Raw genomic sequence first — 57,671 nt, 5'->3', positions numbered from 1 at the left:
GACTTGGTGGTGCAGGGGGGCCTTGGCCCGCATCACGTCCCAGATCGGGTGCGGATCGCCCGAGGTGTACAGGTCCAGGTCGAACAGGTCGACCCGGTCGAGGTCGACGTCGCGTGCTGCACCCGGCGTCAGCCTCACGTCCCTCCCCTCCCCCGCTCGATCAGCGCGGCGACCCGGGAAGGGGTCTGCGCCAGGTAGAACTCGCGCACGGACAGTGCGACGCCGTAGTCCTCGGACACCCGGTCGATGATCTTGATCCCGATGAGCGAATTGCCGCCGATCGCGAAGAAGTCGTCATCCGCCGCGACTTCGCGACCGTCGAGATATTCGCTCCACAACGCGGAGATCTCCCGCACGAGTGACTCCGGTGCGCTCGAAGGCGCGGCTTGCCCGTCCGATGCCTCGTCCTGCCCACCTCGCCGATGGACCTGCGGCGACGATTCCATTGCCAGCCTTTCCTTTCTCCGCCGAACCGGAGTGCCCACCCATGCCATTACCGGCACCATCCATCGGACCGTCACCGCCTTCGCGGCCGCCGGGGTCCCTTTTCCCTGTCGGCCCGGCGAGACGAATTCTCTTGAACAGCCGGGCGAATGTCTTGCGAATGTCTTCCGCGCACGCCGTGCCGGTGGTGTTCGGCGGTCGGATCACGCCGCGGTTTCATCGGTGCGAGTTTTCGACCGCGCACCGGGGTCATCGTGCGGCCAACGTATTTGGCCGGGAAAGCCAGGGCAAGAGACGTCGGTACGGACCCTGCTCCGGACACCTCTTGTCCCGCCGACGGGACATGCCACGTGGCACCGATCCCCGACCCGCCGTGAAGTCGGCACGAATCACCCGGGTATCGAATCCGACACCGCCGCCTCGATCCGTCCTCCGGCCGGAGCGGTGCCGTAATCCGTCCGGAAATTCACGATGTCGCGCCGATGGCGGGAATCGGGGTGTCACGCATACAGTCGGAGCGGATGGCGCAGGAAGAAGGCGCCTAGCGGGCCGTCTCCCGGGCCGTGGCGGAGAGGCCCCGGACGGTGCCGGAGATGAGGTCGGTGACCTCCCGGCTGTGCTCGTCGAGGTAGAAGTGGCCGCCCTGGAAGACGTGCAGGGCGAACTCGCCGGTGGTGTGCTCCCGCCAGGCTTCGGCCTCGGCGATCGTGGTGTGCGGGTCGTCGGTGCCGACCGACATCGTGATGGGACAGTCGAGCCGGACATCGACGACCCGGGGGTGGGTCTCGATGGCCGCGTAGTCGCCGCGGACGGCGTACAGGATCGAGGCCATCATGTGTTTGTTCTCCAACCAGACGGGGTCGGTGCCCCCGACGGAGCGCAGTTCCTCGAGGATGCCGGCGTCGTCACGACGGTGGACCGTTCCGCCGCGCAGTCGCGAGGGGGCGGGGTAGCCGGAGGCGAACAGCCAGGCGGGCGGGGCACCGGTGTCCTCCTGGAGGCGGCGGGCCACCTCGAAGGCGAGGGTCGAGCCCATGCTGTGGCCGAAGAAGACGGTGGGCCGACCGTCCTCGCAGCGGCGCAGCGCCGCGTAGGTGAGGTCGGCGAGTTCGGCCACGCTGTCCACGCAGCCCTCGGCACGCCGGTCCTGCCGTCCGGGGTATTGGATGGCGAGCACGTCCAGTTCCGGCGAGAGGGCTTTCGAGAGTGTGTAGTAGTAGCTCGCCGAACCCCCGGCGTGCGGAAAGCAGACGACTCGGAACTCGCTGTCGTCGCGGGGATGGAAGCGTTGGATCCACTCCCCTGTGAATTTCGCCGATCCCGTCATGCCCAACCCTTCCGTGAGTCTGCCGATTTCGCTGTGCGGCCCCGCCTGTCGGCGGCGGCTTCAGGAGGCCCGGTCGGCCGAACGGGCGGCCTGCTCGTCCAGCAGGGACGCCACCAGGCGTGGCTCGACGTTGCCGCCCGAGACCAGTACTCCGATGTCTCGGGCGCGCCCGTCGGCGGCGAGGCGCAGGGCCCCGGCCACGGCCGTGGCGGCGGCGGGCTCGATCAGCAGTCGGGCACGCAGAAGCACCAGGCGCATCGCCTCGGCGATGGCGCTCTCCTCGATCGTGAAGACCCCGGCGACCGTGTCGTGGACCAAGTCGTAGGGCAGTCGGCCGATCCGGTCGGGGCGCAGTCCGTCGGCGATCGTGGGCTTCGCGTCCACGGTGACCGGTCCCCCGGCGCGCAACGCCTCGGTCAGGGCCGGTACGGCGCCGGGCTCGGCACCGTAGACGTCGATGCCTCGGCCGGCGGTGGCCAGGCAGGCGCCGGCCACCGCGCTGCCGCCTCCGACGGGCACCACCACCGCGTCCAGGCGGCCGTCGGCCGCGGCCACCTGGTGGATCAGTTCCGCGGTGGCGGTTCCCTGGCCGACCACCACGTCCGGGTTCTGGTAGGGGTCGATCTCGTCGTAGCCGCGGGTGTGCCCGAGTTCCTCGACCACCGCGATCCGCTCGGCCAGGGTGGTGCCGGCCAGGAGCACCTCGGCGCCGGTCTCACGAATGCGCCGCACCTTGGTCGGCGCGGCGTCGGTGGGCAGTACCAGCACGGCCGGCAGTCGGCATCGGGCGGCGGCCAGGGCCACGGCTATGGCGTGGTTGCCGGTGGACTGCGCGACCACGCCGACGCTGCCGGCTCCCGTCAAGCGATCCATGGCCAGGAGCGCGCCGCGTATCTTGAAGGAGCCTCCACGCTGGAGGTTCTCCGCCTTCAGCCAGAGCCGGGCCCCGGTCGGCCGCTCCAGTTCCTCGCTGCGGACGACGGGCGTCCGCGTCACGCGGCCGGCGATTCGCCGCCGAGCGTCCTGCACGCCTTCGAAGCTCAGCAGCGGTGGCTGGTCGGTGACGGCCACGGCGTCCCGGCCGATCGGCATCACGCGTCTCCGTTTCGCCGCGACGTCGAGGTGTCCTTCGCGGATCCGACGGAAACGACCCGGTGATCGCGGGCGGATTCCGCCGCTATCACCTCCAGCACCTCGCGGCCGAGATCGACCAGGTACATGTGGTCGCCCGGGAACTCCACATAGCTGAAAGCGCCCGTGGTGGCGTCCCGCCACTGGCGGGCCTCTTCGGCGGTGACCAGGCCGTCGGAGTCGCCTCGCAGCGAGCAGATCGGCACCGACACGGGCTCGTCGACGCTCGGGACGTAGTTCTCGTGCATCTCGCAGTCGGCCTGCAGCACCGGCAGGATCAGTTCACGCATCTCCGGGTGGTCGAGGGCCTCGTGCCTGAACCCCGCGAACTCCTCCACCCGGGCCAGGAATTCCTCGTCGGGGAGCCCGGTCGCCCGCCGCTCCCGCTGTGTCCACGGCCCCGGCGAACCGCTGACGACCAGCCGCTCGACGTGCACGTCGCGCTTGCTCAGCAGATGCACCAGCTCGTACGCGAGCACCGCGCCCAGGCTGTGCCCGAACAGCACCACCCGCGCCCCTTCGCCGAGGTCCGCGACGATGCCCTCGATCTCGTTCTCGGCCGCCTCGACGACGTTCCGGTACGGCGTCTCCAGGATCCGTCGCTCCCTGCCGGGCAGTTCGACCGAGAGCACGCGCCACCGGTCCGCGGCCGGCGCCCGCCACGGGTGGAAGAACGACGGTCCCGCTCCCGCGAACGGCACGCACAGCAGCGCGGTCCGGTCCCCGTTGTCCGCGGACATGCCGGGTTCTTTCACCCCGACCAACCCCAATCATGCATTCGATGGTTCGGCGAATCGGTTCCGGGAAATCGTTGTCCGGTCATTCCGCCAGCTTGCGGACGATGACCTCCATGGCTTCGGCCACGGGTGCGGGCATATTCATTTCGTGGTGCGAGGCGTGCACGTCGTGCACCTCGATGGAACCGAGGACGTACGGCCGCCACAGGTGCGCGTACGAACCTTCCTGATCCGTCGCGCTGAAGAACAGCACATCGCCGCGGTAGACCGGCGATTGGAAATCCATCATCAGGTTCGTGTTGTTGGCCAGCACCTTCGACATGGTGTCCAGGGCGGATTGCAGATTGTCGGTGCCGATGTATTGGCCGAAGTAATCCTCGAGTTCCGCCCGGTAGTCGGAGAGGGTTTTGCCGGCGTGGATCTCGGTGAACCCGTGCCCTCCCGGTTGGGAGTCCAGGATGGCCGTGAGAGCGACTCGGTGCCCACGCCGGTCGAGCCCCTCCGCGACGGCTTGCACGAGTGTGCCGCCGTAGGACCAGCCGACGAGGTGGAAGGGCCCTTCGGGCTGGATCTTCAGCATCTCGGCGATGTAGTCGTCGACCATCTCCTCCACGGACCCCACCGGCGTGTCCACGCCGTCGGAACCGCGGGACTGCAGGGCGTAGGCCGCCCGGTCCCGCACGTACGGCACGAAACCGAAGAACGCCCAGCCCAGCCCGCCGCCCCCGTGGAAGAACCACAGCGGCGGCTTGCCCGTGCCGGGATCGTTGTTCAACGGCAGCACCACCGCGAACGGGTCGGGGTTGTCCACGGGTATGCCGCCGATCACCACCAGCGAGGCCAACTCGGCCACCGTGGGGTACTTGAGGATCGTCCTGAGCGGCATGTCGACGTCGAATCGACTGCGGATGCGGTCGCTGAGCCGGGTGGCCAGGAGCGAGTGCCCGCCGAGCGCGAAGAAGTCGTCGTCGATCCCGACCCTCTCGATGCCGAGCAACTCGGCGAAGAGGGAGCACAGTTCCTCTTCGTGGGCGTTGCGCGGCTCGCGACCGACCTCGGTGTTCGCATCCTCGGCCGGCAATGCCTCGCGGTCGAGTTTCCCGTTCGGGGTCAGCGGGATCTCCGAGAGCGGAATCACCGTGGCGGGCACCATGTACTCCGGGAGGCGCCCCCGCAAGTACTCGGGCAGCTCGGCGAGCAGCGCCTGCACGCCGTCGTCGGCCTCGGCCGGCTCGGGCATCACATAACCCACGATGCGCTTGTCGCCGTCCTGGTTCTCCCGCACCACGGCCGCCGCCTGGGCCACGCCCGGATGTCCGGTCAGCACATGTTCGATCTCGCCCAGCTCGATCCGGAAGCCCCGGATCTTCACCTGGAAATCGGTGCGCTCGATGTAGTCCAGCAGACCGTTGCCGTCCCAGCGCACCACGTCCCCGGTCCGGTACATCCTCGCGCCGGCCGGGCCGAACGGGCACGCCACGAACCGCTCCGAGGTCAGCTCGGGCCGACCCTGGTACCCGCGGGCCATTCCGGCACCGGCGATGTACAGCTCACCCCGCACCCCGGGCGGCACCGGATGCAGCCGCGAATCGAGCACGTACACCTGGGTGTTCCCGACCGGCAGTCCGATCGGCACACCGTCCCCCACCTTCAGGCGCGCCTCGGTGCACCACGTCACCGTCTCGGTCGGGCCGTACATGTTGAACACCTCGGCGGCCTGGGCCGCCAGGGTCTCGGCCAGGCGCAGCGGCACGGCTTCCGCGCCGATGATGATCCGCAGGCCCTTCGCGGCGGTCGGCTCGTGCATCAACAACATCTGCCAGAACGCGGGCGTGGCCTGCACCGCGGTGACCTCGTGCCGGCGCAGCATCGCCAGCACGGCCGACGGATCGGTGACGGTGTCCTTCCCCGCCATCACCATGGTCGCGCCCGCGATGAACGGGAGGTACAACTCGGTGTTCGCCATGTCGAACGCCACCGTCGTGCTGAACAACATCCGGTCCGCGGCCGACAACGGGAACCGCCGCTGGGTCGTGGCCAGGTAGTTCGCCACCGCGCCGCGCGGGATCGCCACCCCCTTCGGCTTGCCCGTCGACCCCGACGTGTAGATCACGTACTGGGCGTTCTCCGGGCGCACGACCACCTCCGGTGGCGCGTCCGGATACCCCGAACAATCCGCGCCGGCCAACGCGTCGGCGTCGAGCACCAGCAGCGGGTCCGCGTGCTCGAGGATGAAGTCGATCCGGGAACGCGGGTGATCCGGATCGATCGGCACGTAGGCGCCACCGGACTTGAGCACCGCCAGCAGCGCCACCACCAGATTCACCGTCCGGGGCAGGAGGACGGCGACCCGCGACTCCGCCCGCACACCGCGCTCGACCAGCCAGTGCGCCAGCCTGTCGGATCGCGCGTCCATCTCCCGGTAGCTGAGCGACTCCTCTTCGCCGATGATCGCGAGTGCCTCCGGGGTCGCCTCCACCTGCCTGCGCACCGCCGCGATCAGGCCGTGCTCCAGGGTCGGTTCGGCGGTGTCGTTGACCTCCGTCACCAGCCGCTGCCGCTCGCCCGCACTCAGTACGTCGACATCCCCGACGCACATGCCCGGATCAGCGACCGACTGCTCCAGGACACGCACGAACCGGGCGGCGATGGCCTCGACCGTCTCCCGCTCGAACAGGTCGGTCGCGTACAGGATGTTGCCCCGCAGCGCCCCCGATTCGTCCGCGATCACGTTGAAGAACAGGTCGACCTTGGAGGTCGACGGGAGGGCCTGCTCGGCCTCCAGGGTGAGCCCGGCCAGTTCCAGGTCGGGCCGCTCGTAGTTCTGTAGGCCGAGCATCACCTGGAACAGCGGCTGGTAGGCCGCGGAGCGTTCGGGGTTGATCGCCTCGACCACCATGTCGAACGGCACGTCCTGGTGCTCGTAGGCGGTCAGCGCCTTGTCCCGCACCTGCGCGAGCAGGTCGATGAACGACGGGTCGCCGGAGAGGTCCACCCGCAGTACCTGGGTGTTGACGAAGAACCCGATCAGATCGGCCAGCGCTTCGTCGGTCCGCCCGGCGATCGAGCTGCCGATCGTCACGTCGTCCCCGCCGCCGAGCTTGCGCAGCAGCACCGCCAACGCGGCGTGCAGGACCATCGACATGCTCGTCCCGCGCTCGTCGGCCAGCTTCTGCAGCCCCTTCGCCACCTCCGGCTCCACCACGAGGTCGACCATGGCGCCGCGCCCACTCGTCTCCGCGGGTCGCGGGCGGTCCAGCGGCAGGTTCAACGGCTGTGGCACTCCGGCCAGTTCCCTGCGCCAGTACTCGACCTGCGTCGCGGCGAGACTGTTCGGGTCCGTGACGTCGCCGAGTACCTCCCGCTGCCACATCGTGTAGTCCTTGTACTGCACGGGCAACGGCTCCCACCGCGGCGCCTCGCCGTCGCGGCGGGCTGTGTAGGCCGTGGCCAGGTCCCGGGCCAGCGGCGCGCCCGAGCTGCCGTCCGAGGCGATGTGGTGAAGCACCAGGACCAGCACGTGTTCCTCCGGCGCGCAGCGGAACAGGCGCACCTGAAGCGGTGGTTCGGCGGTCAGGTCGAAGCGGTACGCGATCGCCTCCTCGATCGCGCCGGCCATGTCCTCCGGCGCCACCTCGACCACCGACACCTGCGGCGAGGCCGCGGCGGTCGGGAGGATCCGTTGCCCGAGCTCACCGTCGTCGTCCGTCACGTAGATGGTGCGCAGGATCTCGTGCCGCTCGACCACGTCGCGGATCGCCGCGGCGAGGGCGGCGTGGTCCAGGGGTCCGGTCAGCCGGAAGGCCGCCGGCATGTTCCAGTTCTCCGACCCGCCCTCCATCTGGTGCAGAATCCACATGCGGCGCTGGGCGAATGACAGCGGAATCATGGCTTTTACTCCTCTACGAACATCTTGCGCAGCCCGGGGCGACGGGGAGCGGCCGATTCCTCCGACCACGCGGCGAGCGCGGACACGGTCGGCAGGTCGAAGATCTTGCGGATGGGGATCTCGATCCCCAGTTCGGCGCGGGCGCGGCTGATCAGCCGGGTGGCGAGCAGGGAGTGCCCGCCCAGGTCGAAGAAGCCGTCGTCGAGGCCGACCCGGTCCACGCCGAGCACCTCGGCGAACAGCGCGGCCAGGGCTTGTTCCCGGGCGGTGCGGGGGGCCCGGTAGGCGGCACCGGTGTACTCCGGCTCGGGCAGCGCGGCCCGGTCCAGCTTGCCGTTCGGGGCCAGTGGCCACCGGTCGAGGACGACGAAGGCGGACGGCACCATGAAGTCCGGCAGCCGCTCCGAGACGAAAGCGTGCAGGTCCCTGGGATCCGGGCCCAAGGGGGCCTCGGACGTCGTGCCGTCGTCGGTGACCGAGGGCACGACATACGCGACCAGTCGCCTGCCGGTGTTGCCGCCGCGCCCGTCACGGGCGATCACGGCGGCCTGTGCGACGGCGGGGTGTGCGGTGAGCGCGGCCTCGACCTCGGCGGGCTCGACGCGGAAGCCGCGCACCTTGACCTGGGTGTCGCCGCGACCCACGTATTCCAATTCGCCGTCGCCGTTGACCCGGGCCAGGTCACCGGTGCGGTACATGCGTGTGCCGGCCGGACCGAACGGGTCGGCGACGAAGCGTTCGGCGGTCGGCGCGCCGCGGCCGTGGTAGCCGCGGCCCACGTTCCCGCCGACGTACAGCTCGCCGATCGCCCCCGGCGGCACCGGAGCCAGGCCGGGGCCCAGGACGTAGGTGCGCATGTTGCCGAGGGGGGTGCCCACCGGCGCGCTGCCCGACCGGCCCCGGGGATCCGCGTCGACGGCGCAGGTGGTGGCGTAGAACGACTCGCTCTGCCCGTAGGCGTTGACGATCCGTACTCCCGGGAAGGCGGCCCGGGTCCTCTCCACGAGCGACGAGGGCAGGGCCTCGCCGGCGAAGACGACCGTCTCCACGGCGGTGCGATCGGAGATCTCGTCGACGAGTTCGGCGAAGGCGGACGGCACGGTGGAGATGACGCTGCCGCTCCAGCCCTTGCGGTCGCCCAGGACCAGGACGTCCTGGACGACGTCGACGACGCCGCCGGTGGCGAGGGTCGTAAAGATCTCGAAGGCCGAGACGTCGAAGTTGATCGACGTGCCCGCGAGAAGCCGCTTGCCCGGCCCCATGCCCACACGCGCGGCGAGCCGCAGCACGCCGTTGACCACGTTCGCGTGCGTGATGGCGACGCCCTTGGGCTTGCCGGTGGAGCCGGAGGTGTACATCACGTATGCCAACTGCTCGGCGTGGATCCGACGTTCGAGATCCGGGGCGTCCTGGGAAGGCTCGAGTGTGTCGAGGAGCAGATCCGGGGCGTCGTGCTCGGGCAGCACCGCGACCGTCGCGGAGTGCGCCACGACCAGGTGCGGCCGCGCCTCCTCGAGGATCGCGACGAGGCGGTGGCCGGGATACCTGGGATCGACCGGCAGATACGCGCCGCCCGCCTTCAGGACCGCGAGCAGTGCGATCACCAGGTCCGCCGTCCGCGGCAGCGACACCGCGACCAACGCTTCCGGGCCCACGCCACGGTCGACCAGTTCGCGCGCCAGGCGGTCGGCCCGGGCGTTCACCTCGCGGTACGTGAGCGACTCGCCCCCGGCGACCACGGCGACCTCGTCCGGGGTCCGCGTCGCCTGTGCTTCCACGAGCCCGGCGATCGTGACGTCCGGGGTCGGGACGGCCGTGTCGTTGAACTCGACGAGGAGTCGGTGGCGTTCGGCCGGGTCCAGGACGTCGAGCTGCGCGATCCTCAGCTCGGGCGTGGCCGCGAGTTGTTCCAGGACGCGCACGAATCGGTCCGCGTACACCTGCACCGTGTCCCGGTCGAAGACACCGGGCGCGTACTGGAGGAGGAACTCCAGGCCCGGATCGGCCGCCGCCATCAGCGCCAGGGGGTAGTGGGTGCCGTTGGACGGGCGCATGCCGAGGAAGGCGATCCCGTCCGCGGCCTCGGTGGCGGCGCCGATGCCCTCCCGGTCGACCGGATAGGACTCGAAGACGACCAGCGTGTCGAAGAGGGTCTGCAACCCCACCACACCCTGGATCTGGGTGAGGCTGTAGTGGTGGTGCTCCAGGAGGCCGGCCTGCCGGTGTTGAAGGCGGGTGACGACCTCGGCGAGGGTGTCGCCGGGCGCGTACTCCACACGCACGGGCAGGGTGTTGATGAACATCCCGACCATCGACTCGACCCCGGTCACCTCGGCCGGGCGCCCGGAGACGGTCGCGCCGAACACCAGGTCCCGGCGGCCGGTGAGTTGGCCGAGCAACAACGCCCAGGCGGCCTGGACCACGGTGTTGATGGTCACGCCCAACTCGGACGCGCGCCGGTTGAGTCGGCTCGACAAGTCGAGGGAAAGTGCGAACTCGACCTGGTCGAGGCCGTCTTCGCTCGCGCCCTTGGAGCCGGGAGCCAGCAGGGTCGGCTCCTGGACCCCATCGAACTCGGCCGCCCACGCCCTTGCCGCCTCGTCCTGGTCCTGTCGTGCGCGCCAGGCCAGGAACTCGCCGTAGCTCCGCGTTTCGGGCAGCTCGACGCGGTCGCCGTCGGCCGCGTAGAACAGCAGCAGTTCGCGCATCAGCAAGGGCGTGGACCAGCCGTCGTAGAGCGCGTGGTGGGTGGTCAGCACGAGTTCGGCCCGATCGGGCCCGAGCACGACCAGCGCCAGCCGCGTCAGCGGCGGGTTCTCCACGTCGAAGTGGGCGGCCCGATCCCGGACGAGGAACTGCTCCAACGCCTCGGTTCGCTCCGCCTCGCCGCGCCCGGTCAGGTCGAGGTGCTGCCACGGCAGGGTCACCCCGGCCGCCGGCACCACCTGCACGAAGTCGCCGTCGGATCGGTTGACGAACGCCGCACGGAGGTTGGCGTGACGCTCCAGCAGTGCCTGCCCGGCCCGGCGCATCCGCTCCGGGTCCACCGCACCGGCCAGGTGGAACGCCATTTGCACGTGATAGGCGTCGAACGAGGATCCGGCCAGCATCGAGTGGAAGAGGATCCCGGACTGCGCCGGGGTCACCGGCCACACCTCGGCCAGCCGGCCGAATCGGGCCTCCCAGGCGTCGATCTCCCCCTGGCTCACCCCGACCAGGGGCGCGTCCGTCGGGGTCATCCCGCCCGCGTCGGGGCTCGCGGCGTGCCGGGCCAGGGCGGTCAGTGCCTCGACCCACAGCCCGGCCAACTCGGTCGCCTCCTCGCGGGAGAGCACACCGGTGGGGAAGGCGAACCAGGCGGTCAAACGCTCGCCGTCGGGGGCGCCGGCGGCCACCGCGTTGATCTCCAGCGCCGACAGCGCCGGCATGTCCGCGTCCGGCGCGGCGATCAGGTCCGGCTGTGTGGTGTCCGGTGCCCAACCCAGGCCCCGCAGTTCCTCGGGGATGTCCGCGCCGGAAGTCCGACCGAGGTAGTTGAACCCGATCTGCGGTTCCCGTTCCGCGGCCAGCGCGGCGGCGGTCTCCGGGTTGAGCCGGCGCAGCAGGCCGAAGCCGATCCCGTTGTCCGGAACCGCCCGCAGTTGCTCCTTGACCGCCTTGATCGCCCGACCGGCGGCCGGACCGCCGGCGAAGGCTTCCGCCACGTCGACGCCGGCCAGGTCCAGCCGCACCGGATACATCGCGGTGAACCACCCGATCGTGCGCGAGAGATCCGCGCCGGGCACCACCTGCTCCTCCCGGCCGTGCCCTTCCAGGCGGACCAGCGTCGAGGAGGCGGGCACGCCCCGCGTGCGACGCCAGTGGGCCAGCGCGAGCGCCAGAGCGGCCAGCAGCCCGTCGTCGACGCCGCCCCCGAAGATCGCGGGCACCGTGTTCAGCACTGCCTCGGTGACCTGTGCCGGTACCTGGACGCGCACCGTGTCCACGGTGGCGGCGACATCCCGCGCCGGATCCGGCTTCCGTGCGCCGAGCACCGGCTCGTCATCGCGCAGGATCCGCTGCCACAGGGGCAGTTCCGCCACCCGCTCCGGGTTGTTCGCCTCGTCGGCCAGCGCGTGTGCCCAGCGGCGCAACGAGGTCCCCACCTCGGCGAGTTCCGGCGCACGACCGTCGCGGACCCGCTCCCATGCCGCGACCAGATCCGGTAGCAGGATCCGCCACGAGACCCCGTCGACCACCAGATGGTGCAGCACGATCAACAACCGGCCCGCGTCCGTGGGCGAGGTGAACCACACGAACTGCGCCATCACCCCCGCGTCCGGATCCAGCCGACCCGCCGCCGCGTGCAGCTCGGCGAGAGCCGCGTCCGCGGCCGTGCCGGTGTCGCCCACGGCGACCTCCCGCAGCAGCGTGTCGGCGTGCACTCGGCCGGGCGATTCGATCCACAGGCCCGACCGCGCCCGATCGAGCCGCGAACGCAACACGTCGTGCCGGTCCAGCACGGCCTGCACCGTCGCCACCAGCCCCGCCCGGTCGATGTCCTCGGGCAGGGTCAGCATCGCGGTCATGCAGAGCCGGGACAGGCCACCGCCGAGCGCGAGCACGTGCTCCGCCGTCGGGGGCAGCGGAGCCCACCCCGTGCCGCCACCCGGCAGTTCCGCCAAGCTGAGGCGTTCCTCTTCGCGTCCTTCGACCAGTTCCGCGAGCCGAGCGACCGTGCGGTGCTCGAAGATCTCCCGTGTGTTGATGTCGATGCCTCGGGCCCTGGCCCGCGCGACGATCTGGATGGAGCGAATGCTGTCCCCGCCACTGGCGAAGAAGTCGTTGTCGACGCCGACGCGCTCGACGCCGAGCACTTCCGCGAACAGCGCGCCTAGGGCCTCCTCGTGTTGACCACGCGGTGCCCGGCCGGTCGATACCCGCGCGTATTCCGGCGCGGGCAGAGCCCGGTGGTTCAGTTTTCCGCTCGGAGTCAGCGGTAGCGCCGAGAGCGGCACGATCGCGGTCGGCAGCATGTAGTCGGGGAGACGCCCACGCAGGTATTCGGGCAGTTCGACGAGCAACGCACCGATCGATCTGGCCAGTGCGGGGGCGTTCGCCCACGTGCGCCCGCCCGCACCGGTGGGAACGAACGAGCCGGAGACGGTGCGCGGTCGGATCTGCCGCTCGGGCAGCAGCACCGCTTCGAAGCAGCGCGCGTCCTCGCCCGACCAGGTGAGAATCGCGTCCCGACCGTTCTCGCGTGCCCACCGGAGCAGATCCTGCGGATCCACCGGTGCTCCCGGCGGGGACGCCGAGTCCAGGAGACCGGCCGCGACGGTCACGGCGACCTCCTCGACCAGACGCGCGTTGGGTATCCCGCTGACCCGTACCGGGCCCTGTGCCGGGTCCGCGTGGCGGGCCAGGTCGGCCAGGTCGGCCGACTGCCCACCCCACGGCACCGACCGCACGCCGGCCAGGTCGAGGACGTCGGCCGGTTGCTTGTGCAGGACGACCTCGTAGCGGTGCCGGGTCAGCTCGTTCTGCGCCCGCCCGGGCTTCAACCGGATGTCGACCGCGACCGGATCGCCTCCCGCCCACTCGGTGAACCACTCCGGAGCGATCACCAACTCCTGCTCGGCGAGCAACGCCTTCTCCACCAGCCGGCGCAGCTCCTCATGGGAGGCGTGGGGGTTTTCGGCGTATTGCACGGCGGTCAGCAGCAGGCGGCGGGTCGTGGCGTTGCGGACGTCGCCGACGATGACGCGGCCGCCGGGCACGAGGAGTTCCATCACCTGGCGGAGCACCTGGTCCAGGTACTCGATGCTCGGGAAGTACTGCACCACCGAGTTGAGCACGACGGTGTCGAACCGGCCCCGGGGCAGCCCGGAGACGTCGTCGGCCGGTTGGGCGCTCAACCGGACCCGGTCGCCGTATCCGGCCTGTTCGGCCTGCGCCCGGACCCGGTCCACCACCGTGGCCGAGATATCGGTGCCCCAGTACTCCTCGACTTCACCGACGATCTTCCCCAGGAGCAGACCGGAACCCACGCCGATCTCCAGCACCCGCCGCGGCGCGTACCGCAACACCTGTGCGACCGCCGCGTCCTGCCACTCCAGCATCTGCTCGAGCGGGATCGGCTCACCGGTGTAGCTGGAGTTCCAGCCTCCGAAGTCCTCGCCCAACACCTCGTCACCGGAACCGGCGTAATTGTCGTCGTAGAGGTGACGCCACTCGTCCACCTGGGCGCCGGCATCGGCCGGCGCGGCATCCGGCCTGGGCACCACGTATCCCACGAGCTGCTTTTCGCCCTGCTCGTTCTCCCGCAGCACGACCGCCGCCTGCGCCACACCGGGATGGCCCGCCAGCGCGTGCTCGATCTCCCCCGGCTCGATCCGGAAACCACGGATCTTGACCTGGAAGTCGGTGCGGCCGAGGTATTCGACCTGGCCGTCCCGGTTCCATCGCACCAGGTCCCCGGTGCGGTACATCCTGCTTCCCGGTACACCGTAGGGGCACGCGACGAACCGATGCGCGGTCAGATCCGGTTGCCCGAGGTAGCCCCGGGCGAGCCCGACGCCGGCCAGGTACAGCTCACCGGCGACCCCGGGCGCGACCGGGCGCAGCTCCGTGTCCAGCACGTACACCCGGGTGTTCCAGATCGGCGCGCCGATCGGCAGCCGGTCCGAACCCGGTACGTGCTCTCGCGCGGTGACCTCGACCGCCACCTCGGTGGGGCCGTAGAGGTTGTGCACGGCACAACCCGGCAGCAGGTCGGCGACCTTGTCGGCCAACTCGGCGGGGAACGCCTCACCTCCCGCCTCCACCCAGCGCAGCCCGGAGCACCGCGCCGCCGAGGGCTCGGCGACGAACACTTCCAGCAGCGAGGGAACGAAGAAGGCGCCGGTCACCCCCTCCCGCCGGATCAACTCGGCCAGATACGCCGGATCCCGGCGCCCGTCCGGTCGCGCGATGACCACGGCCGCACCGGCCAGCAACGGCGTGAACGACTCCGGCACCGAGGCGTCGAAGCTCGCCGACGAGCTCACCAGCACCCGGTCCCGGACGCCGATCCCGAAATAGGCCAGGCGCCACGCCATCAGGTTCATGATCGACCGATGCGAGACCTGCACACCCTTGGGAGCACCGGTGGACCCGGAGGTGTAGATGACATACGCGGGGTTGTCCGGCGACAACGACCGCTGCGGGTTGGCCTCGGAGTACCCGGACACCTCCGGAAGCTCTTCCTCGAGCACCAGCAGCGGCCTCGCGGTGTCCAGCAGATACCGCACCCGGTCCTCGGGCAGTTCGGTGTCCACCGGCAGATAGGCCGCGCCCGTCTTGATCACCGCGTAGATCGCCACCAGCAGATCCACCGAACGCGGGATCCGCACCACCACCAGCCGCTCCGGACCCGCGCCCTGCTCGACCAGCCAATGCGCGAGTTGATTGGCGCGCCGGTTGAACTCCCGGTAGGACAGCGTCTCGTGCTCGCCGATCAGCGCCACCCGGTCGGGCTCGCGCGCCACCTGGGCCTCGAACGCGCCCGGCAGGGTGTCCGCGACCACCGGATGCGCCGTGTCGTTGACCTCCCCTATCAACCAGTCCCGTTCCTGTGTCGACAGCACCTCGATGGCGCCGACCGGCAGCGTCGGGTCCTCGAGCACCTGCTCGAGGATGCGCACGAACCGGTCGACGATCCGCACGGCCGTGCCGTGCTCGAACAGGTCCGTCGCGTACTCCAGGAGCCCGAGCGCGCCCCCGGACGCCTTCGGGACGATGTTGAAGAACAGGTCGAACTTCGCGGTACCGGTGCCCGCCCCGACCGGGGTGACCCGCAGACCCGGCATCTCGATCTCCGGCCACACGAACTGCCAGCCCAGCACCGTCTGGAACAACGGCTGGTACGCGGTGGAGCGATCCGGGTTGAGCAGCTCCACCAACCGTTCGAACGGAATGTCCTGGTTGTCGTACGCGGCGAGGGCCTTGTCCCGTACCTGCTTTAACAGCTCGCCGAACGTCGGGTTCCGCGACAGATCGGCGCGCAGTACCCAGGTGTTGACGAAAAACCCGATCAGGTCGTCGAGTTGCTCATCGGCGCGCCCCTCGATCGGACTGCCGATCGTCACATCCTCCCCCGCGCCCAGCTTGTGCAGCAGCACCGCCAGCGCGGCCTGGGCCACCATCGGCGCCGTGCCACCGTGGTCCACGGCCAGCTTCTGCAACCCGGACAACACCTCGGGTGCCAGCTCGAAGTGCACTTCGCCGCCGCGATAGCTCGCCACCGTCGGCCGCGGCCGATCCAGCGGAAGTTGCATGGGCTGCGGAACTGCGGCCAACTCGTCCTTCCAGTAAGCGAGTTGCGCTGCGGCCACGCTCTCCGGGTCGGCTTCGTCACCCAGCACCTGCCGCTGCCACAGCGTGTAGTCCTTGTACTGCACCGCCAGCGGTGCCCACTCCGGCGGCCTCCCCCGATGGCGGGCCTCGTACGCCGACATCAGGTCCCGCAGGAACGGCGCCATCGACGCCCCGTCCGCGGCGATGTGGTGGAACACGAACACCAGGACGTGCTCCTGCGGAGCGATCCGGAACACACTGGTCCGCAAAGGAAGTTCGGTGACCAGGTCGAACGGCTCGCGCGCGAACTCGTGCAGCGCGGCATCCACCGCGTCCGCGGCCACGTCGACCACCCGAAAGGGCAGGGTGGCCTCCTCCGGAGACAGGATCCGCTGCTCCGGCGTACCGTCCGCGTCCTCGACGACCAGGGTGCGCAGGCTCTCGTGCCGGGTTGCGACATCCGTCACGGCCGCGGCCAGGATCGTGGTGTCCAGCCGTCCTTCCAGGCGCAGCGCGAACGGCACGTTATAGGTCGCGGAGGGGCCTTCCAGGCGGTGGAGGAACCACATCCGACCCTGGGCAAAGGACAACGGGATCATCGACGCTTCTCCTCTATGGTCATCTGTCGCAGCTGGGGGCGCTTCGATGTGGCCAACTTCTCGATCTGCTCCGCCAGCTGGGCAACGGTCGGATTGCGGAACACCGTCGTGACCTTCACGTCGACGTTGAGCTCGCCGCGGATGCGGCCGGTGAGCCGGGTGGCCAGCAGCGAGTGCCCACCGTGCTCGAAGAAGTTGATGTCGATGCCGACCTCGTCCACCCCGAGCAGCTCGGCGAACAGTCGGCACAGGACTTCCTCGGTGTGGTTGCGCGGCCCTCGCCCGGCGGCGACCTCGGCGTGGTCGGGTGCCGGCAGCGCCTTGCGGTCGAGCTTCCCGCTCGATGTCACGGGGAACTCGGCGAGCGGCACGATCACCGAGGGGACCATGTACTCCGGCAACCGCTCCCGGGCCAGCTCCGCCAGGCCGATGAGGTCCGGCTCGAACGGTTCCGCCTTGCCGTTGCCCGGCACCACGTACGCGACCAACCGCTGGTCGCCGGAGCGCTCCTCGCGCACCACGACCACCGCGTGCTCGACGTCCGGGTGCGCGGTCAGCGCCGCCTCCACTTCGCTCAGCTCGATCCGGAAGCCGCGGACCTTGACCTGGAAGTCGGTACGTCCGAGGTACTCGACCCGGTCGTCCTCGTTCCACCGCACCAGGTCCCCGGTGCGGTACATCCGGGTTCCCGGTGCTCCGTACGGGCAGGCGACGAAGCGGTGTGCGGTCAGGCCCGGTTGCCCGACGTAGCCCCGGGCGAGTCCGGCACCGGCCAGGTACAACTCGCCGGCGACCCCGGGCGGGACCGGGCGCAGCGCCGCGTCCAGCACGTACACCCGGGTGTTCCAGACCGGTGCGCCGATCGGCACCCGGTCCGCGCCGGGCACGTGCTGCCACGCGGTGACCTCCACCGCCGCCTCGGTGGGCCCGTAGAGGTTGTGCACACCACACTCCGGCAGCAGTTCCGCCGCCCTGTTCGCCAGCGCGGCCGGGAACGCCTCGCCCGCGACCTCGATCCAGCGCAGGCTCGTGCACTGCTTGGCCGAGGGCTCGGCGACGAACGCCTCCAGCAGGGAGGGCACGAAGTCCGCGCCGGTCACCCGCTCCCGGTGGATCAACTCGGCCAGATAGGCCGGATCCCGGCGGCCGTCCGGGCGCGCGATCACCACGGCCGCCCCGATCTGCAGGGGGGCGAACAACTCGGGCACCGAGACGTCGAAGCTCGCCGAGGTGCTGAGCAGCACCCGGTCCTCGGCGCCGACGTCGAAGTGCGCCAATCCCCACTTCAATCGGTTCATGATCGAGCGGTGCGACACCAGCACACCCTTGGGGCCGCCGGTGGAGCCGGAGGTGTAGATGACGTACGCGGCGTTGTCCGGCGACAACGTCCGCTCCGGATTCACCACCGGGTAGCCGGACACGTCCGGGAGCGCCCCGTCGAGCACCAGCAGCGGCTCGGCGCTGTCCAGCACGTGCCGCACCCGGTCCTCGGGCAGGTCGACGTCCACCGGCAGGTAGGCCGCACCCGCCTTGACCACCGCGTAGAGCGCCACCAGCAGGTCCACCGAGCGAGGGATCCGCACCGCGACCGCGCGTTCCGGACCGGCGCCCTGCACGACCAGCCAATGCGCGAGTTGATTGGCGCGCCGGTTGAACTCCCGGTACGTCAGCGTCTCGTGCTCGCCGATCAGCGCCACCCGGTCGGGCTCGCGCGCCACCTGGGCCTCGAACGCGCCCGGCAGGGTGTCCGCGGCCACCGGATGCGCCGTGTCGTTGACCCGCCGCACCAGCCGGTCCCGCTCGTCCCGCACCAGCACCTCGAGGGCGCCGACCGGCGCCGTCGGGTCCTCGAGCACCTGCTCCAGCACACGAACGAGCCGAGCCGCGATGAGCTGGGCCGCTTCCCGGTCGTAGAGGTTGTTGCGGTAGTCGAGGGAGAGCCTCAGGTAGGGGTCGGACGCGTTGAGGGTCAGGGCGTAGTGCGAGCCCGCGAACGGCCGGATGGCGTCGATCGTGAACCCCGCCGCGGTGTTCGCGTCGACGATGCCCTCGCGGTCGACCGGGTAGTTCTCGAACACGACGATCGTGTCGAACAGGGCGGGCAGTCCGACGCCGCGTTGGATGTCGGCCAGCCCGTAGTAGTGGTGGTCGAGCAGCGCGGTCTGCCGCTCCTGCAATGCGGTGACGATGTCGCCCACGCTGTGGTCCGGCGGGCAGAACACCCTGGTCGGCAGGGTGTTGATGAACAGGCCGACCATCTCTTCCGAGCCGGGGAGATCCGCCGGGCGGCCGTTGACCGCGGCGCCGAACACCACGTCCCGCCGCCCGGTCAGCTTCGAGAGCAGGATCGCCCACGCGCCCTGCAGGAGCGTGTTCAGCGTGACCCCGAGTTCCGCGGCGCGCCCGGCGAGTTCACGTCCCTGGTCGATCGACAGCGGTACCTCGACCCGCCCCAGGGCCGCCGCCTTCTCCTGGAGGGGAGCATCCGGGGCCATCAGGGTCGGCTGGTCGAATCCGGCGAGCTCGGCCCTCCACCGCTCGGCCGAGGCCGCCCGGTCTCGTGTGGACAGCCAGGCCAGGTAGTCACCGTAGCTCCGGACCGGAGCAAGTTCGTGGGTCCCGGAGTACAGCCGAATCAGATCCTTGAACACCAACGGCGACGACCAGCCGTCGAACACGGTGTGATGCGCGGTGATGACGAGTTTGCCCCGCTGCGCCCCGCAGGTGAGCAGTGCCAGGCGGAACAACGGCGGCCGGGTGGGGTCCAGCCGGTCGGCCCGATCCTCGGCGAGGACGTTGTCGAGCACCGCGTCCTGCTCGGCCACGCTGCGATCGCCCAGCTCGATGTGCCGCCAGGGCAAGGCGACGTGTTCCGCCACGACCTGCACCGGATCGCCGCCGGCCCTGATCAGGAACGCGGAGCGCAGGTTCGGATACCGCTCGAGCAGCGCCTGCCCGGCCGACCGCATGCGCTCCGGGTCCACGTGCCCGGACAGGTGCAGCACGAACTGCATGTGGTAGACGTCGAAGGAGCCGTCGGCGATCGCGGCCTGGAACTGGATCCCGGACTGGCCCGGCGCCTGCGGCCACACCTGGGTCAGTCGGCCGTAGCGCTCTTCCCACGCCTCGATCTCGTCCTGCCGCACCGGAACCAGCGGGGCGTCCGACGGCGTGAGCCCGCCCGTCCGCGGCTGTGCGGCGTGCCCGGCCATGCCGTGCAGCACCTCGACCCACAGGTCGACCAGTTCGCGGACACGCTCGCGGGAGAGCAACCCGGTGGGGAACATGAAGGCCGCCTGCAACCGGGCGCCGTCGGCGGTGTCCGTGGCGACCGAGCCGACCTCCAGCACGGACAGCGCGGGCAGGTCCGGGTCGGGAGCCGGGATCAACTCGGTGGACCACGACGCCGGTCCCCATCCGTGCGCGCGCAGGTGTTCGGGCACATCGGCGTCGGAGATCCGGCCGAGGTAGTTGAATCCGATCTGCGGCGCCGGGTGCTCGGCGAGTTGCGGGGCGGTCTCCGGGTTCAGATAGCGCAGCAGTTGGTAACCCACGCCCTTGTCCGGGATCCCACGCAGTTGCTCCTTGACCAGCTTGATCGCCTTCCCGGCCGCGGGTCCGCCCGCGAGCACGTCGGCCGCGTCCACCCCGCGCACGTCGATCCGGGCCGGGTACATGCTGGTGAACCACCCGACGGTCCGGGAGAGGTCGGCCCCGGGAACGAGGTCCTCCGCGCGACCGTGCCCCTCCATTCGGACCAGGGTCGAGTCCTCCTTGCCGCGCCACCGGTTCACCGCCAGAGCGAGCGCGGCGAGCAGCACGTCGGTCCCGGTGCCCCTGTACGCCGCGGGAAGCCTGGTCAGCACCGCGTCGGTGACATCGGCGGGCAACTGCACGCGCACGCTGTCCACCGTGGACATCACATCCACCGCCGGATCGAACGCCCGCGTGCCCAGCGGGGGGTTCGGCGCGGCGAGCAGGTCGCGCCAGTACGCCACTTCCGCCTCGCGCTCGGGGGCGAGCGCCTCGCTCTGCAGCGCCGACGCCCAGCGCCGGGCGGAGGTCCCCACCGCGGGCAACTCGGGCGTCCGGCCGGACCGGACCTGCTGCCACGCCTCGGCGAAGTCCGACATGAGGATGCGCAGGGAGACGCCGTCCACGACCAGGTGGTGCAGGACCACGAGCAGCCGGCCCGCACCCGACTCGGGGGCGAACCAGACGAAGTCCGCCATGGTCCCGGCTTCCGGGTCGAGTCGCCCGGTCGCCTCGTCCAGTTCCGCCTTCGCCGCCTCCACCGAGGACGGCTCGTCCCACCGGCCGGCACAGGAAACCCGGCGGATCAGATCCGCGGCCCGTACGGCGCCCACCGGGCGTACGACGAGCGAGGGTTCGTCGCCGCGCACGAGTCGCGCGCGCAGCAGGTCGTGCCGCTCGAGCACGGCGTCCAGCGTCGCGGCCAGACCGCTCGCGTCGATGCCCGCCGGCAGTTCCAGAGCCATCGCCATGGCGAACCGGTTCGTCCCGCCGCCGTTTTCGAACACCTGGCGCGCCACCGGCTGCAATGGCATCGGGCCGATGCCGCCACCCTCGTCCTCGGCGAGCGCGGGCGTGCGGTCCCGGCGGGCCGAGGCCACTTCGGCCAGCCGGGCCGCCGTGCGGCACTCGAAGATCTCCCGCGTGGTGAGGTCCAGGCCCCGGGCCCGGGTCCGCGCGACCACTTGCAGCGACCGCAGACTGTCCCCACCGACCGCGAAGAAGTCGTCGTCGACACCGACCCGGTCCACACCGAGCACGTCCGCGTACGCCGCGGTGATGATCGCCTCGGCCTCGGTGCGCGGCTCCACGTAGGTCTCGCCCACGAACTCCGGTTCGGGCAGCGCCGAGCGGTCCAGCTTGCCGGTCGGCCCGTACGGCATGCGGCCAAGCGTCACGAACGCCGACGGCACCATGTAGTCGGGCAGCCGTGCCGCGACGAACCTGCGCAGTTCGGCTGCCGAGGCGCCGGCCAGGAGTTCCACATCGCCGATCCCACCGGCGCCGTCGTCACCGACGGCTCCGTCGCCGGCGTGCACCACGTACGCGACGAGCCGACGCCCGCCCGAGGGCACCTCCCGGCTGATCACCACCGCCTCGCTGATCCCGGGGTACAGCGCGCACGCCGCCTCGACCTCCGCGGTTTCGATCCGGAAGCCGCGCACCTTCACCTGGCCGTCGACCCGGCCGACGCACTCCAGTTGCCCACGGGCGTTCCAGCGGGCCAGGTCGCCCGTGCGGTACATCCGCTCGCCCGAGGGGCCGAACGGGTTCGCCACGAACCGCTCGGCGGTCAGGCCCGGAAGGCCGTGATAGCCGCGGCCCAGGCAGATCCCGACCACGTACAGCTCACCGATTACGCCCTGCGGCACCGGGGCGAGTCCCGGGCCCAGCACGTAGGCGCGCATGTTCCCCAGGGGGGTACCGATCGGCACAACGTCGTTCTCCGCCCATTCCTCGGACCCCGCGAGGGAGAACGTGGTGGCGTAGAAGCTCTCGCTCTGCCCGTAGGAATTCACCACCTGCACCCCGGGCAGCGCCTCGCGCACCTGGCGCACCAGCCGGGCCGGGAGCAGGTCGCCCGCGAATACCACCGTGCGCACGTCGGGCGTCTTGCCCAGGTGACCCACGAGTTCCCCGAGCACCGAGGGAACCGCGCTGATCACGTGACCGTCCCAGCCGTCCCGTTCGCCGAGCGCCAGTGCGTTCGGCACCACCTCGGCCGTGCCGCCGGTGGACAGCGTGGACAGCAGTTCGAAGACCGAGACGTCGAAGTTCACCGAGGTACCGGCGAGCATCCGCCACCCGGGCGGCGCGTCCAGCACGCGCACCAGTTCCCGCACTCCGTTGACGACGTTGCGATGCGTGATCGCGGCGCCCTTCGGCTTGCCCGTGGAGCCGGAGGTGTACATCACGTACGCCAGGTTGTCCGGACCCAACGGCGAGATCCGGCTCGCGTCGTCCGGCGCCCCCTCGGGCGAGTCCCATTCCGCGCGCAGGTCGAGGTCGACGGTCGAGATGTCGTTGCGCGGCAGGTTCCGCCATGTCCCGGTGTCGGTGACCGCGAAACGCGGAGCCGCCTCGGCCAGCACGCTCTCCGCCCGCCCGCCGAGATACTGCGGGTCCATCGGCAGGTAGGCGGCACCGGACTTGAGGATCCCGAGCAGGCCGACCACCAGGTCCTCGGTGCGCGGCAACGCCAGCACCACCAGGTCCTCCGGACCGGCACCACGCCGGATCAGTTCCCACGCGACGCCGTTGGCCCGGTCGTCGAGTTCCCGGTAGGTCAGCGTGCGGTCGGCGCAGACGATCGCCGGGGCATCCGGCGTCCCGGCCGCCCGGCGTTCGAACAGTTCCGGGATGGTTGATTCGGACACCGTCGCGGCGGTGTCGTTGTAGCGGGTGAGCAACCGGTCCCGCTCGGCGTTGTCGAGCACGTCGAGGCCGCCGATCCCGCGTTCCGAGTCGCCGACGAGCCGGCTCAGCACGCGGACGAACCGGTTCGCGATGCCCTCGACCGTCTCCCGGTCGAACAGGTCGGTGGCGTACTCCAGACGGCACGCCGCCCCGCCCGAGCCGTTCGGGATCATGTCGAAGAACAGGTCGAACTTGGCGGTTCCGGTCTCGAGCCGCTCGGCCCGGACCTCGAAGCCCGGCAGTTCCAGATCCGGTACGGGCGGCTGCCAGGAGAGCATCACCTGGAAGAACGGGTCGTACGCGGTGGACCGGTCCGGGTTCAGCAGTTCCACCAACCGCTCGAACGGCATGTCCTGGTTGTCGTAGGCGGCGAGGGACCGGTCCCGCACCCGCCGGAGCAGTTCGCGGAAGGTCGGGTTCCCGGAGAGGTCGACGCGCAGTACCCAGGTGTTGACGAAGAACCCGACGAGGTCCCGCAGTTCCTCGTCCGTCCGCCCCGCGATCGGCGCGCCGATGGGGACGTCGTCCCCACAGCCGAGGTGGTACAGGAGGACACCCAACGCGGAATGCATGACCATCGAGACCGTGGTGTCCGCTTGCGCCGCCACCTTTTCCACGGACCGGAGCAGGTCGGGGTCGATCGAGAACGGGACCCGATCGCCGCGGCGGCTCATCGCCTTCGGACGCGGGCGATCGGTGGGTATCGCCAGCGGCTGTGCCAGGTCGGCCAACGCTTCGCGCCAGTAGGCCAGTTGCCTGGCCGCCAGGCTGTCCGGATCGGACTCGTCACCGAGCACGTCCCGCTGCCACAGCGTGTAGTCCGCGTACTGCACCGCGAGCGGCTCCCACGCCGGGGCCCTGCCCTCCCGGCGGGCCGCGTAGGCCGTGGCGAGATCGCGGAACAGCGGTCCGAAGGACTCCCCGTCCACGGCGATGTGGTGCACCACCAGCACCAGGGTGTGGTCACGCGGTCCGCACCGGATCAGCCGGGCACAAATCGGCGCGTCGGCGGCCAGATCGAAGGTCGCGGTGGCCACCTCGTCGATCGCCGCCGCCCGTTGCTCCTCCGCCGCGACCTCGACGACCGGCAGGTCGAACGGCTTGCGACCGGATGGCAGCACCTGTTGGTGCGGAACGCCGTCGTCGTCCTCGACGATCACCGTGCGAAGGGCCTCGTGCCTGTCGATGACATCGTGGAGCGCCGACTCCAGCGCACCCACGCTCAATTCACCGGTCAGTCGCAGGGCGGACGCGCCGTTGTAGGTCGGCGAAGGGCCTTCGAACCGGTCCACGAACCACAGCCGACGCTGCGCGAACGACAACGGGATCATTGTTTCTCCAAATCGGCAGGACCACGAGGGAGCGAGCCGTCACTCAGCTCTGATCGAGCACCGTCAAGAGGTCGGTGTTGTAGAAGTCGTCGATGGAAATGGCACCCGACAGCGTCGAGAAGTACCGATCGATCAGCTCCTGGTGACCGACCAGGTTGCGCAGCAACTCGGCCCGCCCCTCGGGCTTCAACTCGGCCACGTTGAGCGCGCCCTGGTAGAAGCCGGAGAAGGTCTCGTCCAGGTCTTCCTCGTAACGCTCCAGCGCCTGCCCGAGCGCCGCGTCGTCGTGCAACCGCTGACCGATGTGGTCGGTGAGCGACTGGGCCTGGACGAAGGCGTCGGTGATGCCGCGGGCGGTGATGGAGTCCTTGTGGTGCACCGCGTCCCCGAGCAGCGCCCAACCGGGCCCGAACGCCTTCCGGAAGAAGTTCTCCTGATGGCCGGTGCCGTACAACTGCTCCACCCGCCGGCCCGCCGACATCCGCTCGGACAACCGGGGAGCCGTCGAGCGCACGGCTTCGAGGTAGGCGGACTCCACCGCGGTTCGGACGTCGGAGAACTCGTCCTGCGGGAAGTAGGTCATGATCAGCGTGAGGTCGTCGTTGGTGGGGATGACACCGATCCAGCGCCCCTGCCGTTCGTACAGCTCGAAGTGCGCGGGAACGTCCGCCCAGTAGCTGTAGTAGGTGCAGGTCATCCGGGGGTGCTCGACGACGTTCGGTGCGCCGACCTTGCGGGCCACCAGCGAGCGCATGCCGTCCGCACCGACGACCAGCCGCGCCCGCTCGCTCGCCTCGGCGCCGCCGGGCGTCGTGTACCGCACCCCGACGACCCGATCGTCGGCGAACACCAGATCGGTGACCGAGCAGGACTCCCGGAACTCCACACCGGCCGCCACGGCGGCGCCGGCGAGGATCGGGTCGAGCACATACCGCCTCGGGGCGTACGTGGTCCGTTGGCCGTCGACCGGCAGGGAGAAGCCGTCCAGCCGCACACCGGGCGCCTCGTAGCTCTGGTGGTCGATCGGCCGGCAGCCCGCGTCGCGGAGTGCGTCGAGCAGCCCCCATCGTTCCAGCAGCGCCACGCCCGGCTGGTGGATGTAGTGCGAGGACAGCGTGTCCTGTGGGAAGCGCGCTTTCTCCAGGAGCAGGACGCGATAGCCCTGCCGGGCGAACAACATGGCCGCCGGCGAACCCGCACAACGGGCACCGATGACAATGACGTCGTACATGGCGCCTCTCTTACCGATTGGTAATTGGATCACAATGCGGCAGCGGTCGGATAATTCGCGGTGATCGAGCGCGCCGGCGACGCAGCGGGCGGAAAACCGCTGCCGAGCACGAATGTGATGCTAACCGTCCGGGCCCACGGGAGAAACGACCCGGCAGCGCGGGCCCATTCTCGCGACTCGAAAAGGAAATTGTCGGGATGGCCGTCACGAAGTGACTTCGAATTGGAAATCGTCGGCCCGGGCGACGCCATAACCGTCACGCGGCGACTCGGAATCGGAAATCTCCGGCCGGGTGCGAGGCTCGCCGTTCGACGTCGTCCCGTCGACGGGACACCCGGCATCCACAGCCGGCCCGGAATGCCGACGCCACCGTAGGTCCCGACCGCCGAGGGTCACAAGGGAGACAGGATCGCCGACTTCCCGGCCGAACGCCGTCCCCCCGGGCCCCTGATCCCGGCACGAGCGGGCGACGGCCTGTCGTCGTCCGCGCGACCGCCCGCATGCACCCCACGCGCGACACGGGTGATCTACGCTGCCGCCGACGGACCGCGCGGGTACGGCACACGGCCGAGTACGGACGACTCCCAGGAGCGCGCAATGACGTTACGCAAGAGATCCAGGGCCGCCGCGATCGGCGTGGCGGCGGTCCTGATGGCGGCCACCGCCTTCACCGGTTCCGCCCAGGCGTCGCGGGACGCGTCCTGCCCGCCCGGGGACCACCGGGCGACGCAGCGCGCGATGGACGCGGCCGTGCGGGCCGGTGTTCCCGGCATCACCGCCCAGGCGCGAGACGGCGACCGGGTCTGGAAGGCGACATCGGGCGTGGGCAACCTGAGGACGGGTGCGCCGCGCGGCAGGAACGACCGGTTCCGCATCGGCAACATCACCGACACCTTCGTGGCGACCGTCCTGCTCCAGATGGAGGCGGAGCGAAGACTCGCTCTCGACGACGCCGTGGAGCGCCATCTACCCGGCTTGGTGCGAGGCAACGGCAACGACGGCCGCGCGATCACCGTTCGGCAGCTTCTCAACCACACCACCGGCCTGTTCGACTACCTTGCCGACAAGGAGTACGGCGAGACGTACCTGGAGGGCGACGGCTTCCTCCGGCACCGCTATGACACCCTGACGCCCGAGAAGCGCGTGGCGGTGGCCTTCTCCCACGCACCGCTGTTCGCGCCCGGCGCCAGACACTCGTTCTCCGGCACGAACGACGTCCTGGCCGCGCTGATCGTCGAGAGGGTCGGCGGCAGGTCGTACGAGGACGAGGTGCGCGATCGCATCATCGAACCACTGGGGCTGAGGGCGACGTCCCACCCCGGCGACAGCGTCCACCTGCCCCGGCCGAGCAGCCGCGCCTACTCCAAACTCTTCAGGTCGCAGCCGGATCGGATCGAGGACGTCACCGCGATGAACGGGTCCCAGACCTGGGGCAACGGCGACATCATCGCCGACGCCGAGGATCTGAACGTGTTCTACCGGGCCCTGATGCGCGGGAGACTGCTGCCGTCGCGGCAGCTCGAGGCGATGATGACCACCGTCGACAATCCCGACTTCCCCGGCGCGTCCTACGGACTGGGCATCGAACGGTTCACGCTGGGCTGCGGTACGACCCTGTGGTACCACGACGGAGGCACCGCGGGGTCGACCTCCCTGGTCGCCACCACCGAGGACGGCCGCCGGCAGATCGCGATCAACTACAACAGCGACTGGGGAGGAGAGACCGGCCTGGCGATTCTGAGCGCCGAATACTGCCCGTCCTGACCACCGGGCACCCGAGACCGCGTGCTTGCGCTCGCTGTACGCGAATGCCATGGTGCCATGATGGCGCCATCACCGTCGGCCATGGCCACAGGCCACTCGAACCACCCTCATCCGGCGGCCCGCAGAAATGCGAACGATGACCACCGGCCCATCGAAACGCCGTGTTCACCCGGACGCGAGGGCCGCGGAAAACTACCGGGCCAGGCAGGCGCCGCGCGGCGCAATCAACGTGCCATCATGATTCCATGGAACTACGGGAGTACGTCGAGGCGCTGCGCGACGAGCTGGTCACGGCCTCCGCGGCAGGGGATGCCGAGACCCGCGCGGTCGCCGAGCGACTCGTCGCTCCGCTGGAGTCGGCCGTCCGGCTCACGTTGCTCAAGGTTTTGTCGGCCGCGGCCGACGAGATCACCCGCGACCTGGCGCCCGGCTCGGTGGACCTGCGCCTGCGGGGGATGGAACCCAGTTTCGTGGTGACGGCGCCCTCGGGCAACGGCGCGGGGGAAGGCGCCGCGGAGGAGACCGACGACGCGGCGGGCGACTGGTCGACCGGTACGGCGAGGGGCGGCGCCACGGCCCGGATCAATTTTCGGCCTCCGCAGGAGATGAAGGACGAGATCGAGAAGGCGGCGTCCCGGCAGGGCATCTCGGTCAACACGTGGATGGTCCGAGCCTCCGCCGCGGCCCTGTCCAACAGCAGGCGATCCCACCGCGGCAAGCAGCAGTTCAGCGGCTGGGTGCAGTAGCCGCCGCGAACGAGCACAAACCGAACCCGGCCGGCCGACCGCACACCCACCCGTTACCGACGGGATGCGTGTGCGGTCCGCATCCCGTCGACGGCCGGGGAAGACTTGACGAAGGGCCGCCCCGTCCCGCGCGTCGCGTCGTACCCGCCGTCCCTTCCACGAGAGTCGTTCGTCAGGCGCGGTGGATCGTGATGTCTCCGTAGGAGGAGTGCGCCCGCACCTCGATGCCTTCCTCGGACGACGCGGCGACCTGCTCCAGCATGTTGTTCACCCGCCCGTATCCGGTGGCCACATCCAGCTTCGCCGGGCGGTCCCCGCCGATGCCGACCTCCAGGTCACCGGAACCGGTCTTGAGCACGACCTCGCCGCGACTGACCTCCGCGATACGGATGTTGCCGTTGGAGGTCTTGGCGTCGGTCCTGGACCCCGAGGCGTGGTCGATGGAGATGTCGCCGTTGGAGTTGCGGACCTGGACGTCGCCGGTGACCGTGCCGATCTCGGTGTCGCCGTTGGAGTTCTTGGCCTTGATCGAACCGTCGATCTCGCCGATCCGGATCCGTCCGATGGAGGTGCCGACCTCGGCGTCGCCGTCGACCCGGCCGACGGTGATGTGGCCCGCCGAGTTCAGGCGCAACGGGCCGACGTGGTCGAGGTGGACGATCGCGGTGGAGGTCTTGTACGCGCACTCCCCCAGGCGACCGGAGGAGCGCAACTCTCCCAGTGCCGCCTTGCCGTGTACGTGCGAGCCGACGGGCAGCGCGATCGTGACGTCCACCGAACGGGTCTTCCGGGAGAGGTCCAGTCCCGCGAGCGGCTTCGGGCCCTTGACCACCAGTACGCCGTCCGCGTACTCGACGGTCGTCTCCTTGGCGGCCTTCACATCCGAGGCATCGCTCACGTCGCTCGGCCGTACCTCGACGACGGTGTCGGTCCGGTCTTCGGCGGTGATCTGCACGTCGCCGACGTGGAGTTCGATCGTGACCGAGATCGACTTGGGCGTATCGAAAACAGGCATGGCTGTCCTTCTCATCACGAACGGGCCGACATCGATGGCGCCATCACGGCGCACATGATGTGCCATGGCAAGCTGCAATGACCCCGATGGCGCCATCACAGTACTCGTGCGTACGCCCTGCGGAACACTCCCCGTACGCTACTCGGCCCGACACAGCCGGCGTGTCCGCCGGTCGCACCGCCTCCTCCCCACGACCGGTCCGCCCGGTGTGGTCACCCGACGCTACTGGGATATCGCACCCAGGGATTCGATGTACGCGGAGATCGACGCCACCGTCGGGTTGAGGTACATCCGGTCCGCCGGGACCTCGACGCCCAGTTCCTCGATGAAGGCTCCCTGGATCCTGGCCATGATCACCGACTGGCCGCCCAGGGCGAAGAAATCGTCGTCGACGGATATGTCGTCGCGCCGGAGTTCCCGGCACCAGATGGCGTGCACCCGCTCGGCAATCATCACAGTCCTCTCCGTTGTGTCATCAAGGTCCGTCGACTATGCCGAAGTGCCGCTGTCGGCGTACCGGTTCCGGCACGCGTCGAGCAGCGCCGCCCGGTCCACTTTCCCGTGCGGACTGAGCGGGATCCGCGGGATGTTGACGAACCCGACCGGAACCATGTTCCGCGGCAGCGTCTCCAGCAGGCGGGCGCGCACGTCGTTCTCGGCGAGATCGTCCCCCGTCGGAACGATGAACGCGATCAACTCGGCCTCGCCGGAGTCGGTATACCTGGTCACCACCGCCGCCTGCCGGACCCCGGCCAGCCGACCGAGCGCGCGCTCGATGTCGGTGGGGTCGATACGCATGCCCCGCACCTTCACCTGCGCGTCCATCCGGCCGGCGACGACCAGGTCCCCGGCCTCGTTCACCCGACCGCGGTCGCCGGTGCGGTACAGCCTGCGCGGCTCGCCGTCGACCACGATCGTGGTGAATCGCTCGGATTCGGGACCCGTGCCGTTGAGGTAGCCGGCGCCGACGCTGGTTCCCGAAATGCAGATCTCGCCGTACTCCCCCGCCCCGACACCGCGCATGTCCTCGTCGACGAGGTGGAGATCGGTGTTGTACGCCGGTCTGCCCACCGGTGCGATCTCGTGTTCGCCGGGCCGGTAGTCGGCGAGGTCGTACGACGACGCGACGTCCGTGCACTCGGCGACGCCGTACTGGTGCAGGAGGGTGCACGTGTTCCCGGCGCGCCCCGCCCAGTCGGTGAGCCGTTCCGCGTGCAGCGGCTCGCCGCCGAAGAGCACGTAGTCCAGCCGGGTGAGCGCGTCGCCGCCGCGTGCGGTCTCCCAGTCCACCAGCAGGTACAGCGTGCTGGAGGCGCAGTGCACCGTGCGGATCTCGTGCCGGTTCAGCATGCCGTAGGCCATCGCGGCGTCGAAGTTGCGGCTCGCCATCAGGTACTGGGTGGCACCACAGAACAGCGGCATCATCAGGCTGCGTTGCGAGAGGTCGAACCCGAACGCGCTGACGACCAGGTTGTTCGACCCGGAGTGCAGACCGTACTCGATCATCAGCCAGTTCAGCAGGTTGAACCAGCCCTCGTGCCGCACCGCGGTCAGCTTCGGCGTACCGGTCGACCCGGACGTGAAGACCGCGTAACACACGTCGTCCCCGGTGACCGGGACGTCGGGACCGGTCGTGGGAAGCGTGTCGAGGTGCTCGGACAACTCCTCGAGGACGAGCACCTCGACGGCCGCCGACTCGACCAGTTCGGCCGTGGCCGGGGAGGCCACGATCAAGGCGAGGTCGGGGACCTGCCCCAGCAACAGTCGCAACCGCGCCGCCGGGTACGCCGGGTCGAACGGAACGTAGGCCGCGCCCGCCTTCAGCGTGCCGAGGATGGCGACCACGATGTCGATCGAGTAGTCCAGGCAGACGCCGACCTTCGCACCCGGGCCGTGTCCGCGCGCGGTGAGGAAGTGCGCGAACCGGTTGGCCTTCGCGTCCAGTTCCGCGTACGTCACCTGCCGTCCGGCGCAGAAGACGGCGACCTCGTCCGGCGCGGCCCGCGCGTGCGCCTCGAACCGCCTGTGCACGACGGGCACCGCGGGCAGGGCGACCCGCTTTCCCTGAAGGATCATCAACTGACTCCGATGTGACGGGTGTCCGGTCGACCAGGGCGCGCCGGCACACCACGGGGAACGGGCTGGTCCGGCGCTCGGCGGGCGGCGCGCCGCTCGGCGTCTCCTCGACGGGCTCGGTCGGTCCTCCGCCGTCAGTCCGCCGCCATCGCCTCCTGCAGGCTCTTCGGGCGCATGTCGGTCCAGTTCCGCTCGACGTACTCCAGGCAGTCGGCCCTGGACGCCTCGCCGAAGACCACGCGCCAGCCCGCGGGCACGTCGGCGAACACCGGCCACAGGGAGTGCTGCTCCTCGTCGTTGACCACGACGTGGAAGCGACCGTCCTCGTCATCGAAGGGGTTCGTGCTCACGGGCACCGTCCTTAATCGTCACGACGCGACTGTGGATTGAAAAACGCGGGACCGAGCGGCATTCGATCGGCAGCGGGAAATCAGGATTGCAATTCGCCGCGCTCCGGGCGACCCCCGACCGTCACGGGGCGAATCGGGTATGCGCGATTCCGGAATCGGGCGCGGGTTCGCCTTTTCCGTGTCGTCCTGTCGACAGGACACCCGGCATCCGCAGCCGAACTCGGCCTGCCGACACCACACGGTAGGGCGCGACCACCGACGCCACAATGCCGAATGCTCGCCCATCTCCCGGTGTTCCATCCGAACCCGTACCGCACCGAATTCCGTGCCACCATGACCGGGCATCGGGCCCGGGCCCCGTCATGGCTGCGCCCGAGTCGTGCGATCGCCGTGTACGTGGGCGCGTACCCCCTGCATGTCGAACAGGACGAGGAGTTCCACCGCTCCGCCGTCCGCGCTTCCCAGCCAGTGCGGCAGTGAGGTGTCGAATTCGGCCGCGTTGTCGGCCTTGACCGTCAGATCGCGCTCTCCGACCACCAGTCGCAGCGTGCCACTGAGCACGTACAGCCATTCGAAGCCCTCGTGCGTCTGCAAGGTCGGTTCGAGTGGCTCCGCCCGCGCCGGAATGATCATCTTGAAGGCCTGCGTTCCGCCCGGCCGCCGGGACAGGGGTACGAACGTCATCCCGAATCGCCGAATCGGCTTCAGATGCATCCGCGGGTCACCGGTGCGCGGCGCACCCACGAGATCGTCCAGCGGGACGTCGTAGACCTGGGACAGATGCAACAACAACTCCAGAGTCGCCCGGCGCTGACCGCTCTCCAGACGGGACAGCGTGCTTTCCGACACCCCGGTGCTCGCGGACAGATCGGCGAGGGTGATCCCGCGGGCACGGCGCAGCGCCCGCAGCCGCGGACCGACCGCGTCGAGCACGTCTTCCATTGCAAAGTCCATGGGACCAGCTTGCCGAAACGGCAAGGATCCGCGCCACTTCGTGACCCACCGGCCGAGACTGGCCGCACGGAAACCGAGTGGAAGGAACCCTCATGGAGCGCTCCGACGCGGCCGAATACTGGGACGACGTCTACGCGGAGCGGCCCGCGTCCGCCGACCCGCGGCCGAACGACCGTCTCGTCGAGACGGTGACCCCGCTGCCGCCGGGCGGCGCGCTCGACCTCGGATGCGGTGGTGGCGGCGACGCGCTGTGGCTCGCCCACCGGGGCTGGCGGGTCACCGCCCTCGACGTCTCGGCCGTGGCGACGACGCGACTCGCCCGGCAGGCCGAAGCGCGCGGCCTGAGCGACCGGATCAGCGCCAGGCAACACGACGCACGCGACTCCCTGCCCGAAGGCCCGTTCGATCTGGTCACCGCCCACTACTTCCACACCCCGTACGCACAGGACAGAACCGCCATCCTCCGCTCTGCCGCCCACCTGCTGCGTCCGGGCGGACGACTCCTGGTCGTGGACCACGGATCGACGGCGCCGTGGTCATGGAATCAGGACCCCGACGTGCGGTATCCGACCCCCCGAGAGGTCGCCGCACCCATGCGCCTGTCCCCCGATCGGTGGACGGTCGAACGCGCCGACACGCCGCGCCGAGTCGCGGTCGGCCCCAACGGGCACACGGCCGAAGTCGTCGACCACGTCCTGCTCATCCGCCGAACCGGCTGACACCACCCCACACGGAACCAAGTACCAACCCAGGAGAACCGCCGTGCCCACCGCCTCCCGCCGCCGCGACACCCCGCCGCCCCGCACCGCGAACAGCGAAGCCGACGTCCTGCGCGGATTCCTCGACTACCTGCGCGCCTCGATCGCCAAGAAGGTCGACGGAGCCCCGGAGCCTCGAGTCCGGACGCCGGCAGTCCCCTCGGGCACGAATCTGCTCGGCCTCCTCAACCACCTGATCGCCGTCGAAAAGGCAACGTTCCTCGGCGAAACGGTCACCGACTGGCCTGCGACATTCCACCCCGCCCCGCAGGACAGCGTCACCGACCTCGTCGCCCGCTACCGGGCAACCGTCGACCGCGCGAACAAGGTCCTCGACGCATGCGGCGACCTCGCCGCCCCTCTCCCCCGACCCGGACGCTCCGGCTCCGCCCCCAGCATCCGCTGGGCCCTCACCCACATGATCGAGGAAACCGGCCGCCACGCCGGCCACGCCGACATCCTCCGCGAACTCATCGACAACACCACAGGCCGCTGAACCCCGCCTCTTCGCCGACGTGGCGTCACCGGGAGGGATGATTCGCACGGCGAAGCCGGGCGGATCGGCCCCCCGCCGGCGGTACTTCCGGCGCCCGGTCACAGCCCGGACCACGTGGGGCGGCTTCTCCCGGCACGAGATGATCCGCTCGTTCCCGCGCGGCCGCGACCGCGGCCGAGAGAGCGGGCGTGGCGGTGTCGATCACCGGTTCGTCGGCCGGACAACCACGGCGGCCACTGCGGTTCGTACCGTACGCGTCCTCACAGGGCTCTCCCTCTCGCCGGAGATACCCCATGACGTCCCATTACATGACCCTCAGTGAATACTTCACCACTCTTGGTGGTGGTCCGACACCATCGGACTCGCGAAAGCGGTGAGCCGGTCGGCCGCGTCGGCGACCCGACGGACCGCATCGGCCGCGCCCGCCCCAATGCCGCGGAGTTCACCAACGGCCCGGCAGGTGCCCCCGGTTGCGGAGGCGGCCGGTCGGGTGTGCGGGTTCAGGCGTACGGGTGGGGGTGTTGGGCCCGCCAGGTGTCGGTGGCCACTCCGGACATGACGATCATCACGATGTCCTCGGCCAGGGAGTCGGTGATCGGGAGGTGGCCGAAGAGGGCGCGGTAGTAGGTGGTGGACGCCAAGAGGTCGAGCAGGAGATCGAGATCGGTGTCGGGCCGGATGTCGCCGCGGTCGATGCCCCGGCGCAGGGCGGTGGCGGTGGCGGCGCGTCGGGGGTCGAAGAGGCGGGCGAAGAAGGTTTCGGCCGGCGCCGGATCGGCGGCGATGTCGGCCACCAGGGCGGGCCACACGCGGCGGGTGCCGGGGCCGGCGAAGGCGGTGGTGAGGGTGGCGATACCGGCGATGAGGTCGCAGTGGGTGCAGCCGGTGTCGGGCGTGGGGGCGTCGCCCATCGCGGCCGCGAGGGCGTCGACGACGAGGTGGCGGCGGGAGGGCCGGCGGCGACGGCCCTGACGCACCACCACGGCGCGGGTATGGGAACCGCGCTCGGCGTGACGTTCGGGCTGACGGCGCTGCTTGCCTTGACGGCCGTGGTGGTGTCCGGCCGGATCAAGGCACCGGCCGAAGTCTGAGAACTCGGCGAGTGACCAAGGTCGAATCCCGGGCGCCGGACGTACGCGTCGCCGAGCATGGCGGGTGGATACGCACATGCTCGGCGACGAGTGACGATTCCGCGGGCCGGGCCGTTGGCCGTGCGACTCTCCTCGGGTTACCCGCTACCGGATCCGACGCGCGTCACGACGGCCCGCCGGGCCCGTGGACTCAGCGGGACGGCAGGTCGAAGTTCCAGCCCTTGGCCTTGTATTCGATGATGAGTCGATCGACCGCGTCCACGGTTTGTTGGCGGTCGCCGCCCGCGTCGTGCAGGGTGACCACGCCGGTCGGGGTGATGCCGTCGCGAAGCCGCTGAAGGAGGACGTCCACGCCGGGCAGTTCCCAGTCGCCGGGCATCAGCGTCCAACTCAGTGGACGCAGGCCGAGGTTGGCGGCAACGGCGGGCGACTGGCCCCAATTGCCGTACGGCGCACGGAAGTAAGGGATCTCGACACCCGGTACGGCGGCGCGGATCCGGGCGTCGGTCTGCTTGATGTCCGCTTCGATCTCCGCCGGGGAGACGGTGGTCAGGTCGCGGTGGCGGTAGGTGTGGTTGCACAGCGTGTGACCGTCGGCGACGATCGCGCGGACCGTCGCCTCCTGCCACTCGACCTGCTCGCCGACGACGCAGAACACCGCCTTGACCTGGTGCTTCTTGAGGACTTGGAGCAGTTGCGGGGTGTACTGCGGACTGGGCCCGTCGTCGAAGGTGAGCGCGACCTGGTTGCCCGGGTGGGCGGTCGTGGTGATCAGCGCGGGACTCACCGGGCCGCCGGCGGGGGTGGTCGTCGCGGTCGTTGAGGCGGTGGTCGGCGTGGGCGATGCGGTGGCGGTGGGAGAACCGACCCACGCGGTCGCGGCGCAGGCGAGCACGGCGGCCAGGGTTGCCATCCGGCGGCGGCGCGGCTGGGGGTGGGAGCGGGACTGGGTGCTGCGGGTGGGTGACATCGGGGTGGTTCCCTTTCCATGGAGCGTCGGTCGTGGTGCTGTTCTGCGACCGGGGTCGAGGCGCGACGGACTCCGGGCCTCGGTGGCATCGTCCGTACGCCGGAGCGACCCTCGCAGGGGCGCGCGGGCATACCGCAGTGGCGGCGGGAGCCGGGGTCGGCTCGGCCGTCGCTGTTCGGTTGATTCCTGGTTGGAATTGGATATCGGCCGTACATCTTTTGGACTACCGGCCGACACCGTTACGCGAGACAGGCCGAACTTTTATCGCCCGCACGTCGTGCCGCCTCGACCCCGATTGCGCGCGGCGCATCGGGTTCGACCGGCGGATCCGAGCCCGAGAATGAACCGTCCGTAAACGGAACCCTTCCGGAACGCGCACACACCAGAGCCTTTCGGTTCTTTTGCCACCGGTCTAGACCATCGTAGCTGTATGTGTCCTTCCTCTGACTGTGTGGAATTACATTTGGTCATGGGCTTGACCTGGCGAACCAATCTCGATCATAATCGAGCATGTTCGCAACCTTTTGATCAATGAAGTGCATTGAAGAAACGTTTCGGCACCCCATTAATACACGTTTCCGTCACGCCACAAGCGGCGCGCAGTCGATTGGCAGCCTTCACGAAAATCAAGCCAAGCTCCCAATATCCAGCCAAGGCATAAATCAGTGCACCGAATATCGGTGCATCCCGGGAAATTGGTCCGATAAAAGAGCCCCGCCTCCCCGACCACGAAGTGGCGGAGAGGCGGGGCGCCGGATTGCGGCTTTCCCGGCACGCCGCGTGGCGGCCGCGCGGGATCCGCTCAGCCGCGGATCAGATGCCGAAGGCGGGCGCGGCGCCGCCGGGCGCGGCCGCGTGGTGCGAGTCGCGGTCGCGTCCGGCGGCGAGGTGGGATCACCTCGTCATGATCTTGTTGCTGGTGCCGTTGTCGACGATGTCGGGCTTGCTGCCGTCGGACTTGACGCCGTAGAACAGCAGGCTGTTCGAGCCGGTCACCCGCACCGATCGGTCGGGGCGGTTGACGACGGCGGTGCCCGCGTCGTTCGGCGACCTTGCGCGCTATGCCAAGAGGTCCGGCGCGGCCCGCAGTTCCTCACGCACCGCCGACTCCCAATAGCCGACGAAGCCGTTGCCGTCGCTGCGGAGAGTGCGTTCGAGCCAGTGCGCGGGCAGGGGGCTGGTGCGACGTCCGTCGGCGGCGCGGACCATCCAGGCGTTGCGGCAGCGGATCTCGAGGGCGACCGCGCGCTGATGGACGGCGCGTGTGCTGACGCCGACGACGAACACCCCGTGACCGGCGAGCAGCGCGAGGTCGGCGTCGCCCATCGCCGCGATCGCCTTGCGCGCGGCCTCGGAGTTGTTCACCGCGCCGTCGTACTCGTCGACCAGCGTCAGTTCTCCGCCGCCGAGGGTGGAACTCTGGTCGTACGCGGGCGGCACCTCGCCCATGTCGGCCCACACCGTGCCGAACCGCGGGTGGTTGTGCATCGCGACCCGGACGTTCGGGCGGGCCCTGTGCAGTTCGAGGTGCAGGGGGATGCCGAGCGGCACCGGCCAATCACCCTCGACGACGTTGCCGTCCAGGTCGATGCGGATGATGTCCCGCGGGCGGATCTCGTTCCACGTCAGCAACCAGGGGTTGCACAGCAGCGTGCCGTCTCCGAGGTTGTAGGTGATGTGGCCGGCGAGGTGGTCGTCGTAGCCCTCGCGCCACAACGTGCGCGCCAGCAGCACGATCTCCTGCGCGGGGCTCAGGTCGGGGGCGAGCTTGTCCGGCGTCGGGGTGAATGTCATCGAAGGCCTTTCGCGGAAGGGGAATCGACGGGCAGGAAGGCGCGCGGGAATCGACGGGACGGGGCGCGGAGTCGACGGACGGGGAGGCGCGCGACCGGCGACGACCTCGTCAGGCGTCCAGCGGCAGGACCACGTCGGGCAGCGGGTGCCGGTACAGCTTCGCGGCGTTCTCGCTGCACATCATCCGCAGCTCGTGCGCGGGGATGTCCCCCCAGTGGCGCGCGACGACGTCCTGGGTGTGTGGCCAGGTGCCGTCGCCGTGCGGGTAGTCGGTCTCGAGCATGATGTGGTCGACGCCGATGACATGCCGCAGCGCGATGGTGGAGGGGTCGTCGAGGGTGCAGAACCAGAAGTTGCGGCGCAGCACGTCGGCGGGGCGTTCGTCCCAACCCAGGCCGTAGCCGGAACGGTCGATGATGTTGTCGAGCCGGTCGATGAGCATGGGCACCCAGCCGATGCCGCCCTCGCTCATGGCGATCTTCAGGTTCGGGTGCCGGAGCGGGTAGCCGGACCACAACCATTCGCTGCACGCCCCCAGCGACAGTTGGCCGAACATCGTCGCACCGAGCTGGAGCGCGGGGCCGCCGGGCGGTACGGGGTGCATGCCGGAGCTGCCGACGTGCAGCGAGATGACGGTGCCGGTCTCGTCGCACGCGCGGATGATGGGGTCCCAATGGTCGCGGTTCCACAGCGACGGCAGGCCGATCGCGTGCGGGCGCTCGGGGAAGGTCACCGAGGTGAAGCCGCGGTCCGCGTTGCGCTCGATCTCGGTCACGGCCTCGACCGGGTCGGCGAGGTAGGTGATCCCTCCGGGGATGATCCGCTCAGGGTAGGCGCGGTGCCATTCCTCGTACATCCAGTCGTTCCACGCGCGCACGCACGCCTTCCCGACCTCGACGTCCCGGGCGTGCGCGAACACCCGGCCGCAGAACCCGGTGATCTGGGACGGGAAGTTGAGCATGGCCCAGATGCCGCCGAGGTCCATGTCCTTGACCCGGGCGTGCACGTCGTAGCAGCCGGGGCGCATCTGGTCGAAGCGCGCGGGTTCCAGGGTGAAGCTCTCGGGTCGACGACCGGCGACGGCGTTCATGCCCACCTGTGAGTAGCGCTCGCCCTCGAACTCCCAGACGTGCGCGCCGTTCGCGTTCTCGACGATGCGCGGGCCGCGTTCGCGGAGCGACGCCGGCAGGTGGGTGTCGAACAGGTGCGGCGGTTCGACGACGTGGTCGTCGACCGAGATGACGGTGTAGCGCACGTCGGCGGGCTCGGGGTCGGGGAGGAACAGTTCGGGATCGAGGGTCGTCACGACGGCTCCCTGGAGAACTTGTGTATCGCTATGTGACACGCTATGTTGCTCAGTGATTCGCAATGTACCGGAGGGCGCGTCATGGCCGTCAAGCCCCTACAGAGCCTCGCCCGCGCCCTGGAAGTGCTCGAGGTCATCGCCGCGCACGAGCCGATCGGGGTCGCGGAGCTCGCTCGGATCACCGGCGTGGACAAGAGCGCCCTGCAGCGGATCCTGGTGACGCTGCACACGTGCGGATGGCTGCGGCCCACCGCCGAACCGTCCACCCGGTGGAAGTTGACCACCCGCCCCCTGGTCCTGGCGGCCCAGGCGCGACGCCGTGACGACCTGCTGACCCGCGCCCGTCCCGTCCTGGCGGACCTTCGCGAGGAGACCGGCGAGACGGTGACGCTCGCGGTGCCCGACGCCGGTCGCATCGTCGCCGTCGACGTCGCGGAGAGCCGGCAACTCGTACGCACCGTCCCGCGCATCGGACTGGTGTTCCCCGCGGCCACCAGCGCGGCCGGGCAGGCCCTGTGCGCGGCCACTCCCCCCGACGAATGGGACCTGTCCGGGATCGATCCGAACGACACGGCCTTCCAACGGGAGGTGGCGGGCACCCGCGAACGCGGCTGGTCGCTCAGCATGGGCGCGGTGGACGCGGACATCACCAGCGTCGGGGCGGCCGTCCTGGACTCCACCGGCCGACCGGTGGCCGCACTGATCGTCAGCGCCCCGTCCGGCCGACTCGACCAAGTCGCGTGCAGGCGCGTCGGGATGATGGTCGCCCGGGCGGCCGACAGCCTGGGCGAGCACGGCCGGCCCTTCTGAACCCCCGCCACAACCCACGCCGCCGGCCGCACCCCCCATCCCGCACCCGCATCCCGCGTCCCGCATCCCGCATCCCGCGCCGAGTGAGGGGACGGTGGGGCGGGCGAGTTCCCCATCCCGCCGCCGCGTCCCGCATCCCGAAACCGAAATCCCGTGACCCGGACGGGCGAAGCGGGGAGTGGGCCGGTCCCGGTCGGGGACTCGTACTCCGTGTTCGGGTCCCCCTTCCCCCGCAAGAGCCGGCGTCCGCGCACCGTGGCGGCGGTACTGGCGGCGATCCTGCTGCTCCTCGGCGCCTGCACGTCGCACGACCGCGAGGACCGCGACGCGGACCGGGCCGCCGAGCCCACCGCGTGGGAGAAGGTCATGGCGATGACCGGGCCCGACGGTACGGTCTCCACGCAGATGGCCTTGTCGGCCTTCGCCACCGCCTTCGGGCCGATCCCCGGCGCGCAGGCCCAGACCGGGAGCCGCGCGGACCTGAGATCGGGTTCGGCGGCACTGCGCTGGATCTCGGGCCACTGGGCGGATCTGGCCGACGATCAGCGCGCCGCGGTGCGTGACCTCTCCGGTTGGGGCGACCTGCCCATCGGGTCGGGCGGGGGCACTCCGGCGGCCGGCCACACCGCCGGCCGGTCCGCTTCGCTCCCGCAGGCGCGGGCCACCTGCGCTCCGGGCGCGAGTGCCGACACGGTGTTCGCATCCAGGATCCGGGACTGGTGGACGAAGCTGGCCGCGAAATTCGGCGTCCCCGCCTCCACGGTGATCGCCGCGTGTCGGACCGAGAGCCTGTTCACCCCCAGCCCGGGGGCACCGGGCATTGCCACCGTGCCGGCGAGCGCCGGCGGGTGGAACGACGTGACCGGTCCGCAATGCCGCATCGTGATGTATCCCGCTTTCCGGGCGTCCAACATGCCCGACCCACTGCGCGACGAGGTACTGGTCCACGAACTGACGCACTGTGTCGAGGGCATCATCATCAACAACCCCTCCGCGTTCGACGCCATGCCCGGCTGGGTGGCCGAGGGTCTCGCCGACTGGGCGGCCGGCAAGCTCACCGGTCACTACTCCAGCCCCGGAATCTGGCAAAACTACCTGGTCCGGAAGGACCCGGTGTTGACCAAACTGTCCTACTCGGCCATGGGCTTCTGGTGGGAACTGGACTACCGGGGAGTGGACGTATGGTCGACGTCCCGGGCCGCCATCGCCGCCTCGGCCAACGGCACGACCCCCATGAGCCAGGCCGCTTTCGCCGCCGCGCTCGGCGGCAAACGGCAACAGGTCCTGGAGGGCTGGCCGGCGAGCTTCCTGCGCGACCTGGCCCGGGAACTCGCCTGGGACATCAACGGGGTCGGCATCACCGGCGACAAGGTCAAGCTGAGTCCCCCGCTCGTGGTGGCGAGTTCCAAGCAGACCGTCCGCGTCACCAGTCCCGCCTTCAATCCGAACCTGACCCCCCTCGACATCTCGGCGGAAGTGTTGCGCCTGGCGCCGAACGGACCGGTCTTCGGACGGTTCGGCCCGGGCCCGGGCGACTACCCGCTCGGCGCCCACATGGGCGACATCTTCTGCACTCTCGGCTCGAAGTGCGAGTGCCCCGAGGACACCCCGGGCGCCGGGACAAGGTTCGAAATCATCAAGCCGGGCCGCGGATTCGTCGCGGTGAGCGGCGGTGAGGTCGACGCGTCCCTGGGGCTCACCGGCCAGACGCTCAAGAGCTTCTGCGGTGAGCCCAAGGACAAGCCCAAGCCGCGTCCGTCGGCTCCGAAATGCCTCGCCCAGTGCCCGGACGGTCCGCACGGCGGCAGCAACGGCGACCCGCACCTGACGACGTTCGACCGGCTCTACTACGACTTCCAGGCGGCCGGCGAATTCACCCTCGTCGCCTCCACCGACGACGATCTGCGCGTGCAGGCCCGGCAGGTGCCGTACCCCGACGTGGGCGACGTCAGCGTCAACTCGGCGGTCGCGGCCAGAGTCGCCGGGGCGCGGGTCACCTTCGCCCTCGATCCGAAGCGCGGCGTGACCACGGTCCGCCTCGACGGCCGGCCGCTCGCCCCCGGGGCGCAGACGCCGCTCCCCGGCGGGGGCACGCTGGCCCGCACCGGCGACGGGGCCGACGCCCGATACGCGCTCTTCTGGCCGGACACGACCACGCTGTACATCACGCCGATCGGCGCGTACGGCCTCAAGGTCGACATGGCGCTGCCGCAAAGCCGCAAGCGGCATGTCCAGGGCCTGCTCGGCAACGCCGACGGCACCGCCACCAACGACCTCGACCTGGGCGGCGGACGCGTGCTCGCCAGACCGTCCGGCGGCACACCGCCATCGTTCGACGACCTCTACCACGTGTACGCCGACCACTGGCGGATCCGCCAGGAGGAGTCGCTGTTCGACTACGAGCCCGGCCAGTCGACCGCGACGTTCACCAACCGCTCGTTCCCACGACGCCCGACCCAGGTGGCGACCGCGCCCAACGCCGACGCCGCCCGCACGCAGTGCACCGCCGCCGGCGTCACCATCCCGGAGATCCTGGACGGCTGCGTCCTGGACGTCGCTCTCACCGGCCGCGCCGAATTCGCCGAAGCCGCCGCTGCCCAACAGGAGTTCCTGGCGGGCACACCGCAAACCGGGATGCCCGACGAGTCCGACGAACCCGTCGAACCGCCGGAGTCCGTGACACGGCTGGGCCCGTTCTCCGGGGACGCCACGTGCACCATCACCGGGGGCTGGGTGGCCGGCTGCTCGGGCACCCTCGCCGCGACCCGGCCGAGCGCCACGATCCGCTTCGCCGTGGAGGGCTTCCAGAAGCTGCTGCTCGTCGCCGAGACGTGGGCGGATTGCCGGGTGCGGTTCGCCTTCTTCAAGGACGGCGACAACACGCCGCTCCTGGGCGACCGCTCGATCTGTGAGCTCCAGGCCACCCCGGTCGAGATCGGTCAACCCGACCACACCATCCGCCTGAGTTCCGCAGACCCGGCGGTGACGCTGGAGTACGCGTTCCTGATGGGCGGGATCCGCTAGCGGATCGAAGGCACGCCCCGGCGAACCGTGGTCGCGCGGCCTCCGGTCACTCCGCCTGGCGGGCGGCGGCGATGCCGTGCAGGAACTCCAGTACGTCGCCGACGCTTTGCTCGGCGAGTTCGTGGAAGTTCAAGTCCTTGAGATCGTAGACGAACCCGAGGCGGTCCTCGATCATGGTCAGCCACTCGACCGTCTGGAGCGAATCCATCTTCAGCGTCCCGAACGCGACGTCCGCGTCGGGCACGGGGGTGCCGAGGACCTCGGCCAGCATGTCGAGCGCTTCCGGTGCGGACACGGTTTCCATGACAGCTCCTCTCACGTGCGTACGGGCGAAGCCGCCGTGCGCACCTTCGACGAATCGGCGGGCGGACTCGGGTCGGGGTGCCGCACCCGGCGATGCGATCCGAAACACCGGGCGGATCGGGTGAATCGAGCGAAGTGCGTGGATCGAGGCGCCGGGGTGCGTCGAGTTGCGTAGGCGTGATCCGTGCCGGCTCCGTCGACGACCCGGTCTTCGGCCCGCGGCGAGATCGCGACGGCACGGACAAGGCGTTCCGTCGAGTCCGCGGAGTCATCCAACTACGCGTGATAGGCGGCGCCTTCCCCGTGCGCCGCGCGTCGGTGCCGACTATCGCACGGGAGCAGGGTCGGATCAATCGGGTCGCCGCCGCGTCACCGCGCGCGGGCCTGGGCCGGGAGCGGTGCTCGGGTCGCCTGGTCGGGCGACCGGTCCACCGGTTGCCACTCGACCATGAGCCGGGCCAGGCCGCGCGTGGCCAGGCCGTCCTTCCAACGCACCGCGTCGGGCCTGTCGGCCAGCCTCAGGTCCGGGAATCGGGCGAGCAATCGCCCCAACACGACGTGGAGTTGGAGTCTGGCGAGCGGAGCGCCCAGGCAGCGGTGGATGCCGTGCCCGAACGCGAGGTGGGTCGGCCCCCGGCCGTCCGCACGGAGCAGATCCGGTTCCGCGAAGACCTGCTCGTCGCGGTTGCCGTGCATCAGCGAGACGATCACGGCCTCTCCGGCGCGGACGTCGACGTCGCCCAGCCGTACCGCTTCCGTGGCCACGCGCGGGAAGCTCAGCGGCGACGCGGAGTCCAGGCGCAGCAGTTCCTCGACCACCGCCGGCAGTGAATCCGGGTCGTCGAGCAGTGCGCGGTGGGCGTCGGGTCGGGTGAGCAGGGTCAGTACGGACATGCCGATCTGGCCGATCGTGGTCTCGTAGCCGGCCATCAGCAACGCGAGTGCCATCGCGAGCATTTCCTGCTTGGTCATCCCGTCGCGGTCGCGGGCGGCAATCAGCATGCCGAGCAGGTCGTCGTCCCCACTGCCGGTCTTGCGTGCCAGCAAGTCGGCCATGTACCTGACCAGTTCGAGTCGCCGCCGGGACATCTCCGCCGGTCCCGAGGTGATGTCGAACAGCACCTCCACCGAATCGCCGAACACCTCGGCGTCGGCGAGCGGGACGCCGAGCAGGCCGCACAGCACGGCGATCGGCAGCGGCGCCGCAAGACCCGCGATCAGGTCCGCCGGTGGCCCGGCGGCGGCCAGTCGGTCCAGGTGTTCGTCGGCCAACCGGGCCACGGTCGGCTCGGTGGCGGCGATCCGCTGTGCGGAGAAGGCCCCGGCGACGATACGGCGCAGTCGCGCGTGGTCGTACCCGTCCATGCTCATCATCGACTGCGGAATGGGTTGCACCTCGGCGAACCGCGGCGCATGCGCGGTGGTCGCCTCGGACCTGCTGAATCGCGGGTCGGACAACACCTGGCGGGCGAGGGTGTAATCGCGCACCATCCACATGCGATCGCCGGCCGGCGTCCGGATCGATTCGACGGCTTCCTTCGGGGACCGCAGGACGTCGGGGAGTGGCCCCGAGAGATCCCTGCCGTGTGGGCTCACCATTGGTTCCTGCCTTCTTCGCTCGTCTCGGCACAGATGTGCGGCCCCGGCCGCGCGGGGGTCGCCGGGGTGCGCGACCGGGACGACAAGCACTCGAACATCCCTTCCGACCTGCGTTCAACTGCCGCGACAGCACAGTTGAACACGCGTCCACGGAGCTGCCGGAGCGAGCATTGATCGGGCCTCGGGCCGTGTGTCATCGTGAGCCGCGTCGGCGTCGAACATACGGAATACCATTCGAAAATGGGCTCGTGTTCCGAAGCATCGGAACGATGCCCGGATTTCGATACTTCCCCCTCCCGCGATCATGCGACGGCTTTGGGATATCGGCGGCGCGCATGGTGCTCCCGGAAACGTCGCCGACCCGGTGAATCCGCGAATTCGTCGCGGCATTGCGGACCGCTCGAAGGGCCAGTGACCATGAACACGGATGACACCCGCGTCGTCGTGACCGGACTGGGCGCGACCACCCCGGTCGGCGGTGAACTGGCGTCCACGTGGGCCGCGTTGCTGGCCGGGCGGTCGGGTGTGCGCCGGCTGGCGGACGGCTGGCCGGACGACATTCCCATCCGCGTCGGCGCGCCCGCCGCCGTCGATCCGGCCTCGGTGGTCAGCCGCACCGAGCTGCGGACCATGGATCGCAGCACGCACCTGGCGATGACCGCCGCCCGCGAGGCGTGGCGGGACGCCGGCGCGCCCGAGGTGGCACCGGAGCGGCTCGGCGTCTCGATCGGTACCGCGCTGGGCGGACACCTCACCTACCTCGCCGCCTACGACACCCTGCGCGAGCGGGGTTGGCGACGGATGTCGCCGTACACCGCGCCCAGGGTGATGCCGAACAGCGCGGCGGGCTGGCTGAGCATCGAGCTGGGCGCGCGGGCGGGTGCGCACACCGCCGCGGGCGCGTGCGCCTCCGGCGCGGAGGCGATCGGCTACGGGATCGAGATGATCCGTTCGGGCCGGGCCGACGTCGTGGTGGCCGGTGGCACCGAGACGCCGATCACGCCGATGTGGGCGGCGATGTTCGCGGCGCTCCAGGCGCTGTCCCTTGCCGAGGACGAACCGCTGCGCGCGTCCCGGCCGTTCGACAAGGCCAGGGACGGTTTGGTGCTGGGTGAGGGTTCCGGGATGCTCGTCCTGGAATCGGCCGCGCACGCGGCGCGCCGAGGCGCGGCGGTACACGCGATTGCCGCGGGGGTGGGCTATTCGGCCGACGCGCATCACATCGCGGTACCCGAACCTGACGGTGCCGGACTGGCGTTGGCGATGACCCATGCCCTGGCGGACGCCCGTCTCACCCCGGAGCAGGTCGTACACATCAACGCGCACGCCACCTCGACCAAGGCCGGGGACAGCGCCGAGGCCCGGGCGATCCGTCAGGTCCTGGGCGCGGCCACGGCCGGCGCGGTGGTCTCGGCGACCAAGTCGATGACCGGGCACCTGATCGGCGGCGCGGGAGCGGTCGAGGCGGTCGCGGCGATCTGTGCCCTGCGCGAGTCGACCGCGCCGCCGACGCTGAATCTGGACGACCCCGACGACGAGGTCACCGCGACCGGGATCACCATCGCGCCCGAGGCGCGCGAACTGCGTGGCGGCCCGGGCGTACGAGCCGCGCTGAGCAACTCGTCGGCCTTCGGCGGCCACAACGTGACACTCGCGTTCACGGCGGTCTGAGCGGTCCGAGGCCCCGGGCTCCACGAAGTCCACCAGGTCCACCGGGTCCACACCGCCGGGTCCACCGGGTCCGCGCAGTCCGCGCAGTCCATGAAGCGCGTCACCGTCCCGGTGTTACCGGTAGGCCACCGCCGCCGCCCACGGCTCGGGGCCACGAGAGGCCACGAGCGGGTGGGCGGCGCCGGCCGGTCGCCTCAGGTGCTTGCCGCGCTCGCCTCCATGGCCTCGATCAGGCTCTTCGGGCGCATGTCGGTCCACGATTCCTCGATGTAGTCGAGGCATTCCTGACGGCCCGCCTCGCCGAAGGCGGTCGTCCACCCGGCGGGTACCTCGGCGAAGACCGGCCAGAGCGAATGTTGTCCCTCCTCGTTGACCAGCACCAGGAATCTCGCCTCGGTGTCGTCGAAAGGATTCGTCACCATGCCGTCCTTTCCCAGGAATCAGCCATGCCTCATGGCTCTTCGGGTCACTCTGGCCGACCCGTCCCGGCGCATCAATAGGGCGACTTCGCCGCCCTGCGACCGTGTGCCGTTCAACTGCGTCACGGCCCCGGTTGAACACTCGACATCGCATCGGTTCGACGAATTCCGAACTGCGCCGCGGAGTTGGCGTCGCACCCGCCGATCCGCGGCTGTCCCCGTCCCGATTCCCGCGGGACGCGCCGTCCGAATCCCGGTTCTGTTTCCCGGATCTTGTGGCCCGGCGCGTCTTGGTACACGCTGTCCGGTGTGGTGGGGCGAGGGGATCTGACCAATGCCGAATGGGCGCTTCTCGAGCCCCTGTTGCCGGCCGGCGGGCGACGCGGCGGCCGGTGGGGCGAGCATCGCCGGGTGATCGACGGGGTGTTGTTCCACACCCGGACCGGGGTGCCCTGGCGCGATCTGCCCGCGCGGTTCGGCCCATGGCAAACCGTCTACAAACGTGATCGGCGCTGGTCGGCGGATGGCACATGGGAGCGCTTGGCGCGATATTTGCAAGTAGCGAACCGTGAAACGGGGGCGGGCGACCGGCATCGCCGCGATCTGTCGGCCCGGTTGGCGGAGGTCGCCCGGGCGGGTCGGGCGCCGGCCGTCGCCGCACCCGGGCGCAGGGCCCGCGCCGCCTCGCCGGCCGCCGTACCGCCTCCTCGGCCGGGCCCGAATCGGGCCGGTCGAACCGTCGATTCCGAGCCTGCTCACGGCCCCGACTCCGCACGCGTGGACGGCCGTTCGCAAGGTCCGGCGGATGATCCGGGAAACGGGACCTCACCCGATCCGGCGCCGCCGAGGAGCACCCGCCGGATTCCGGTCAAGCCTGCCGATGATCCCTCGTCGAGTCTCGACAGCGCTCTCTCGAACAGTGACCATGAGTGAGTATGCGACGACCAAGGGAGGCGTACGGAAGCGACTGACGAACTCGATACGGCCGAACCGATAACGGGTGCGTCGATCGGTGAACACCGACGGCGTCGGTCCGGCGTCACTTCCTGGACATTTCGGGAAGCAGCGGTTTCGCGACCATCGGAACCCGGGCGGTGCCGGGTTCGCGGACGATGGTCGGTGATCGCGGATCGAACCGTGATCACTGTCGCGCGTCGCGACGCGAAACGCCACAGGTGACGGCTCCCGCCGCGTCGAATGCGGGACGTCGAACGTACGGAGCGTGGCTCGTACGTGCGACGGACGCGGGCGGTCCCGCACGTGTGGGCGCCGGAACACATGGCACACGATCGGTGTCGATGGCTCGATCCATTGCAAATCTCACGAGAATCGGATCCTGGATATTCATCCAACGGGGGAGATTGAGATGCAACATTCGGACGCCAGAGCACTTGAGGTCGCGCGTCACGAAGGGGCGCCCGATCTCGTTGTCGAGCAGGCCCTGAACAAACACCGCGTCAAGGAGATTCTGACCGTCCCGATCGCCTCGCTCGTGCCGGGCGAATCACCGCGCTCGGAAGGTCAGGACCAGGAACACATCTCCCGACTCGCGGAAATCGACGAACCGCTTCCACCCATCCTCGTGAACCGGAACACGGGGCAGGTGATCGACGGGATCCATCGCCTGATGGCGGCCCTGTCGAAAGGGCGGGAGGTCATCGATGTCGAGCTTTTCGACGGCACCGACGAAGACGCATTTCTGCACGCGGTCAAGGCGAATGTAGGGCATGGCCTTCCGCTGTCACAGGCGGATCGCCGGGCCGCCGCCACCAGGATCATCGCGTCGCATCCGCACATGTCCGATCGGGCGATCGCCCGGATCGCGGGCCTGGGCGCGAAGACCGTGGGGGCGATCCGACGCCGTTCAGCCGGCGCGCTGCCGCAGTTGAACGCCCGGATCGGCCGCGACGGCCGGATCCGCCCGCTCAACAGCGTGGAGGGTCGGCAACGGGCCGCCGAGGTGATCGCGGCGCATCCCAAGGCATCCCTTCGGGAGATCGCCCGGCTCGCGGGCATCTCGCCCGCCACCGCGAGTGATGTCCGCAAGCGCCTGGAATCCGGCGAGGGACCCGTGGGCGTACTGCCGGTCGAGGTCGACACCCACGACGACACCGAGGTCGGCCGTTCCGCCGGTTCACGGGTCGAACGCAAGGTGCGCACGCTCCAACCGGATCCGGGCTCGGTGGTCGAGAAATTACTCAGGGACCCGTCCTTGCGGCACAAGGAGGAGGGACGGCACCTGCTGCGGATACTGCGGCAGAATGCGATCGGCATGGAGGAGTGGGCCGAATTGACCGCGGCGGTACCACCGCATTGCGGGGCCCTGGTGGTGCATCTCGCGCGCCAGTACGCGGAGACGTGGCTGGGATTCGCGCAGGAACTGGACGAGCGTGTCCGCTCCGTGAGCAGCGGGGCCGTCGGCATGTGAGCTACTGCCGGCCAAGGGTATCGGGGATTTCCTGGCCAGGAGCAATGATGGGCATCAGAGCCCGATCATGCTCGCCGGAAGGGTTTCGGCGGGCAGACCGGGCTCCGATCGATCGGTAGTCCCATGAGGGGCCACCCGACGGCGGCTTCGCCCGCTCGGGTGACCCCTCACGTCGGTTCCCGTGCGGGAACCGACGGCGTATTCATCGCTGTCGCCGTCGACGACGGCCACTGCCGTCGGCCACGACCGGGGCCGGGTCGGCTGCATGCCGTGTCGTCTGGGCACGCCGCGCGAACGGCGTACGACCCGAGCCCGACGTCGCGGTCCGCCGTCGCCCTCGGCCCTCCGAGGGCGGCCGTATCCGTCATCGGTGTACATGCCCGTGATCGGCTCGCGTGGTGCCATACTCCGGGAACGGTGCGGGGTACGCGTCACCGATCCCACCGGCCTCACCGGCCTCACCGCCGGAGGGCGGGAGGGACGGCCGTGCGATCGGTGGATCGGCCCGACGGCCCGGTCGGCCACCTCGATCGGCACTGCCGGCGACCGTCCCGCGGCACCCGCCGACGCGACGCGACAACCGCGAAGGCGCAACGGATTTCCCGTGCACGCCCGCGTCCCGTGACGCCCCCGGCGTGACCGTCGTTCGTACCCGACTGCCCTTTGCGGGAGGTACCTCCATGACCGTGTCAACGAGCACCGGCCTCGCGTCGCCCGGACCGCCCGAACGCGTCACCGGCTCGGGAACCGTCGCCGACCCCGGCCCGCGACCGGTCCTCGGATGAACGACGGCATCGGCGACGGCCTCGTCACCGACTTCGGCAACGGCACCACCGAGCCCTCGCCGCCCGACCCGGTCGTCGCCCACCTGTCGAGGAAGCAGCTCCACGGCAGCGTCTGCGATCCGGTGCTGGACACGATGAACTTCCTCAACGAGATCACCCATCGCCATCCCGAGGCGATCTCGTTCGCGCCGGGCCGCCCGTACGACGGCTATTTCGACACCGAGCAGATCTTCACGAACATCCGGCGTTACCTCGATCACCTCGCCGACAGCGGATACTCGCCCGCCCGCGTGCGGGACACGATGTTCCAGTACGGCCCCACCGCCGGGCTGATCCGCGACCTGATCGCCGACTCGTTGCGGCGGGACGAACACATCGACGTACCGCCGGAGTCCGTCGTGGTCACCGCCGGCTGCCAGGAGGCGATGTTCCTCGCCGTGCGGGCGCTGATCTCCGGCCCCGGGGACGTGCTGCTGGTCTCCAGCCCCTGCTACGTCGGGATCACCGGTGCCGCCCGGTTGTTGGACGTCGCGTTGACCGCCGTCGACGAGCGACCGGACGGCTTCCGCTGCGCCGATCTGGCCGCGGCGATTCGCGCGGAGCGCTCGCGCGGACGCCGGTGTCGGGCGTTCTATCTCGTCCCCGACCACTCGAATCCCTCCGGCAACACCGTGTCGACGGCCGAGCGGCACGCGCTGCTCGACCTGGCCGAGCGCGAGGACTTCCTCATCCTCGAGGACAGCCCCTACCGAATGGTCAGCCCCGGGGCGCAGTTGCCCACCCTCAAGTCACTCGACCGCAACCGTCGGGTGGTCCACCTGGGCTCGTTCGCCAAGACCCTCTTCCCGGGTGCCCGAGTGGGCTTCGTCGTCGCGGACCAGGTCGTCGCCGACGAGGCGGGTGGCACCGGACTGTTGGCGGACGAACTCACCAGGATCAAGAGCATGGTGACGGTGAACACGTCGCCGCTGGGCCAGGCGGCGGTGGCGGGCATGCTGCTCGCGGCCGAAGGTCGGACCTCGGCCCTGAACGTCGACACCTCCGCCTACTACGGGCGCGCCATGCGCGCCACCCTCGAACGCCTCGACGCGTGCTTCCCGGGCGGCGGACTCGGTCCCCACGACGGCTCCCGCGATCCCGGCAATCCCGGGGGTCCCGGTGCCCCGACCGTGCACTGGAACCGGCCCGACGGCGGCTTCTTCCTCGCCGTCGACGTCCCGTTCCGCGCGGACAACGCCGCGCTGGACCGCTCGGCGCGGGACTTCGGCGTCATCTGGACGCCGATGTCCTACTTCCATCCGCAGGGTGGCGGCGAGCACCGACTCCGACTGTCCGTCAGCTATCTCACCGAGGCCGAGATCACCGAAGGCATCGCCCGGCTGGCCCGGTTCATTCGGGCCGAGAGCCGATCCGCACCCGACGCCCACGCACACTGACCGTTCCACCCGCCCCTCGATCCACCTCGGACCGATCCACCCTCCGACCGATCCACTCCCACCGAAAGGACGATCGAAGTGTCCACAGCGGTACGTCGCACTCGAAGCAAGCCCCGCATGTGGGGATGGACCTTCCAATGACCCTCGCGCTGAACCCCTCGAACGTCGCCTCGGTCGCCGCGCTCACCTCGACCCTCGCGCCCGCCTCGCCCACGTCCACGTTCGCGCCCGAGCGCAAGGACATCCCCGGCGTGCCCCGGATCCTCGGCGTCGGCACGGCCGTCACCGAACACTCCTACTCGCAGCGCGAACTCCTCGACCTGTTCCGGATCTCCGATCCGAAGGTGCGCTCCGTCTTCCTCAACAGCGCGATCGAACGACGCTTCCTGTCCGTGCCCGCACGGGACGCCACCGGAGCGGCGACCATCGAGACCCAGGGCGAACTCCTGGCCAAGCACAAGCGCTTGGCCATCGAGATGGCCGCCCGGGCGATCCACGCCTGTCTCAAGGACGCCGGCATCGAACTCGCGGACGTCGGCTACCTGTGCTGCGTCACCACCACCGGCCTGCTCACCCCCGGTCTGAGCGCGCTGCTCATCCGGGAATTGCGCATGGATCCGCGCTGCAGCCGCGTCGACGTGGTCGGCATGGGCTGCAACGCCGGCCTCAACGCGCTGAACGCGACGGTCGGCTGGACCGTGGCCCACCCCGGGCGGATCGCCGTCATGGTGTGCGCGGAAGCCTGCTCGGCCGCCTACGTCCTCGACGCCACGATGCGCACCTCCGTCGTCAACAGCCTCTTCGGCGACGGCGCGGCGGCCGTCGCACTGGCCGCCGACACCCCCGACGCGGCCGGCCCGCCCGACGCGCCGAGCGGCTACGCCGGACTCGGCGTCGACGTCGACTCGCCTCCCGCCGGCAGCCCGCGCGTACTGTCCTTCGCCAGTTGCCTGATCACCGACGCGATCGACGCGATGCGCTACGACTGGGACGACGAGCAGGGCAAGTTCAGCTTCTACCTCGACCCGGACGTGCCCTACGTGGTCGGCGCGCACGCGGAGTCGGTGGTCGATCGACTTTTGTCCGGCGCCGGATTGCGCCGCAGCGACATCGCGCACTGGCTGGTGCACTCCGGCGGCAAGAAGGTGATCGACGCGGTCCGGGTCAACCTCGGCCTGACCCGGCACGACGTGCGGCACACCACCGGAGTGCTGCGCGACTACGGCAACGTGTCGAGCGGTTCGTTCCTGTTCTCCTACGAACGACTGCTCCGCGAGGGTGTGGTCCGGGCCGGCGACCACGGCGTGCTGATGACCATGGGGCCCGGCTCGACCATCGAGACGGCACTGGTCCAGTGGTGATGGGGGAACGCGTGAACGACGACCTGGAACTGCGGGTGGACGGCGCCCGACCGCTGACCGTCGAGGCGATCGCGGCGGTCGGCGCGGTCTGCGACACGGCCGAGGATCGGGGTGGCCGGGGCAGGGTGGTGGTGTACGTGTCCGGCGCCCCGGACGGCCCCAGACCCGCCGGGCTGACCGTGGCCGTGGTGAGCAAGTGGGAACGCGCCCTGCGGCGCCTGGAGCGACTGCCCGCGGCCACCGTGGCCGTCGCCGACGGCGACTGCGGCGGCCTGGCCCTGGACGCGCTCCTGGCCACCGACCACCGCATCGCCACCGAGTCGGTGCGCCTGGTCGTGCCGGTGGAAGGCGGCGCCACCTGGCCGGGCATGGCCGTCTACCGCCTCGCCCACCGGGCCGGCAGCACGGCGGTGGCGATCCGCCGGGCGGTGCTCTTCGGCACTCCCCTGCCGGCCCGTGACGCGCTCGCCCTGCAACTCCTCGACGAGGTGACCGACGACGTGTCCGCGGCCCTGGCGGCGGCCGAACCACTCGGTGAACTGTCCGGCCCCGAACTGGCCATCCGGCGGCAGTTGTTGTTCGACGCGAGCACCACCGGCTTCGAGGAGGCCCTGGGCGTGCATCTGGCCGCGTGCGACCGGGACCTGCGCCGGACCGGCAGCGGAGCCGTGTCGTGATCCGCGAACGGGCCCGGCCCGAGTGGCACGAGGACCTCGCCCTCGTCCGCGCCGAACTGGAGCCGGCCCGCTCGACGCTGGCCCGGGCCGCCGCGCACACCGACGACCTGCTGGCCGTCCTGCCCGCGCCCGAACACCGGTCGATCGCCCAGCACATCGCCGCGACCGCGGCCAAGGACGGTACCCGCGCGTTGCGCCGCGCCTTCCTGGCGCGGCATACCGACGCCGTCTACGACGAGCTCACCGCGTGCCGGACCCGAGCACTGCGACTCGCCGAGCTGTCCCGGGCGGCCGCGAGCGCCTTTCCCGGACTGGTGCCCGGCCCGGAACAGTTCGTCCTCGAACGCGGTCGTCCGCAGGCCCACAAGGAGGGCCACGAGATCGACCAGGGCATCTTCTTCGCCGGCATCCTCGGCGCGGAGCAATCCGGTCGGCACCTGCTCGACGTACTGTTGCGGCCCACACCGCGGGCGCTCGCGCTGCTGCCCGAGTTCACCGCGACCGGCCTGATCGAACTGGGTTCGGTACGGCTGGAGCGCGTCGCCGGCACCGCCCGGCTCACCCTGTGTCGGGACGACTGCCTGAACGCGGAGGACAACCGTCAGGTCGACGACATGGAGACCGCAGTCGACCTGGCCCTGCTCGATCCGGCGGTGCGCGTCGGCCTGGTGCGCGGCGGCGTGATGACCCACCCCCGCTACCGCGGCCGTCGGGTGTTCAGCGCCGGCATCAACCTCAAGGCGCTCAACGCCGGCGACATCTCCCTGGTCGACTTCCTGCTTCGCCGCGAACTCGGCTACATCCACAAGCTGTTGCGCGGCATCCGGGTCGAGGACGACGCCGCCTGGCACAGCCCCACGATCGACAAACCCTGGGTCGCGGCGGTCGACACGTTCGCGATCGGCGGCGGCATGCAGCTCCTGCTCGTCTTCGATCACGTCCTGGCCGCGTCCGACGCCTACCTCAGCCTGCCGGCCGCGCGCGAGGGCATCATCCCGGGTGCCGCCAACTTCCGCCTGACCAGGCACGTCGGTCCGCGCCTGGCCCGGCAGATCATCCTCGAAGGCCGGCGAATCCCGGCGCAGGGACCCGAGGCCCGACTCCTGGTCGACGAGGTGCACGATCCGGAACGACTGGACCGGGCCGTCGAGGACTGCCTGGATCGACTGAAGCAGCCCGCGGTGGGGGCCAATCGGCGGATGCTCAATCTCGCCGAGGAGTCGCCGGACCGGTTCCGGCACTACATGGCCGAGTTCGCACTCCAGCAGGCGCTGCGGATGTACAGCGCGGACGTGCTCGACAAGGTCGACCGGTTCTCCGCCCGGCAGGGGGTGCCGTCACGATGAGCGCCGCCGAGCAGCCCCGGGTGCGGTACGAGAAGAAGGATCACGTCGCCCGGATCACCCTGGATCGACCCGCCGTGCTCAACGCGATGGACCTGCGCACGCACGAGGAACTGGCCACGATCTGGGACGACGTCGAGGCCGACGACCAGGTGCGGGTCGCGGTGCTGACCGGAGCGGGCGAGCGCTCGTTCACGGTCGGCCAGGATCTGCGCGAGCGTGCCCGGCTCGACCGCGCGGGCGTTCCCCGGTCCACGTTCGGCAGTCGCGGCCAACCCGGTTGGCCCCGGCTGACCGAGCGGTTCGAGCTGTCCAAGCCGGTGATCGCCCGGGTGAACGGCTATGCCCTGGGCGGCGGCTTCGAACTCGCGCTGGCCTGCGACCTGATCGTCGCGGCCGACCACGCGGTGTTCGCGTTGCCGGAGGCTCGGTTGGGCCTGGTCCCCGGCGCGGGCGGCGCGTTTCGGCTCGCCCGCCAGCTACCGCTGAAGATGGCCATGGGCCATCTGCTCACCGGCCGCCGTATGAGCGCGCAGTCGGCGCTCCGCCTGGGACTGGTCAACCAGGTCGTCCCGCTCGACGACCTGGACGCGTGCGTCGACGAGTGGACCGACGACCTCCTGCGCAGCGCGCCCTTGGCCGTGCGGGCGATCAAGGAGGCGGTCATGCGGTCCGTGGACATGCCGCTGGAGCAGGCCTTCTCGACCCCGTTCGCATGGGAGCAGCGGCGAAGGCACAGCGAGGACGCCGTCGAGGGTCCGCGCGCGTTCGCCGAACAGCGCGAACCTCGGTGGCAGGGGCGCTGAGCCACCGGGCCCCCGGAACCGACGAGACCTCACCGCAGCGTGGCCCCGAGTCCTGATGATGGGCTCGGGGCCACGCTTCGTCGATCTCCGGCGCTCGCGCCTCCGCGCCGTAGGGCGGGCCCGCTTCCGGGCCCGCCCTACCTCGTTCACCGCGGGTCCGCGCCCGGCCGTTCCGCCACGGCCGACCAGATCCGGTCGAGCATCTCCGGGAGCACCAACTCCGCGTGGGCACAGGGCAACCGCACCTCGGAGATCTCACCGCTCACGTGCGGTCGCCAGCTGTCCGCGCCGACGAACCCGACAGGCTTGTCCTGCTCGGCGACCACCAGCACCACGTTCCCGTCGAATCGGCCGTACTCGTGGTCGGCGCCGATGTTGGCGTTGTTGCGCCGGATCCGGGCCAGCATCATCAACTCGTCGTCCGAGACGGCGCCTTCGAAGCCCGCCTCCCGTCGCACGGCCCGCATGCGCTCGGTCGGTTCGGCGCGATCGTCGTCGGCCTCGTCCGCGGAGCCGCTCCCGGGGCTCTCGACCTCTTCGTCGCGCGCCTTCGGGTCGGTCAAGGCGGTCGCCGGATAGGTGTCCATGATCACGAGTGCGGCGACCTCTTCGCCCGCGGCTCGCAGCCGGACCGCGATCTCGTGTCCGAGCATGCCGCCGAAGGACCATCCCAGCAGGTGGTAGGGGCCCTTGGGCTGGATGCCGCGGATCTGCTCCAGGTAGACGTCCGCCATTTCGCCGACCGACCGGGACATCTCGCGGACACCGTCCAGGCCCGGGGCCTGGAGTCCGTACAGCGGGACGTCCGCGTCGATGTGCCGGGCCAACGGCGTATAGCACCAACTCAAGCCGGCGCCGGGAGGCAGCGCGAAGAAGGGCAGCCCTTCCCCCTGGGCCTTGATCGGCAACAGCACGCCCAGCGCGTCCCGGACCGCGCCCAGATTCATCCGCCGCACCAACTCGGCCGGGGTCGGCGCCGCGAACACCGTCCGGACCGGCACCGACACGCCGCGCGCGGCCAGTTCGGCGACCAGGGTGACCGCGAGCAGGGAGTGTCCGCCCAGCTCGAAGAAGTTGTCGTCCGCTCCCACCGAGTCCACGCCCAGGGTCGCGGCGAACACCTCGCACGCCAGCACCTCCAACGACGTGACCGGAGTTCGGCCGGAGCCCGTACCGGAAGCCCCTCCGCCGCCGCGCCCCGGATCGGGCAGGGCCTTGCGGTCGAGCTTGCCGTTCGCGGTCAGCGGGAGCGCCTCGAGGACCGCCACGGCCGACGGGACCATGTACGCGGGCAGTCGCCGAGCCGCGAACTCGCGCAGGCGCTCGGCGAGTCCACTCTCGTACTCGCCGTCGTCGTCCCCGACATCCATGGTGCGTGGGTCGCTCGGGACGACGTAGGCAACGAGCCGAAGCTCGCCGGGCGCGTCCTCGTGGGCGATCACCGCGGCGCGGGCGACGTCGGGGTGTGCTTCGATGGCGCTCTGTATCTCACCGGGCTCGATCCGGAAGCCCCGGATCTTGACCTGGTCGTCGACCCGCCCGACGAATACCAGTCGGCCGTCGGCGGTCCAGCGGGCCCGGTCGCCGGTGCGATACATGCGCTCGCCACCGCCCCCGAACGGGCAGGCCACGAACCGCTCGGCCGTCAACCCCGACCGGCCCAGATAGCCCCGGGCCAGACCCGCACCCGCCACATACAACTCGCCCACCACGCCGGGCGGAACCGGCGCAAGCCGACCGTCCAGCACATACGCCCGGGTGTTCACGATCGGCGTGCCCACCACCGGCTCACCACCCGCCGCCAACGGCGCCGACATCGTCGCGCACACCGTCGTCTCCGTCGGCCCGTACGCGTTGATCAACCGCCGACCCGCAGCCCACCGCGCCACCAGATCCACACCCAACGCCTCACCGGCACAAACGAGGGTCCGCACACCGGCCAGGTCCCGTTCGTCCATCACGCTCACGACCGCCGGCGGCAACGTGACGTGCGTGACGCCGTCCCGGGCGATCACCTCGGCCAGGCCTGCCCCGGGCAGGAGTTCGTCGGCGGGAGCCAGCACGAGCGTCGCCCCACCACACAACGCCACCCACATCTCCGCCGACGCCGCATCGAACCCGATCGACGCGAACTGCAACACCCGATCCCCCGCACCCAGAGCAAACCGCTCCACCTGCGACGCCACCAGACCCGACAACCCACGATGCGACACCGCAACACCCTTGGGCCGACC

Annotated in this window: 35 protein-coding genes and 1 pseudogene (1 of these 36 running past the window's edge); 14 read left to right on the top strand and 22 right to left on the bottom strand. The window is 70.3% G+C overall.

All coding sequences use genetic code 11. The annotated features are described in order from the left end of the window. The 9 genes from ACZ4FV_RS34335 to ACZ4FV_RS34295 form a co-directional block, all read right to left on the bottom strand. On the bottom strand, positions 1-138 hold the 5' portion of the coding sequence (locus ACZ4FV_RS34335) for a cytochrome P450 (protein WP_402242023.1). 1,110 nt of this gene lie to the left of the window's left edge; 138 of the gene's 1,248 nt are visible here — the first part of the coding sequence; its start codon is at positions 136-138; its stop codon lies beyond the left edge, outside the window. Continuing rightward, positions 135-356 (bottom strand): phosphopantetheine-binding protein, encoded by a 222-nt coding sequence (locus ACZ4FV_RS34330; protein WP_395873250.1) that lies wholly within the window; start codon positions 354-356, stop codon positions 135-137. Before ACZ4FV_RS34330 ends, ACZ4FV_RS34335 begins: the two co-directional genes overlap by 4 nt. A gap of 629 nt (positions 357-985) precedes the next feature. Continuing rightward, positions 986-1,771 (bottom strand): thioesterase II family protein, encoded by a 786-nt coding sequence (locus ACZ4FV_RS34325; RefSeq protein WP_395873251.1) that lies wholly within the window; start codon positions 1,769-1,771, stop codon positions 986-988. Positions 1,772-1,831: 60 nt separating this feature from the next. Next, complete coding sequence (locus tag ACZ4FV_RS34320; protein WP_395873252.1) at positions 1,832-2,863, bottom strand: threonine ammonia-lyase; 1,032 nt, start codon at positions 2,861-2,863, stop codon at positions 1,832-1,834. Beyond that, the gene (locus ACZ4FV_RS34315; protein ID WP_395873253.1) at positions 2,863-3,642 is read right to left on the bottom strand and encodes a thioesterase II family protein; all 780 of its coding nucleotides are present in this window, start codon (positions 3,640-3,642) and stop codon (positions 2,863-2,865) included. The genes ACZ4FV_RS34320 and ACZ4FV_RS34315 overlap by 1 nt, the downstream gene beginning before the upstream one ends. Before the next feature lie 79 nt (positions 3,643-3,721). Then, a complete protein-coding gene (locus ACZ4FV_RS34310) occupies positions 3,722-7,528 on the bottom strand; it encodes a non-ribosomal peptide synthetase (protein WP_402242016.1) in 3,807 nt (1,268 codons plus the stop codon). Between the two features lie 5 nt (positions 7,529-7,533). Beyond that, entirely contained in the window at positions 7,534-16,443 is an 8,910-nt protein-coding gene (locus ACZ4FV_RS34305) for a non-ribosomal peptide synthetase (RefSeq protein ID WP_465324143.1), read from the bottom strand. Beyond that, positions 16,440-24,224, bottom strand: a complete 7,785-nt coding sequence (locus tag ACZ4FV_RS34300; RefSeq protein WP_465324141.1) for an amino acid adenylation domain-containing protein — start codon at positions 24,222-24,224, stop codon at positions 16,440-16,442. The genes ACZ4FV_RS34305 and ACZ4FV_RS34300 overlap by 4 nt, the downstream gene beginning before the upstream one ends. A 43-nt stretch (positions 24,225-24,267) precedes the next feature. Continuing rightward, complete coding sequence (locus ACZ4FV_RS34295; protein WP_465324139.1) at positions 24,268-25,455, bottom strand: NAD(P)/FAD-dependent oxidoreductase; 1,188 nt, start codon at positions 25,453-25,455, stop codon at positions 24,268-24,270. Positions 25,456-26,052: 597 nt separating this feature from the next. Here ACZ4FV_RS34295 and ACZ4FV_RS34290 point away from each other — a divergent pair. Next, positions 26,053-27,219 (top strand): serine hydrolase domain-containing protein, encoded by a 1,167-nt coding sequence (locus ACZ4FV_RS34290; RefSeq protein ID WP_465324137.1) that lies wholly within the window; start codon positions 26,053-26,055, stop codon positions 27,217-27,219. Between the two features lie 245 nt (positions 27,220-27,464). Continuing rightward, positions 27,465-27,965: a hypothetical protein gene (locus ACZ4FV_RS34285; protein ID WP_395873259.1), complete on the top strand. Its 501-nt coding sequence runs from the start codon at positions 27,465-27,467 to the stop codon at positions 27,963-27,965. Positions 27,966-28,137: 172 nt separating this feature from the next. Here ACZ4FV_RS34285 and ACZ4FV_RS34280 read toward each other — a convergent pair whose 3' ends face one another. From ACZ4FV_RS34280 to ACZ4FV_RS34260, 5 genes are all read right to left on the bottom strand, one after another. After that, positions 28,138-28,980: a DUF4097 family beta strand repeat-containing protein gene (locus ACZ4FV_RS34280; protein ID WP_395873260.1), complete on the bottom strand. Its 843-nt coding sequence runs from the start codon at positions 28,978-28,980 to the stop codon at positions 28,138-28,140. Between the two features lie 222 nt (positions 28,981-29,202). Beyond that, positions 29,203-29,433, bottom strand: a complete 231-nt coding sequence (locus ACZ4FV_RS34275) for an acyl carrier protein (protein WP_395873261.1) — start codon at positions 29,431-29,433, stop codon at positions 29,203-29,205. Between the two features lie 36 nt (positions 29,434-29,469). After that, on the bottom strand, positions 29,470-31,056 hold the full coding sequence (locus tag ACZ4FV_RS34270; RefSeq protein WP_402242004.1) for an amino acid adenylation domain-containing protein: 1,587 nt from the start codon (positions 31,054-31,056) through the stop codon (positions 29,470-29,472). Between the two features lie 134 nt (positions 31,057-31,190). Then, positions 31,191-31,406 carry an MbtH family protein gene (locus ACZ4FV_RS34265; protein WP_395873263.1) on the bottom strand — a complete coding sequence of 72 codons (216 nt, stop codon included), beginning with the start codon at positions 31,404-31,406 and terminating at the stop codon, positions 31,191-31,193. A gap of 360 nt (positions 31,407-31,766) precedes the next feature. Further along, positions 31,767-32,360 carry a helix-turn-helix domain-containing protein gene (locus ACZ4FV_RS34260; protein WP_465324132.1) on the bottom strand — a complete coding sequence of 198 codons (594 nt, stop codon included), beginning with the start codon at positions 32,358-32,360 and terminating at the stop codon, positions 31,767-31,769. Positions 32,361-32,452: 92 nt separating this feature from the next. Here ACZ4FV_RS34260 and ACZ4FV_RS34255 point away from each other — a divergent pair, with 92 nt between their 5' ends. Together ACZ4FV_RS34255 and ACZ4FV_RS34250 are read left to right on the top strand one after the other, a co-directional pair. Beyond that, positions 32,453-33,079 carry an SAM-dependent methyltransferase gene (locus ACZ4FV_RS34255; RefSeq protein WP_402242002.1) on the top strand — a complete coding sequence of 209 codons (627 nt, stop codon included), beginning with the start codon at positions 32,453-32,455 and terminating at the stop codon, positions 33,077-33,079. Between the two features lie 43 nt (positions 33,080-33,122). Continuing rightward, on the top strand, positions 33,123-33,614 hold the full coding sequence (locus ACZ4FV_RS34250; RefSeq protein ID WP_465324130.1) for a DinB family protein: 492 nt from the start codon (positions 33,123-33,125) through the stop codon (positions 33,612-33,614). A 500-nt stretch (positions 33,615-34,114) separates the two neighbouring features. Here the strand turns inward: ACZ4FV_RS34250 and ACZ4FV_RS34245 are convergent, their stop codons facing one another. The 4 genes from ACZ4FV_RS34245 to ACZ4FV_RS34230 all read right to left on the bottom strand — a co-directional run bounded on the left by ACZ4FV_RS34245 (position 34,115) and on the right by ACZ4FV_RS34230 (position 38,775). After that, the gene (locus ACZ4FV_RS34245) at positions 34,115-34,597 is read right to left on the bottom strand and encodes a TetR-like C-terminal domain-containing protein (RefSeq protein ID WP_402241996.1); all 483 of its coding nucleotides are present in this window, start codon (positions 34,595-34,597) and stop codon (positions 34,115-34,117) included. Between the two features lie 298 nt (positions 34,598-34,895). Next, positions 34,896-35,675, bottom strand: coding sequence for a polysaccharide deacetylase family protein (locus tag ACZ4FV_RS34240; RefSeq protein WP_465324127.1), 780 nt, complete (start codon positions 35,673-35,675; stop codon positions 34,896-34,898). Positions 35,676-36,734: 1,059 nt separating this feature from the next. Beyond that, positions 36,735-37,469, bottom strand: a complete 735-nt coding sequence (locus ACZ4FV_RS34235; RefSeq protein WP_395873269.1) for a class II aldolase/adducin family protein — start codon at positions 37,467-37,469, stop codon at positions 36,735-36,737. A gap of 109 nt (positions 37,470-37,578) precedes the next feature. Next, on the bottom strand, positions 37,579-38,775 hold the full coding sequence (locus ACZ4FV_RS34230; RefSeq protein WP_465324125.1) for an amidohydrolase family protein: 1,197 nt from the start codon (positions 38,773-38,775) through the stop codon (positions 37,579-37,581). A gap of 81 nt (positions 38,776-38,856) precedes the next feature. Here ACZ4FV_RS34230 and ACZ4FV_RS34225 point away from each other — a divergent pair, with 81 nt between their 5' ends. Next, positions 38,857-39,585, top strand: coding sequence for an IclR family transcriptional regulator (locus ACZ4FV_RS34225; protein WP_465324123.1), 729 nt, complete (start codon positions 38,857-38,859; stop codon positions 39,583-39,585). A gap of 210 nt (positions 39,586-39,795) precedes the next feature. After that, the gene (locus ACZ4FV_RS34220; protein WP_465324121.1) at positions 39,796-42,609 is read left to right on the top strand and encodes a VWD domain-containing protein; all 2,814 of its coding nucleotides are present in this window, start codon (positions 39,796-39,798) and stop codon (positions 42,607-42,609) included. A 46-nt stretch (positions 42,610-42,655) separates the two neighbouring features. Here ACZ4FV_RS34220 and ACZ4FV_RS34215 read toward each other — a convergent pair whose 3' ends face one another. After that, positions 42,656-42,913: a phosphopantetheine-binding protein gene (locus tag ACZ4FV_RS34215; protein ID WP_395873274.1), complete on the bottom strand. Its 258-nt coding sequence runs from the start codon at positions 42,911-42,913 to the stop codon at positions 42,656-42,658. Positions 42,914-43,281: 368 nt separating this feature from the next. Beyond that, positions 43,282-44,403, bottom strand: coding sequence for a cytochrome P450 (locus ACZ4FV_RS34210; RefSeq protein WP_465324118.1), 1,122 nt, complete (start codon positions 44,401-44,403; stop codon positions 43,282-43,284). 525 nt (positions 44,404-44,928) lie between these two features. Between ACZ4FV_RS34210 and ACZ4FV_RS34205 the strand changes: the two genes are divergently transcribed. After that, the gene (locus tag ACZ4FV_RS34205) at positions 44,929-46,182 is read left to right on the top strand and encodes a beta-ketoacyl-[acyl-carrier-protein] synthase family protein (protein WP_395873276.1); all 1,254 of its coding nucleotides are present in this window, start codon (positions 44,929-44,931) and stop codon (positions 46,180-46,182) included. Positions 46,183-46,376: 194 nt separating this feature from the next. Here the strand turns inward: ACZ4FV_RS34205 and ACZ4FV_RS34200 are convergent, their stop codons facing one another. Next, on the bottom strand, positions 46,377-46,604 hold the full coding sequence (locus tag ACZ4FV_RS34200; RefSeq protein WP_395873278.1) for an MbtH family protein: 228 nt from the start codon (positions 46,602-46,604) through the stop codon (positions 46,377-46,379). A 309-nt stretch (positions 46,605-46,913) separates the two neighbouring features. Between ACZ4FV_RS34200 and ACZ4FV_RS34195 the strand changes: the two are divergent. The 7 genes and pseudogenes from ACZ4FV_RS34195 to dpgD all read left to right on the top strand — a co-directional run. Continuing rightward, positions 46,914-47,151: pseudogene (locus tag ACZ4FV_RS34195) on the top strand (transposase); the annotation flags it as partial. A 672-nt stretch (positions 47,152-47,823) separates the two neighbouring features. Next, positions 47,824-49,029 (top strand): transcriptional regulator, encoded by a 1,206-nt coding sequence (locus ACZ4FV_RS34190; RefSeq protein WP_395873279.1) that lies wholly within the window; start codon positions 47,824-47,826, stop codon positions 49,027-49,029. Between the two features lie 781 nt (positions 49,030-49,810). After that, positions 49,811-51,250 (top strand): aminotransferase-like domain-containing protein, encoded by a 1,440-nt coding sequence (locus ACZ4FV_RS34185; protein WP_402242417.1) that lies wholly within the window; start codon positions 49,811-49,813, stop codon positions 51,248-51,250. 137 nt (positions 51,251-51,387) lie between these two features. Next, positions 51,388-52,611, top strand: coding sequence for a 3,5-dihydroxyphenylacetyl-CoA synthase DpgA (gene dpgA, locus ACZ4FV_RS34180; RefSeq protein ID WP_402242416.1), 1,224 nt, complete (start codon positions 51,388-51,390; stop codon positions 52,609-52,611). 11 nt (positions 52,612-52,622) lie between these two features. Continuing rightward, the gene (gene dpgB, locus ACZ4FV_RS34175) at positions 52,623-53,288 is read left to right on the top strand and encodes an enoyl-CoA-hydratase DpgB (RefSeq protein ID WP_402242413.1); all 666 of its coding nucleotides are present in this window, start codon (positions 52,623-52,625) and stop codon (positions 53,286-53,288) included. 77 nt (positions 53,289-53,365) lie between these two features. Beyond that, positions 53,366-54,634 carry a (3,5-dihydroxyphenyl)acetyl-CoA 1,2-dioxygenase DpgC gene (gene dpgC, locus ACZ4FV_RS34170; RefSeq protein WP_402242432.1) on the top strand — a complete coding sequence of 423 codons (1,269 nt, stop codon included), beginning with the start codon at positions 53,366-53,368 and terminating at the stop codon, positions 54,632-54,634. Further along, complete coding sequence (dpgD, locus tag ACZ4FV_RS34165) at positions 54,631-55,437, top strand: enoyl-CoA-hydratase DpgD (RefSeq protein ID WP_395873284.1); 807 nt, start codon at positions 54,631-54,633, stop codon at positions 55,435-55,437. Before dpgC ends, dpgD begins: the two co-directional genes overlap by 4 nt. A 146-nt stretch (positions 55,438-55,583) precedes the next feature. Here the strand turns inward: dpgD and ACZ4FV_RS34160 are convergent. Continuing rightward, positions 55,584-57,671 (bottom strand): alpha/beta fold hydrolase (locus ACZ4FV_RS34160; protein WP_465324113.1); only part of this gene is annotated, 2,088 nt, incomplete at its 5' end.

Source organism: Embleya sp. NPDC025285, from assembly GCF_055558835.1.
Note: the sequence above shows the minus strand (reverse complement) of the source record. Positions and strands in the feature narration are given on the sequence as shown.

What these genes read in the sequence shown, in the direction of transcription:
- ACZ4FV_RS34325 (WP_395873251.1), bottom strand. Translation starts at nt 1,771, where the DNA reads ATGACGGGATCGGCGAAATTCACAGGGGAGTGGATCCAACGCTTCCAT.
- ACZ4FV_RS34320 (WP_395873252.1), bottom strand. Translation starts at nt 2,863, where the DNA reads ATGCCGATCGGCCGGGACGCCGTGGCCGTCACCGACCAGCCACCGCTG.
- ACZ4FV_RS34315 (WP_395873253.1), bottom strand. Translation starts at nt 3,642, where the DNA reads ATGTCCGCGGACAACGGGGACCGGACCGCGCTGCTGTGCGTGCCGTTC.
- ACZ4FV_RS34310 (WP_402242016.1), bottom strand. Translation starts at nt 7,528, where the DNA reads ATGATTCCGCTGTCATTCGCCCAGCGCCGCATGTGGATTCTGCACCAG.
- ACZ4FV_RS34305 (WP_465324143.1), bottom strand. Translation starts at nt 16,443, where the DNA reads ATGATCCCGTTGTCCTTTGCCCAGGGTCGGATGTGGTTCCTCCACCGC.
- ACZ4FV_RS34300 (WP_465324141.1), bottom strand. Translation starts at nt 24,224, where the DNA reads ATGATCCCGTTGTCGTTCGCGCAGCGTCGGCTGTGGTTCGTGGACCGG.
- ACZ4FV_RS34295 (WP_465324139.1), bottom strand. Translation starts at nt 25,455, where the DNA reads ATGTACGACGTCATTGTCATCGGTGCCCGTTGTGCGGGTTCGCCGGCG.
- ACZ4FV_RS34290 (WP_465324137.1), top strand. Translation starts at nt 26,053, where the DNA reads ATGACGTTACGCAAGAGATCCAGGGCCGCCGCGATCGGCGTGGCGGCG.
- ACZ4FV_RS34285 (WP_395873259.1), top strand. Translation starts at nt 27,465, where the DNA reads ATGGAACTACGGGAGTACGTCGAGGCGCTGCGCGACGAGCTGGTCACG.
- ACZ4FV_RS34280 (WP_395873260.1), bottom strand. Translation starts at nt 28,980, where the DNA reads ATGCCTGTTTTCGATACGCCCAAGTCGATCTCGGTCACGATCGAACTC.
- ACZ4FV_RS34275 (WP_395873261.1), bottom strand. Translation starts at nt 29,433, where the DNA reads ATGATTGCCGAGCGGGTGCACGCCATCTGGTGCCGGGAACTCCGGCGC.
- ACZ4FV_RS34270 (WP_402242004.1), bottom strand. Translation starts at nt 31,056, where the DNA reads ATGATCCTTCAGGGAAAGCGGGTCGCCCTGCCCGCGGTGCCCGTCGTG.
- ACZ4FV_RS34260 (WP_465324132.1), bottom strand. Translation starts at nt 32,360, where the DNA reads ATGGACTTTGCAATGGAAGACGTGCTCGACGCGGTCGGTCCGCGGCTG.
- ACZ4FV_RS34255 (WP_402242002.1), top strand. Translation starts at nt 32,453, where the DNA reads ATGGAGCGCTCCGACGCGGCCGAATACTGGGACGACGTCTACGCGGAG.
- ACZ4FV_RS34240 (WP_465324127.1), bottom strand. Translation starts at nt 35,675, where the DNA reads ATGTCACCCACCCGCAGCACCCAGTCCCGCTCCCACCCCCAGCCGCGC.
- ACZ4FV_RS34235 (WP_395873269.1), bottom strand. Translation starts at nt 37,469, where the DNA reads ATGACATTCACCCCGACGCCGGACAAGCTCGCCCCCGACCTGAGCCCC.
- ACZ4FV_RS34225 (WP_465324123.1), top strand. Translation starts at nt 38,857, where the DNA reads ATGGCCGTCAAGCCCCTACAGAGCCTCGCCCGCGCCCTGGAAGTGCTC.
- ACZ4FV_RS34215 (WP_395873274.1), bottom strand. Translation starts at nt 42,913, where the DNA reads ATGGAAACCGTGTCCGCACCGGAAGCGCTCGACATGCTGGCCGAGGTC.
- ACZ4FV_RS34210 (WP_465324118.1), bottom strand. Translation starts at nt 44,403, where the DNA reads ATGGTGCGCGATTACACCCTCGCCCGCCAGGTGTTGTCCGACCCGCGA.
- ACZ4FV_RS34205 (WP_395873276.1), top strand. Translation starts at nt 44,929, where the DNA reads ATGAACACGGATGACACCCGCGTCGTCGTGACCGGACTGGGCGCGACC.
- ACZ4FV_RS34200 (WP_395873278.1), bottom strand. Translation starts at nt 46,604, where the DNA reads ATGGTGACGAATCCTTTCGACGACACCGAGGCGAGATTCCTGGTGCTG.
- ACZ4FV_RS34185 (WP_402242417.1), top strand. Translation starts at nt 49,811, where the DNA reads ATGAACGACGGCATCGGCGACGGCCTCGTCACCGACTTCGGCAACGGC.
- dpgA (WP_402242416.1), top strand. Translation starts at nt 51,388, where the DNA reads ATGACCCTCGCGCTGAACCCCTCGAACGTCGCCTCGGTCGCCGCGCTC.
- dpgD (WP_395873284.1), top strand. Translation starts at nt 54,631, where the DNA reads ATGAGCGCCGCCGAGCAGCCCCGGGTGCGGTACGAGAAGAAGGATCAC.